The sequence below is a fragment of the Bartonella sp. CE47NXGY genome, assembly GCF_042195415.1.
Taxonomy (GTDB): Bacteria; Pseudomonadota; Alphaproteobacteria; order Rhizobiales; family Rhizobiaceae; genus Bartonella.
The window spans coordinates 230,685-278,022 of sequence record NZ_JBHIOI010000001.1; the positions used below are offsets into that span (position 1 = coordinate 230,685).

Below are 47,338 nucleotides of genomic sequence, written 5' to 3' on the forward strand. Positions count from 1 at the left end.
TTATTTGGCCATCACGTTTTGATGAACCAAAGGAATTTTTAGAACTTTTAGCTGAAAATGGAATTCTCATTCAGGCGATAGGACCTGACGAAGGGGTACAAACGGTGACGCGCTATACAAAAATTGGTAGTCGATTTGAGTGTTTAGAACTGTTCCAAGTGCGTTACCAACCTTTTATTAAAGGCATTGCGGAGATACTTTAATTTTTAAAAGCTAAGAAGTTTCTGCGAATTGTCTACGTTAAATTCATTTTGATCTTATATAAAGATATTTATGAATAAAACATCTCATTTTAACTCTTCGGTAATTTAAAAAAGCTTTAATGGAGTGAGTTGATTATTGATGAGTGAGCAAAACGATGTGTCTAAAAGCTTTGGATAATATTTTCCAGCATAATTTTCAGAGAATAACTTTGTTAGCGGTGGTAACTATTGTTGCTGGTTGTAGTTCTGGTACACAGCGTTTTTCCAATACGTTCTCTCATCGTACGGTATCATCTCAATCAAATATATCAAGCACTATGTATACAGACCCGCGAATGCTATCATACGGTAGTGGTATGATACAAAGCACTGAATTGCCACCTGTGGAATCAAGCGATGATTCGTGGGGAGATGATAATTCCCCCTATAATTTTCCACATCAAGATAGGATAACTTCTTCTGATGGTCGCGTTATGGGCTCCCCTCCACGTAATCTTGGAACACTTTCTCGTTCACAAATGGATAAATCTCCTATTTTTCGGCGGAATTCTTATATTGTCCAGAGCGGAGATACACTGCTCAGTATTGCACGACAAGTAGGGGTTAGTGTTGAGGCATTAAAATTAGCAAATGGTATAAACAGCAATTCCATTTATATCGGTCAGGTCCTTGTTGTTCCAAGCAGGCGTACATTAGCAGCTTCAAATGCACACAATAATAACGATTGGGCAGTGTCAACAACAGAATCTGCATCCCAATCTCAAGTGATGTCCTCTATAAAAAACAAGAAGTCCTCTCCTATATATAAAGCTCCTGTAACAACGCCACCCTCTGCAAAGATGAACAAATCAAGTTCTGAGAAAAATTTTTCTAAACAGATGACGCAATTGAAACATGAGACTGGTTTGTCAAGTACTGTTACGAATACAGATAATATGACGACTCCGCAAGCCACAGGAATTTCTAAGATGCGTTGGCCAGTACGAGGGCGTTTATTAAGCCAGTTCGGTCAAAAAAAGGGAACAGTAATGAATCGAGGAATAGATATTGCAGTGCCTGAAGGGTCTTCGGTAAAGGCGGCAGAAAATGGTGTGGTTATTTATGCGGGAGATGGACTAAAAGAGCTTGGTAATGTTGTGATGATTCGACATGAAAATGATATTATCACTATTTATGGATGTAATAGTAAGCTTGTTGTTAACAAAGGACAAAGGATAAGACGCGGTGATGAGATTGCTAAATCTGGTGTTTCAGGAAATGTTAAAACGCCACGTGTCTATTTTGAGATGCGTAAGAATTCATTACCTGTTGATCCCCTTAAATATTTAGAAAACTAATTTATTGATGACGTTTACATTTGAATAGTCTTACAGTTTATAGAAAATTCATGAAAAACAATTGATTTTCTTAAATTAATAACATTGCAGCAAAAAATCATTGGTTTTAGAAAAGTAGTTCGTTGGGGTCGTTAGATATTACCATCTTTGTATTTATGAAAGTGTAAGACAATAGTATCATACTATTTGTCAGCTTTGAGTGTTCCAATTGCTCTTGCATTTGAGAGAAGCATGAAAAAGATATTTTCACGCCTTTCTTAAAAAGTTTTTATCTACAGGCTCATTTAATATGTGTGACGTGCAAGAAAATCGTTTTGATTAATTCAGAAGGTTTGAAATGAGAGCGTTTTATTGTATTTAGATCTGTCATTTGATATCAAAAACGATAAATTATCTATATAAATTAAGTTTGTTCATTAGAAAAATTATCTTGTATAATTTATTGAGTTAGTGAAAAGATTTGTATTGTAGGATATACAATAGGGGAAAGTGAATCTATTTTTTAAGATTTTTCTCATTGTATTTTGGTATTCTGCCTCTTAAGGATTTATTGTATTTTTGTAAAGCTGTGATTAGATTATGTAGTTATTGCTTTTTATGATAAATTCTTTAGGAATTTTTTCTGTATCGGAATTTCATTTTAATAGAGTGGGAAATACCTGAGGTTTAACTATAGGAGATAAAAATGTTTATTACGAACGCTTATGCTCAAGTTGCAGGCGATGTTTCCGGTGGAATTTCATTTGCTAGCGCTGTCCCATTCATTTTAATTTTTGCAATTATGTATTTTTTTATGATTCGTCCACAGCGTGCCCAAATGAAAAAACGCCAAGAAATGCTTAATGCAGTACGTCGTGGTGATACAGTTATAACGGGTGGTGGTATTATCGGCAAGGTTACGAAGGTTCACGACGAGAGTGGTGAATTAGAGGTTGAAATTGGTGAGAGTATGAATATTCGTGTTATTCGCTCAACATTAGCTGATGTGCGCGTTAAAGGTGAGCCGGTTGCAGAAAAAAAATCAAAACTTAATGCTAAAGCAAAAAGACCACAAAAGTCTAAATCTAAAACGACAACGAAAGAAGATATGAGTATCTCTGAAGAGAAAAAAGCTATATCAAAGGAAAATGCATCTTAAGGTGTAATGGCAGTTTATTACATTTTTTAAGCATTTTTATAAAAAGCTTGGCAAGATCAAGACAATTTCATTGAAAAAGAGGCTTTTATAGTGGCTACAGAAAATGGAGTTTTTGTTTTCTTTAGATTATTAAAATAGTTGTTTTATTTATAGAATATTACGCAATTTTTTTCTGTTTTTTAAACAAGATCATTGTTTTTATAAAAAGCAATTTGTGAGTAAATAAGCTGAGGAAACTTTTTAAAAGATAGATTTATTTAAGCAGGTATAGCATTTTACCGCGGTTTATTCCCAAATTTTCATATATTTGTTGTATGAGAAGATTAGGGCATTATATAAAAATTTTTACTTCAATACTAGGCTATGTTTAACATATCAATGTTTATATCAGCCTTATTTTAATTTTTATGATGAGAAGAAGCAAAGACAATTGGATTATTCAAAAATAAAAGGTGCATATTCATGTTCGATGCAATTCAAATTCGTGAAGCACATTTTCCAAGTCGCGCACCTATTGATGCTTATGGAAATGGTGGGTTTCGTTTTGCTGATATGTCTCATAGAGGTTCTATTATTTGTGTACCATCAGGTATTTATGGCATTGAGATGGCAGGGCCTGTTCCCACTCAAAGGGATATATCTCGTATTTTAGAAGAAGCTTCTGAAATCGAAGTTTTATTAATAGGTACTGGAATTGAATTATTACGATTACCTGAAGAGTTACGGGTGCTTTTATGGGAAAAACGTATTTCATCAGATACAATGAGTACGGGAGCGGCGGTGCGTACATTTAATGTTTTATTGGCTGAAGATCGCGCTGTTGCGGCGTTATTATTTGCGGTAGAATAGAGTATTGTTTAATAAAACAAAGGCTCTGGTCTAGCATGAAAGACTTGTGTGATTATTTTCTGCGCTGTAAAATACTGTCGTTTAAGGCGGTGATATAAGGGTATAGAATATACATAACTTAACACATTAAGTGTTTTTTAAATACAGCAGCAAGTATTCAGGACAAAGTTTGCTCATAGTTCCTAATGAATCACATGAGTGATCAGCTCTTGGCACTTAAGACGGTTCATAAGAGGCATTTTAATTCTTTCTTATACAGTTTTTACCTACAAGCCAGTTCCGCTTGTGACGTGCAAGGGAATAGTTTTTATTGATGTAACATGGAATTGGTTTGAAATGAAAGTATATCTACGATATTTGGGATTCTAATTTAACATACAAAACACAAAATTATCATTATAAATCAATGCGTTTATAGTAACAGAAACGTACCGAGAGCAATTGGATTTTTTACAAATTGGTGTTGGTAAGAGCCTTTGTCTTTTAGGATGGGGAGGAGGTCAATGATTTGATGAAGTTTTTGTGATCAGTGCATTTTTTATAAAATAACATTGTCATCTATCCACTGAAAAAGTGTCTTGCATTGTTTGTTGTTCAAGTTTTACTATGCATGTTACGATTGGTTTTTAGCTTTTTTATTGCAAATGAAAACTTGAAGTCCGATAAGATAAGTTTTATCAGAAAAATTATTTATTTAATTTTTTTCTTTCTAAAACGAAAAGGGATTAGAAAAGAAATTTTAATTCATAATACAGTTAAGAGACACATTTAAAAATCTTATTTTCTGAACTGTATTTGCTTATCCTTCATTTTTTAATATGAATAAAAAGAGGGTATTAATTTAATTGCTAAAAAAGGGACGTTAATAGGTTCATAGAATGATAGGCTCTCTTCCTTATTGTCTTGATATTTTACGTACCATAGATCGTGATCGCTATATATCGGTTTTATTTGCACCTAAAAAAAAGCGCCAAGCATTGGCTGCTCTTTATGTATTTAATGCTGAAGTTTCTCGTATCCGCGAAAGTGTACATGACCCACTCATAGGAGAAATACGGTTACGTTGGTGGTATGATGCTATTGCTCATGGTGAAATGCAAACGAGTGGAAACAATCCGATTTTGAATGATTTATTAAAAGCAATCACTCTTTTTAATTTACCTAAGACAGCTTTTTTACGTTATTGTGATGCGCAAATTTTAGATCTTTATCACAATCCAATAGAAACACTTCATGATCTAGAGCATTATTGTGGTGAGACAGCAGGCATAATTTTACAGCTTTCTTGTCAGATATTAGATCCTGAAACTGCACAAGAGTTTACAGATATCTATGAACATGGAGGGATTTCTCAAGGATTAAGCGGTGTATTGCGTCTTTTATCATTCATGCAATCACGATATCAATATTATTTACCCACTGATATATTAAAGGCTGTAGGAGTGAATAGGGAAGATTTGGAATCTCATCGTCTCAGCGATCAACAAAAGGGTTGTATTGTTGAAGCTATGGTAGCATTATCGCGCGATCATTATACCCAATTTTACGAGTATTCTTGTACTTTACCTAGAGTTCTTAAGCCAGCTTTTCTTCCATTGGTCATTGTACCAGCTTCTCTTCAAAAAGCTATACAGCTGGGGGCAGCAATTTTTCAAGAGAGTGCAACTTTGCCATTGATGTATCGCTATTGGTTGATAACAAGGGCAGCAATAAGCGGCAATTTTCCAAAGATATTGTAAAAAAATATTACTACGTTGGAATGCGTAACATGTAGACTGATTTTTTCATATGAAGATAAAAGGAGCTATTGTGATTCCAAACCATTTTTTTGTTATAAAAAATGTTGATGTTTTGGTTGTTATGAACGCAAAAGAATAAGAAATTTTATGATCTTGAAAATACGCTGTATTTCTTCATCAGTAATATGTTTTATTCAGAGTATTGGATGGGTGAGATGCAGAGAAAGAAAAACATGAGATAAATCTTAATACATTGGTTTGTTTGAAGAAGAACTTTTAAGTACTCTGAATGTATTGATTGTATCTCATTTGCAAATGAAATGAAATTTCTATTTTATGAGAGAAGTTATCTTAGCAGTCTATAAGTCTATAAAAAACTCTTATTTTTGAGAAATTATAACATCATAATTGATGACTGTTATGATTGATGAATATATTGATTTATAATGATAATACGTTTTTTCTTATATTGAATGAGAGTCTTGAATAGAAAAAGATTTCTCCATTTTTATAATGAATTTTAAAAATAGTTTTTTTATCTATTATAAGTTGGATGTGTAAATGAAATCATTTAAGGAAGAAGCAATACGCTCCCTATGAATGAATATTAAGAGTAGCAATATAATGAGCTATGAATGAATGACGATAGGGATGATGTTTATAGCTTAATGGGCGGCAACCTTTACGACCTTTGGATGGATAATGTTTTTTAATGCATTGCAAAAACGATTCTACATTCCATTGACTATTTTCTCGCAAATCCATACATGCACTGTTTTGCGAGAAAATGAATCATTATACAAACGCTGATCCTAAGATATGCAGACAAGAAATCCGTCTTACCTCTTCAACTATAGACGAAGAGCTGATGAAAACTTTATCAATAAGTTCTTAAAATTATGCACAATCTTTTTATTGGAGAGCGTTAAAGATCTGATTATAATTTGTGCTATTAATTTCCAAAGGATGTTCTTTATTGGCAACTTGTAGCATTTCTAGCTTGAGATCTTCTCTTATCATCATATCTATATTGGCGCGGACCTCAGTTGAAAGATTATGAGACGTGATATCTTTAGGCATGGTTACAGTCTTTATTTGATAAATGATACGGTTTGTTGCAACCGGACCTTTTATGATGCCATAATGACCTTTGGGAGCGGAAAATAATGCTTTAATGCCTTCAACGCCAAGGGTTTCAGATGAGTCTTGACGCCGGAGGGTTGGTGTTGTTTGTTTTGTAACACCAAGGGTATGAGCAAGAGCAACAAGACTTTTTCCTTCCGTGAGCTGTTTGAGAGCATTTTGGGCTTTTTCATCAAGAAGACGTTGGATTTCCTCATTTTTCCATTGAGAAAGAACATCTAGCTTAGCCTCTTCAAGTGTCTTATCACGGGAAGGAATAATTTTATCGACCTTGTACCAGAGATATCCACCATTTTGAAAAGAGAGAGGATCAAGATCGACTCCTTCGTTTGATTGATAGATGGCATTCAGTAAAATATCTTTTTGAGGTAAATCCGTGAGTATTGCACCTTCAAGCGTTTTTCCCGTTTTATCAATAGTAATTGTGCGCAAAGATAACTTGTATTGGTCAGCTAACTCTTTGAGAGAAGCACCCTCAAAACGAGCATTTTCAATGGCAGCATAATTGTTACGGATATCATCAGTAGCACGATTTTTGGCAAGTATTTGGCGAATATTTTCTTCTACACTTTCAAAAGGAAGAGAGCTTGAAGGTTCAATATGCGTAACGCGAATGAGAACAGGTCCCTGTAAGTCATTTATCACAGGACTGACTTGGCCTTGTTGAAGTTCAAAAATTTCAGATGTCAGATGATTAGGAAGTTCGTTTTCTGCGAGAGGACCTTTTTTTATGTCATTAAGAGTCTTTTTTTCAGCTTTTACCAGTTCATCAAAACTCAATCCATCAGCTATTTTTTTTGCTGCATTATCGGCTTCTTCGCGTGAGGGGAATCGCAGTTCTTCGAATGTACGCTTTTCAGGCGTTACAAAACGTGAAGCATTTTGTGTATAATAGGCTTTCGCCTCATCTGTTGAGATATCTTTAGGTTTTACAAAATCATTAAGTTCCATAGATAGCAAAGAGACAGTACGGTATTCTGGAGCACGAAATTGACTTTGATGTGTTTCAAACCATTTTTGTAATGTTTCGTAATCAGGATCAGCAATTGTTTTCTTTTCTTTTAGATCAATAACGAGATAATCAGCAATACGCATTTCTCCTTGATAAAGAGCAAGTGCTTTATAAAAGAGGTTTGGTGCCTTCATATCAGAAAGTAAAGCAGCAATAAGCTGATTACGCTTTTCTTGTTTGGTGTAATAATTAAGAAAAGCACTTTCACTAATACGTAAATGCTGAAGATAGTTATAAAACAAGTTTTTATCAAAAGTGCCATTTACCTGGAACATCTTATCAGAACCAATCGTATGAGCTATTGTATCTTTTGAAAGACTTATTTTCATTTTACGTGCTTGTTCATCAAGCAGTACATTTTGTTGTAATTGATTAAATACAAAAGCAGGAATTTGGTATTGCTGCATTTCATTTGTTGTAAACATTCGTCCAAGATGAGCAGCATATGCTAAACGTGCGCTTTGATCGGCGAGTGCAAGACGATAATCATCGACAGTTACTGTGGACTTTCCAGAAGTAATAAGATCTCTTTCACTTTTTTTGTGTAACTGCGGTACCCCCCATAAAAGAATGAAGCATAAGAGTAAAATAGCAAGGAAAATTCTAAAAATCCAAGAATTTGTAGCATTTCTTATGATGTCAAGCATTGTTCAAGTCCATTTTTAATGTGAGTTATTATCAAAGCTGTAATGGAATTTGCAATAAAGAGATGAAAGATGCAAGCTTTAAAGACTTGCTTTCATTTTATAATTTGGTAACTACAGATAAACAATGTATTGTAAAAGCTCTTGAGGTGAAAATATGTCTCAAAATATTCGGCCTTTTCTTGCTGGAAATTGGAAAATGAATGGAACGAGTGAATCGCTTGGAGAGTTGCGTGCTATTGCTACAGGCGTTAGCTCTGATCTAGGTCATCTATTTGAAGCCCTAATTTGTGTTCCAGCAACGCTTTTATCGCGTGCTTCTAATACGCTGAATGGTGAAAATCTCCTTTTAGGAGGACAAAATTGTCACTTTGATGATCATGGTCCTTATACTGGAGATATTTCAGCTTTTATGCTTAAAGAAGCGGGAGCAAGTCATGTTATTATTGGGCATTCAGAACGTCGTACAGTGTACCAGGAAAATGATGCGATTGTCTGTGCCAAAGTGCAAGCTGCGTGGCGAGCAGGTCTTGTGGCTCTTGTATGTATTGGTGAAACATTGGAGGAGCGTAATAATAATAAAGTACTGGATATTCTCACGCAGCAGCTTGAAGAATCTCTCCCAGATGATGCAACAGCAGAGAATACCATTATCGCTTATGAACCAGTTTGGGCAATAGGCACCGGCAATACAGCGACTCCAGAAGATATTGCAAAAGTACATCATTTCATTCGTGATAGGGTGCGCTCTCGTTTTGGTGATGAAGGCAATAAGATACGTTTGCTTTATGGTGGATCCGTAAAACCATCCAATGCATTTGAGCTTTTAAGCATTGCTCATGTTAATGGTGCTTTGATAGGTGGAGCAAGCTTAAAAGCGATTGATTTTTTAACTATTTGCGATGTTTGTCGTAAACTATAGCAGAGAAATTTGAGTTTCCCCTTGGATTGTGCGTTATTTATGTGTAAATAGCTATTAAAGAGTTATTTGAAGAGCAGGGTTTATGCAAACAGTACTTATAGTTATTCATTTTTTGATTGTGATTACTTTGGTTGGTGTTATATTAATTCAACCTTCAGAAGGTGGTGGGCTAGGTGTGAGTAATAGCTCAGGGTTGATGAAAACTCGTGGATCTCGAAACCCTTTAACACGTTTGACTGCTATTTTAGCCTGTTGTTTTTTTGTTGTGTCTATTGGACTTACCGTGGTGAGTAATATATCAAATTCTAGTTCTGATATCTTAAAGCGTATACCGGTTAATTCAGAACAGAATTCTACCAATAAAGACTCAGGATCAGTCCCATCGTCAGATGGTGAGTCTTCCCCTTCTATTCTTGAACAGCTAGGAGGCACTTCGAATTCTTCGCAGGAACAGAAACAGTCCACAAATCCTGAAGCAGAAAGTCCAGTTCCTCAGGTTCTTGAAAATACAGTTCCCGATAACAGTACAAAATAGTTTTTTAAGAAAACATAGACTTTTTAAAAAAGGTGATTTTTTTCGCCTTTTTTATTTTAGAAGAAAAATTGTTTCTTTTTGCATTTTTTGCTGGAAAAATCATTATAAATTGCTTATCACCATAAGCCCATGGCACGTTATGTTTTTATTACTGGTGGTGTGGTTTCTTCCCTTGGAAAAGGCATCGCAGCGGCGGCGTTAGCAGCGTTATTACAGGCTCGTGGCTATCGCGTACGTCTTCGCAAACTTGATCCTTATTTAAATGTTGATCCAGGTACGATGTCACCTTATCAACATGGTGAAGTATTTGTGACCGATGATGGTGCAGAAACGGATCTTGATCTTGGTCATTATGAGCGTTTTACTGGGCGTTCTGCAAATAGCCAAGATAATATTACAACAGGGCGTATTTATCGCAATATCATTGAACGAGAGCGGCGTGGTGATTATTTGGGGGCAACAGTCCAAGTTATCCCTCATGTTACAGATGAAATTAAGAGATTCATTACGATGGGAAATGAAGAATTTGATTTTGTTTTGTGTGAGATAGGTGGAACGGTTGGTGATATTGAAGCAATGCCTTTTCTAGAAGCGATTCGTCAGCTTCGCAATGAGCTACCGAGACAAAATGTCGTTTATGTCCATCTCACATTAATGCCTTATATTCCTTCAGCAGGTGAATTAAAAACGAAACCAACACAACATTCTGTCAAAGAATTGCAAGCAGTTGGTATTTCTCCTGATATTTTGCTTGTACGTGCAGATCGATCTATTCCAGAAACAGAACGGTGCAAATTATCACTTTTTTGCAATGTTCGCTCCAATGCAGTCATTCAGGCATTAGATATGCCAACAATTTATGATGTTCCTATGGCATACCATAAGGAGGGTTTGGACTCTGAAGTTCTTTGCGCTTTTGGAATCGATTCGGCACCTTCCCCCAAGATGGATCGTTGGGAAGATATTACGCATCGTATTCACCATCCTGAAGGAGAAGTTACGATTGCTGTTGTGGGAAAATATACGGGCTTAAAGGATGCTTATAAATCTCTTATTGAAGCGATTGCGCATGGTGGTTTAGCGAATAGAGTGAAGGTTAATATTGAGTGGATTGATTCGGAGCTTTTTGAAAAAGAAGATTCTGTTTCAGCTTTACAAAAAGCCCATGGAATTTTGGTTCCAGGTGCTTTTGGGGCACGAGGGGCAGAAGGGAAGATTCGAGCAATTCAATTTGCGCGAGAGCGTAAAGTTCCATTTTTAGGGATTTGTTTTGGGATGCAATTAGCTTGTATAGAAGCTGCGCGCAATATTGCACAGATTGAGAATGCTTCATCAAGTGAGTTTTGTGAAACAGACAATCCAATTGTAGGTTTAATGACAGAATGGCTTAAAGGAGACGTTCTTGAAAAACGTACAAGAAATGGTGATCTCGGCGGTTCAATGCGCCTTGGTGCTTTTGCTGCTGAATTAAAAGAAGAGAGTCATATTGCTCAAATTTATGGGGTGACCAAGATTGTCGAGCGACATCGTCATCGTTATGAGGTCAATATTGATTATAAGGATAAGTTAGAACAGTGTGGTTTGATTTTTTCTGGGATGTCTCCTGATGGTATTTTACCAGAAACGATAGAATATGTAGATCATCCATGGTTTATTGGTGTTCAATATCATCCAGAATTAAAATCCCGTCCTTTTGATCCACATCCGCTTTTTTCTTCTTTTATTGAAGCTGCTGTAGAACAAAGTCGATTAGTTTAATGCATAAATTGGGTTACTTTGCTTTTGAGGGATAAAATGACTAAACCAAATGCCCGTGTGAAAGTTGGAAATATGATTTTTTCAAATGAAATGCCTCTTTCATTAATTGCAGGGCCGTGTCAGATGGAAAGTCGTGATCATGCTTTTGAAATGGCTGGTCGTATTAAAACAATTACCGATCAGCTTGGTATCGGGTTTGTTTATAAATCAAGTTACGATAAAGCCAACAGAACCTCTTTGGGGGCGGCACGTGGTATTGGTCTTGAAAAAGCAATGTCCATTTTTTCTGATTTAAAAAAAGAGTTTAATTGTCCCATATTAACTGATGTGCATACAGAAGAGCAATGTACAATTGTTTCTTCTACAGTTGATATTTTACAAATACCGGCTTTTTTATGTCGTCAAACAGATCTTTTGGTAGCAGCCGCCAAAACAGAATGTGTTATTAACATTAAAAAAGGTCAGTTTTTAGCGCCGTGGGACATGGAGAATGTTTTAAAAAAGGTTGTTTACAGTGGTAATCCGAATGTTATGCTTTGTGAGCGAGGCACGTCATTTGGTTACAACCGACTTATTTCTGATATGCGTTCGTTGCCTATTTTACGTTCATTTGGTGCTCCTGTTATTTTTGATGCAACGCATTCTGTTCAAGAACCTGGGGGGCAGGGGGCTTCATCTGGTGGGCAGCGTCAATTTGTTGAAATTTTAGCGCGTGCAGCTGTTTCTGTTGGGGTAGCTGGTATTTTTTTAGAAACACATCAAGATCCAGATAATGCACCTTCTGATGGACCCAATATGGTTAAAGTTGATGATTTACAAAGATTGCTTGAGACTTTAATGGAATTTGATTATCTGTCAAAAAAGTTGAGTTGAGAAGAGAAAAAATATTTCATTAATAGGGCTTTATAAATGAATCGAGACTTTTATTGGATAAGGAAACACATATGACTATAATTGTCGATATCATTGGGCGTGAAGTTCTTGATAGCCGTGGTAATCCAACGGTAGAAGTTGATGTTCATTTGGAGAATGGAGCTTTTGGTCGCGCTCTGGTTCCTTCGGGAGCTTCAACAGGAGCACACGAGGCTATAGAGCTTCGTGATGGTGGTTTGCGCTATCAAGGGAAAGGTGTTGAAAAAGCGGTTGCTGCAGTTAATGGCGAAATTCTTGAAGAACTTGGTGGGCGGGATGCAACAAATCAAATTGCTATTGATCAAGCAATGATTGCTTTGGATGGAACGCCAAACAAAGCCCGTCTTGGTGCCAATGCACTTCTTGGTGTTTCATTAGCTGTTGCAAAAGCAGCTGCGGATTCATTAAATTTACCTTTGTATCGTTATATTGGTGGTACACAAGCGCATATTCTTCCAACCCCCATGATGAATATTATTAATGGTGGTGTTCATGCTGATAATTTGATTGATTTTCAAGAGTTTATGATTATTCCTATAGGAGCTCCTACTGTAAAAGAAGCTATCCGTTATGGCGCTGAGATTTTCCATGCATTGAAAAAGCGTTTAAAAGATGCGGGTTATAATACCAATGTTGGTGATGAAGGTGGTTTTGCACCTCAATTTAAAAGTGCTGATCAAGCAATTGATTTTATTATGGAATCTATCATGATATGTGGCTATAAACCAGGTGAACAAATTGCCATTGGTTTAGACTGTGCTTCAACCGAATTTTATAAAAATGGTTCGTATTTTTATAAAGGTGAGGGGAAATGCCGAGACACCCAAGAGCAGGTAGATTATTTAGCGCATCTTGTGAAAAATTATCCTATTATTACAATTGAAGATGGAATGGCAGAGGATGATTGGGAAGGTTGGAAGCTACTTACTGACACAATTGGAGAAAAATGTCAGCTTGTTGGCGATGATTTGTTTGTAACGAATTCAGCACGTTTGCGTGATGGTATCAAAATGGGGGTAGGCAATTCTATTCTCATAAAAGTTAATCAAATTGGTACATTGAGTGAAACACTTGATGCTGTAGAAGTAGCGCATAAAGCAGGTTATCGTGCCATTATATCTCATCGTTCAGGCGAAACAGAGGATTCTTTCATTGCAGATCTTGCGGTTGCAACGAATTGTGGACAAATTAAAACAGGTTCTCTTGCTCGTTCGGATAGATTAGCAAAATACAATCAACTTATTCGTATTGAAGAAATGCTAGGAGCCCAAGCGCATTATGCTGGTGATTTATATCGTGTATAGTTGTGAGCACAAAATATGAAAGTATAAGATCATTTAGATTATGAAATTGATATTTCTTATCAAAGGCATATACGCAATAATTTTTAAGTGTTTAAATTTATAGGGATTAAGATGAGAGGTATAATTATTAGTCAAGATCAAGGAAATTATCTCGTTTCGGGTGATGATGGTAAACGTTATCAGTTTGCGACTTGGGATTGGTTGGGAAAGAATCCACCAAGGATTGGTAATGCTGTTGATTTTGTCTGTGAAGGAGGTGTTGTCAGTTCTGTTTTCCCATTGTTGAGACCAGGTACAGAGAACACAAAGATAATGTTCGCACTGCTTTGTTGGGTTGCAGGTATCTTTGGTGTTCATCGCTTTATGGTTGGGAGAGTTCGGACGGGTACTTTAATGCTCGTTTTATCTTTATCATTGTTTGGATTGATGATTACCGGTATTTGGGCGATTGTTGATTTTATACTCATTATTGCTGGAAAATTTACGGATAAAGATGGGAATCAGATTACAGATTTGTGAAAAATTTACAATAAAAAGAAAATAATAAAGTTTACTTTTTATTTCGATCAATATATTAAGTTGCAATAATGCAAGATTATTGTACTCTATTTCTTTAATGTGAGATATTAAGAGAAATATGCACAGTTGAATAAAAGTATTGAAAAAGACTGTGCTATTTTATGTGGGTAAATCAACTAAGGTTGTTTTGTATTGCTGCTTATAGCAGCAGAAAGCGTTAGATCATTGGGGGGCAAAACTATTTTAATTTCATGTTTATCACGGCTGCTACAAATTTTATTTACGCCGTGAGGTTAATCAGCATATTATAAAAAGAAATAGTTTCTTTATGAATAACACATAAGGAGCAGCTTTATAGGTGGGCAAGGATGAAGGGTAAAATTATTGGTCAAGATCAAGGAGTTTATCTCGTTTCGGGAGGTGATGATAAGCGTTATCAATTTGAGGATTGGAATTGGTTAGGAAAAAAACCGCCGAGTATAGGGGATATTGTTGATTTTGTATATGAAGATAATGTTGTTAAATCTGTTCTCCCTCTCTTAAGTCAAAAAGAATCAGAGCAATCAAGATTAGGTCTGGCAGTTATTTGTTTTTTTTTGGGATGGTTGGGTATTCACCGCTTTATGGCTGGTAAAATTGGAACGGGTATCGTAATGCTTCTCATAAATGTAACAGGTATAGGAATTCTTATCAATATACTGTGGTCATTTATTGATTTTATAGTTATTTTATCTGGATATTTTAGAGATGCAGATGGCAATAAAATTACCAAGTTATAGCAACTCGACAAAATTTTAATATAAACAAATAATTTTATTTATATTTATCAATATATTAATTTAATAATGTAAGTTATTTTATTCTATGTCTTTAATGTTAAATATTAAATAAAATTATGAATATTTAAATAAAAATATTGAAAAAGAATGTACTATTTCATATAAAAAGCAAAAGTACAAATCGAACAGCGTGCTTTGTATTGCCACTTATAAATGCGGGAATTTTAAGTTGTTGGGGGATTTTAAGCTTTTTAAAATGTCGTATATCACGGTGAGTACAGATCGTATTCATGCCGTGAGGTTTATCCAACATATTATCATATTAGAAGAAAAGCTTCTTTATGCATAACAATTTTATAGGTGGTGAAGATGAAAGGTAAAATTATTAGTCAGGATCAAGGAAATTATTTCGTTTCAGGTGGTGATGGTAAGCGTTATCAGTTCTTGAGTAGGAATTGGTCAGGAAAAAAGCCACCAAAGGTTGGTGATATGGTTGATTTTGTCTGTGAAGGGGATACCATTAAGTCTGTTTTTCCTATCTTGTCAGCAGGGCAGCCACAACAATCAAAAATGTTGTTAGCGATCGTTTGCATGTGTTTTGGTGCATTGGGGATTCATCGTTTTATGGTTGGTAAAATTATAACAGGCATTGTAATGCTTCTTATAACTATACTAAGTACAATAGGTCTACTATTTATGGGGATAGGGCTTATAGGGATTATTTTTATAATTATACCTTGGGTATTGATTGATTTTATCCTTATTTTAACAGGAAATTTGGGGAAAAAATCTACAAATTAGAGGATATCCAATATTTGTAATAGAAAAAGTGGGGCATTCAACTTACTTTGATTGTCTTAAGGGGGGGGAATTGAACATAATAAGATTATTTAGTGTAGATTTGGTAATGAGGTATTAATCAAAATCGTGCATAGTTGGGCTGATTATTAAGAAATTTGTGCTGTAAAGACTGTGCTATTTTATGTGGACAAAGCAGAAACGTCGATCAATCAAAGTACGCTTTGTACTACCTCTTATGACGGTGGGAGTCTTAAGCTATTTCAGTTATCACATTTATCATGGTGAGTATGGATTGTATTCACGCAGTGAAGTTAATCAGCATATTAGCGAATTAGAAAAGGAGCTTCATAAAATAGAAGCTGAGCGGATATTCATGGAAAAGCGTATTTCTCTTTTACGCAATGGGCATATAGAAAAAGATATGTTGGATGAGTATGTCCGAAAGAATTTGAACTTTTCTAAGCCAAATGAATTGACAATCTTAATACCTTGAAATGATACCAAAGGTAAATGAAAAATCGCTTAATTTAAACAACAATCAGCAATGATATTGTTTAAGCCGATTGATAAGGCTTGTAACTTTTGTTCGTAAAGGTTATTCCTAAATAATCATAAAAGGGAGTTTAATATGGCAGAACGACTTAAAAAAAATTCTGCGTCGGCGGCGCGCACTGCATTATCAAGCACCACAAAGAAAGCACCAATAGCAGATTTTACAAAAGAAGAAGAAATTGATGCTTATCGTGAAATGCTTTTAATTCGCCGTTTTGAAGAAAAAGCAGGACAACTTTATGGTATGGGGCTTATTGGGGGATTTTGTCACCTTTATATTGGTCAGGAAGCCGTTGTTATAGGAACATTGAAAGCGGCAAAAGAAGGTGATCAGGTTATTACGTCTTACCGTGATCATGGACATATGTTAGCGGTTGGGATGAGTCCGCGTGGTGTCATGGCAGAATTAACGGGGCGCCAAGGTGGCTTTTCCAAAGGGAAAGGTGGCTCGATGCATATGTTCTCTAAAGAAAAGAACTTTTATGGAGGACATGGTATTGTTGGTGCGCAGGTTCCCATTGGTTCAGGTTTGGCATTTTCGAATCAATATCTTGGTAAAGATAATGTGACATTGGTTTATTTTGGTGATGGTGCTGCAAATCAGGGGCAGGTTTACGAGAGTTTTAATATGGCTTCACTTTGGAAGCTTCCCGTTGTTTATATTATTGAAAACAATCAGTATGCTATGGGAACATCAGTTTCACGTGCATCTGCAGAAACTGATTTTTCCCGACGCGGTCTTTCTTTTGAAATTCCAGGTATTGTTGTTGACGGTATGGATGTTCGATCAGTAAAAGGAGCTGCTGATGAAGCAATTTCTTGGGCACGCTCAGGTAAAGGACCGATCATTCTTGATATGCAGACCTATCGCTATCGTGGTCATTCCATGTCTGATCCAGCAAAATATCGTTCCAAGGAAGAAGTCCAAAAAATAAAAGAGGAGCACGATCCGATTGATCAAGTAAAAAGTCGGATTCTTAAAAAAAATTGGGCGAGCGAAGACGATTTAAAATCTGTTGAGAAAGAGGTCCGTGCAATTGTTGCTGATGCGGTAGATTTTGCACAAAGTGATCAAGAGCCAGATGCTTCTGAGCTCTATACTGATATTTTAGTTTGATGCGAGGGAAGCAAGTATGTCTATTGATATTTTGATGCCGGCGCTTTCACCAACTATGGAAGAAGGTAAACTGTCTAAATGGCTCAAGAAAGAAGGTGATAAGGTTAGCTCTGGCGATGTTATTGCTGAAATTGAAACGGATAAGGCTACAATGGAAGTAGAGGCCGTTGATGAAGGTACTCTTGGTAAAATTTTTGTGCCTGAAGGTTCAGAAGGCGTAAGGGTTAACACTGTTATTGCAATTTTGTTAGAAGAAGGTGAGCGTGCTGAGGATATTTCGCAACCTACTGATACAGCACAAAAACCTAAGGAATCTGCTCTTTCTCTACCTTTGTCAGTTCCGCAGGCTGCTCCTACTTTTGATACATCTCTTAATTTTGATATTCCAGCGGGAACACAAATGGTTACAATGACAGTTCGTGAAGCGCTTAATCAGGCTTTGGCTGAAGAAATGCGGCGTGATGAAACAGTTTTTCTTATGGGGGAAGAAGTCGCGCAATATCAAGGTGCCTATAAGGTTAGTCAGGGTTTGTTGGAAGAGTTCGGGGAACGCCGAGTTATTGATACCCCAATTACAGAGCACGGCTTTGCTGGGCTGGCTGTTGGGGCTGCTTTTGGTGGGTTACGTCCTATTGTCGAGTTTATGACCTTTAATTTTGCGATGCAGGCGATGGACCAAATTATTAACTCAGCAGCCAAGACACGTTATATGTCTGGTGGACAAATGACCGCTCCTATGGTTTTCCGAGGTCCCAATGGTGCGGCTGCCCGTGTTGGTGCTCAACATTCTCAATGTTATGCAGCATGGTATAGTCATATACCAGGTCTGAAAGTTGTTATGCCTTATAGCGCTGCAGATGCAAAAGGTTTGCTGAAAGCTGCTATTCGTGATGATAATCCTGTTGTTTTCCTTGAAAATGAGATTTTGTACGGGCATCAATTTGATGTTCCTCAACTCGATGATTTTGTTTTACCTATTGGTAAGGCGCGTATTCATAAGTCTGGACAAGATGTGACAATTGTTGCATGTGGAATTGGGATGCATTATGCTGTTCAAGCGTTACCAGAAATTGAAAAACTTGGTATTGATGTTGAATTGATTGATTTACGAACCATTCGCCCGATGGATCTTCCAACAATTCTTTCGTCAGTTAAAAAAACAGGTCGTTTGGTAACAATTGAAGAGGGATTTCCTCAGTCATCTGTGGGAACTGAAATAGCAACCCGTGTTATGCAGCAGGCTTTTGACTATCTTGATGCGCCAATTGCTACGATTTCTGGTAAAGATGTTCCGATGCCTTATGCCGCTAATCTTGAGAAGTTGGCTTTGCCTAATACTGCTGAAATTATTGAGGCCGTTAAGGCTGTGACATACAGAGCATAACGGAGGAAAGCATAATGCCCATTAAAATTACAATGCCAGCGCTTTCCCCTACGATGGAAGAGGGAAATTTAACAAAATGGAATATTAAGGAGGGAGATAAGGTTTCCTCTGGTGATGTTATTGCTGAAATTGAGACGGATAAAGCGACAATGGAAGTCGAAGCCGTTGATGAAGGTAGGGTTGCTAAAATTGTTGTTCCTGCTGGAACACAAGGCGTTAAAGTAAATGCTTTAATTGTTGTTTTAGCAGAAGAAGGTGAAGATTTAGCTGAAGCTGCAAAAGTTACAGAAGAAATCTCTTCTTCTACAAGACAAGAATCAGAGGGCATCAAACAGACAGATTCTCTGAAACAGACGGACTCAAAGGGAATAAAAATGTCTCATGAATCATCAACTGGGCAATTAATACAGCAAGATAAAAAGGAAGCTCGTCTTTTTGCCTCTCCCTTAGCGCGGCGATTAGCATCTCAGGCAGGTCTTGATTTATCCCTTATTTCTGGAAGTGGTCCGCATGGGCGCATTATTAAGCGCGATGTAGAAAAAGCTGTGAGCAGCGATATGTCTAAAGTGTCTTATTCATCATCGATAGGGGAGCTAATAGCTACAGGTGCTTCGGACAAACAGATATTGAAACTCTTCAAAGAGGATGAATATAGCTTCGCTCCCCATAATAATATGCGTAAAACAATCGCGACACGTTTGGTGGAATCAAAACAGAGAGTCCCACATTTCTATGTAACGGTAGATTGTGAACTTGATGCGCTATTAGCACTGCGTACACAACTAAATGCTGCTGCTCCAATGGTTAAGGGGCAGGAAGAAACTCAGCCTACTTATAAGCTTTCTGTTAATGATATGGTGATCAAAGCTGTTGCACTTTCTTTGAAAGCGGTTCCTGATGCGAATGTTTCTTGGCTTGAAGGCGGGATGCTTCATCATAAACATTGTGATGTTGGGGTTGCTGTTTCTATTCCCAATGGATTAATTACACCGATTATTCGCCATGCAGAGAAAAAGCCGTTATCACTTATTTCCAAAGAGATGAAGGATTTTGCAAAGCGTGCGCGCGAGGGCAAGTTAAAAATGGAAGAATATCAGGGTGGAACAACAGCTGTATCAAATATGGGGATGTATGGTATAAAAAGTTTTTCGGCTATTCTTAATCCACCGCATGCGACGATTTTTGCGATTGGTGCAGGGGAGCAACGCGCCGTTGTTAAAAATGGTGCATTAGTTGTTGCGACAGTTATGTCAGTTACGCTTTCTGCGGATCATCGTGCTGTCGATGGTGCTTTAGCAGCAGAGCTCGCGCGGACTTTTAAGAAGATGATTGAAAATCCATTAGCAATGTTGGTTTGAACTGTTTAACAGTTCTTCACGTAAATTGTGAGAGAGTGTATTTAAGAGAATAGAAACAAATTTAAAGAGTTTAAAGAGCAGAGGTATTGCTATTTCTGGTTTGGGTAAAGCATTTACGTGAAGCTTAAAGCAAAGACATAAGATAATTCTCTCATATTGTTTTACAGTCTTAAGTTCAAAAAATGCATATCCATTTTATATATATCCATGGAGGAATTACTGTGGCAAATCTTTATGATGTAATTGTGATTGGATCAGGTCCAGGCGGATATGTAACCGCAATTCGTGCAGCACAATGTGGCTTTAAGACTGCGATTGTTGAACGTGAACATTTGGGAGGGATCTGTTTAAATTGGGGATGTATTCCAACAAAGGCCCTTCTACGTTCAGCGGAAATGAAACATTTTGCTGAACATGCGACAAATTATGGATTAAAAATTAATGGTTCAATTGAGGCAAACATCAAAGATGTTGTGGCACGTTCACGGGGTGTTTCAGCACGTTTAAATGCTGGTGTTGGTTTTTTAATGAAAAAAAACAAAATTGATATTATCTGGGGTGAAGCAAAGCTTACTAAAGAAGCAAAGGGAAGCCTTCCTGCGGAAATTATGGTTTTTTCATCCTCCAAACCGATTATGCAACCGCAAAATCCAGTCCCTAAAGGGACGTTAGGGGAGGGAACTTATCAAGCAAAGCATATCATTATTGCAACGGGCGCACGTCCTCGTGTCCTTCCTGGTATTGAGCCAGATGGAAAACTCATTTGGACTTATTTTGAAGCTATGATACCGCCAGCAATGCCAAAATCGCTTTTGGTTATAGGGTCTGGGGCTATTGGCATTGAATTTGCTTCTTTTTATCATGATATGGGGGCGACAGTAACTGTTGTTGAAATGATGCCCCATATCATGCCTGCTGAAGATATTGAAATTTCAACGTTTGCTCGTAAACAGTTAGAGAAAAAAGGTTTACGCATTCTTCGTCAAGCAAAAGTAACAAAGGTTGAAAAATCTTCCGATTCTGTAAGTGTACATATTGATGTTCAAGGTAAAATAGAGTCAATGACTGTTGACCGGTTGATTTCCGCTGTTGGGGTGCAAGGTAATATTGAGAATCTTGGTTTAGAAGCTTTGGGAATAAAAACCGATCGCGGCTGCATTGTAACTGATGAATGGAGTTGGACGGGGGTGGAAGGTATTTATGCTATTGGTGATGTAGCAGGCCCTCCTATGTTGGCCCATAAAGCAGAAGAAGAAGGTGTGATATGTATTGAGCATCTTGCAGGTTTGAAAAGCGCTCATCCACTTGATAAAAGAAAAATTCCAGGGTGTACATATTGTACACCACAGGTTGCCTCTGTAGGGCTTTCAGAAGCGGCAGCAAAAGAAGCAGGTTATGATATACGTATTGGTCGTTATTCTTTTGCTGCGAATGGTAAGGCGATTGCTTTGGGTGAAGATCAGGGGTTAGTAAAAACGATTTTTGATAAAAAAACAGGACAGCTTCTCGGGGCCCATATGGTAGGGGCTGAGGTAACAGAATTGATACAGGGTTTTGTTATTGCTATGAATCTTGAAACAACAGAAGAAGAATTAATGCATACTGTCTTTCCACATCCGACCTTATCGGAAATGATGAAAGAAAGTGTATTAGATGCTTATGGTCAAGTTTTAAACGCTTGATGACTGGATTGTATGAAAAATTTTATATTTTTGATTGTTACTTCGTATTTATAAGGCAAAGGCTTAAATGGTTACGGTTGTTGATAGAGTTGCAAATAGACGATTGCGTCATCCTGAAAAGGCACATCGTCCTGATACAAGCGTTCAAAAAAAGCCAGATTGGATTCGTGTAAAAGCGCCAACATCACCAATTTATAAGGAAACACATAGTATTGTACGTACGCATAAGTTAGTGACTGTATGTGAAGAAGCTGGTTGTCCTAATATTGGCGAATGTTGGAGCCAGAGGCATGCTAGCTTTATGATTTTAGGTGAAATATGTACGCGTGCTTGTGCTTTTTGTAACGTTGCAACAGGTATTCCACTTGCCGTTGATGATAATGAGCCAGAACGTGTCGCTGATGCTGTTGCACGGATGGAATTAAAACATGTTGTCATTACATCTGTTGATCGTGATGATCTTGCTGATGGTGGTGCTGAGCATTTTGCAAAAGTTATTTATGCGATTCGTCAAAAAACTCCTAAAACAACAATTGAAGTTCTTACACCTGATTTTCGTCATAAGGATGGCGCTTTAGAAGTTGTTGTTGCTGCTAAGCCTGATGTTTTTAATCATAACTTAGAAACAGTTCCTTCTAAATATTTGAAGGTCCGTCCAGGGGCACGTTATTTTCATTCAATTCGTTTATTACAACGTGTTAAAGAACTTGATCCAACAATCTTTACGAAATCAGGTATTATGGTTGGCCTTGGGGAGGAGCGAAATGAAGTTTTGCAATTGATGGATGATTTGCGCGCTGCTGATGTTGACTTTATGACAATTGGACAATATTTGCAGCCTACACGAAAACATCATCCAGTTGTTCGTTTTGTGCCTCCTGAAGAATTTGAGTCTTTTGCCAAGATTGGTAAAGTAAAAGGATTTTTACATATGGCCTCCAATCCTCTAACGCGTTCATCTCATCATGCTGGAGATGATTTTGCCATTTTGCAAAAAGCGCGTGATGAAAAATTTTCTTTACAGAGATAATTATGCCGATTTTTACAATACATCGGCAGATCACCCATAGTGCCAGTGAAATGTTTGATCTGGTTTCAGATATTGAGCGTTATCCTGAATTTTTACCAATGTGTGAGTCTTTAATAATACGTTCTCGAAAAGAATATGGAAAAAAAATATTGCTTCTTGCGGATATGACCGTTGGCTATAAGATTATTCGTGAAACTTTTACGACTCAAGTATTTCTTCAGCCGGAAAAAAGTCTTATAGAAGTTAAATATATTGATGGTCCATTCAAATATCTTGAAAATCGTTGGGCCTTTCATGATATTGAAAATACCAATGCATGTAATGTAGAGTTTTTTATTGATTATGAATTTAAAAGTAAAACGCTTGGATTAGTGATGGGCTCAATGTTTGATATTGCGTTTCGTAAATTTACCGAGGCTTTTGAGAAGCGTGCGCATCAGATTTATGGCTCTACGGTAACATAGTCTATTCTGTTATTTTTTAACAATACGTATTGCTTAAACAGCGTGAAGGTGAAAACGGGTTTCCATCTTTACTATTTGTTTTTAATTCAGCTTTCAAAAGCATATTGAAGGAATATCATTTTAAATGATGAAGATGATGCACAGCTTCATGCTTTTGTTTCTCTCTTTTTTAATGGATGCACACTCGTTAAACAAAACGCCCAAATAGAACATGCTTGCGTCATACCCATTTCATAATAGTGCTCATAATAAATAGTATAGATTCTCGTAAAAGTATATAAAATCTACATCTGTACACTTATGAAGAATTCCTCCTGTATCATTTATTTGCTATCTCTCAAGATGTTGTGCCAGCTCTTAGCACTTGAGAGAAGTACAAGTGTCTCTTTCTTTAATCATTTTATTTATACAGTTTTTTCTCTTGTGGCGTGCAAGTGAATAAATTTGATTAATTCAACCTACACAGGACTGAAGTGAGATAACTTTACGCTATTCAGATCTTTCATTTTCAGGTTGTGATACAATAAAATTTTTTCAAGATGTTGACGATTATAGACACGATGGGGAATAAAGAATTTTGAAATTAGTATGGGGAATTCAGTGAAGCAATTCCAGAATCATTTTAAAAGCATTTTCAACAGTTGCATGGCGGATAGCATTGCGATTAAGATGAGCAAAGTGCATTTCTTTGTGCAGGGGAGAGTGGTTTTTGTAAGCAACTGCGCAATGCACAAGTCCTACAGGTTTATCAAGACTTGCACCTCCTGGACCAGCAATTCCTGTTACAGAAACTGCAATGTCAGCTTGTGAATGTTTTAATCCACCCTCAGCCATTGCAAGAGCAACTTCTTTTGAAACGGCACCATAGGTTCTTATAAGTTCAGCACAAACGCCAACAAGGCGTGTTTTAGATTCATTTGAATAAACAACAAATCCACAATCGAGAACATCTGACGATCCTGCAATATTTGTGAGGCATGCAGCAATGAGTCCCCCTGTACAAGACTCTACAGTTGTTAACAGCAAACCTTTTTGGCGAAAGGTATTAAGGACTTCATGTGCGTGTTTTTCACAAAGATATGTCATTGGGGAATTTCTCCTGAATAAAGGACGCTCACTGTTGCAAGAGCAGCAATTCCCTCACCACGACCAATAAATCCAAGCCTTTCATTTGTTGTTGCTTTGATAGAGATTCGATCAGGTGTTATTGCAAGTATTGTTATAAGATTTTCTGTCATGGCATGACGATATGGACTAATTTTAGGATTTTCAGCGATAATTGTGATATCAACATTGGCGATACGACCACCTGCTTGTTTTATAATATCAAGAGCATGACGGAGAAAAATTTCTGATGATACATTTTTCCATTGAGGATCAGAGGGAGGAAAATGTGTACCGATATCTCCAGCACCTTGAGTTGCAAGAAGGGCATCTGTTAATGCATGAAGAGCAACATCCGCATCGGAGTGTCCATTTAATTTTTTATGAAAAGGGATTTTTATACCACATAATATAAGAAAATCACCATCCTCAAAAGAGTGAACATCATAACCATTGCCGGTACGAATATCAGGAAATATTTGCATTTTCTTTTGGAGATATAAATGTGCAGTATTAAAATCTTCATGCCATGTAATTTTTATGTTGTTAGGATCCCCAGGAATGGTACGCATAGGAATTCCAAACCATTCGGCAATTGCGCAATCGTCAGTGAATTCTTGTTTGCAAGCTTGTTTTGCTTGTTTATGGGCCGCTAAGATATGTTCAAAGGGAAAACACTGTGGAGTTTGTGCACTATAAAGATGGGTACGGGGAATTGTTTCTAAAACATGCTGATTATTTATACGTTTAAGGGTATCAGAGATGGGCAGAACAGGAAGAACACCTTCTTGAGGCGTGATAATGTTGTGAATGTTATTAAGAAGCTTGTTTTCGATAAAAGGGCGTGCACCATCATGAATATGCACATATTGGGGGGCAAATTTTTTGAGTGCCTGAAGTCCATATAAGGTAGAGATTTGACGTGTATTGCCTCCTTCAACGATAATAAGGCGCTCTTTAAAATCGTCAATAGCTTGTTCACAGATTTGACGATCTTCTGGATGAATAACAAGAATAATTGTTGTGATAGCTGGATGCTGCAAAAAACAATGCACGGTATGATAAATAATTGGCTTTTGTCCTAGAAGCCGATATTGTTTTGGAATTTTATGGGGAGATCCTGCTCTTTCACCCCGTCCAGCGGCTAATATTATTGCTGCAATAGAAATACTTAATCTCCTTGTATTATAATCTTAGTTTGCTTTTTTGTCATTAATTTTAAAATGATTTTGAAAGGATGGTTGTTGTAGATCAGCAAGGGATATCACGGATAACACCTCAAAAAAAGCATTTAATGCTTTTTGAAGTGCGGTATTTAAACCACAAAAATCAAACAAGGGGCAAGTTGGTTCTGCAGTATCGAAACATTCTGCGAGGGAAAAGTTGTCTTCTGTTACTTTCACAACATCCGCGACTGAAATTTCTGCTGCGGGTTTAGCCAATCTAACTCCACCATTGCGTCCACGCACTGTTTGTATAAAACCTGCTTGAACAAGCAGCTGAAGGATTTTAAATAAAAAAAGCTCTGAAACGGCATATGCTTTAGCAATTTCTGGAACACGACTGAGAGTTCCCTGATTATCTGCACAATACATAAGCATTCGAAGAGCATAATTTGTTTGTTTTGTTAATCGCATCTCATTTCCTTCGTAAAGTATCGTCGAACACAGTCTATTTTAAAGATATTTTGCAAAATGTAGAAGTTTTTTCTCGTTGACTATATTTGCCTATTTTAAATGTAGTATTAGTATTGTCAATTTTTGCTACAAAAGGTTATATGAGAATAATGGGATAAGGGTATGTAAGCTCATGACGAATATAACATCTGTGACGAATCTTCAAGACATAGATAAAAATACTTATAACGATGAGTTGTATCGTTTAAGTAAGGTATATATTTTTTTAGGGATTACAATTATTGTATTGGCTTTACTTACGGCCTCTGTTTCATTTATTATTCTTATTGGATTAACTCCTGTTGTTCCCAGTAGAACAGTAACCCTTATTCTTATAGGAATTAATAGTTTTTGGGTTTTAGGGCTTATTGTCATCGTTTTTTATGAGATGATACCGATCATTCGTGCTTGGCGTTCAAGGCGTGCAGGATCGCGTCTTCATGTGCGCCTTATTTCATTGTTTGCACTTGTTGCGACAATGCCAGCTGTTGCTGTAGCTCTTGTATCGGGTCCAGCACTAAATTTGGGACTTGATCGATGGTTTGATACAACAACGCGGCAAATTGTGGGCTCTTCTATTGATTTAGCAAATGCTTATGCAGATGAAATGCTCCAAAATTTAAAAAATTTATCCTACGCGATGGCATTTGCACTTGATAACAAAAAACTCTTAGAACGTAATCCAGCTGAATATAGGATGCAATTGACGCGTCATGCTCTAGGACGCAATTTGCGTGGTGCATTTTTGTTAAGTTCTAGTGGAGCTATTTTTGTATCGAGTGCTCTTGGTGATGAAGATAAACTGCCAATTCCTCCTTCTCATCTTATTGAACGTGCAACTAGTGCGAGACCTTTTTCTTTTCAACCAGGCGTCCATGATTATTTTGGTATTATTTTAAAATTTACCAATATTCCAAACACATTTTTATATTTGGTGCGTGACGTTGATAAAGGTGTTTTATCTGCTTTGCGTTTGACGGAAGTTAATACAGATCGTTATCGTGATTTAAATGAGAATCGCCTGCTGACACAGATTGCATTTGGTATGCTTTATTTGTGTCTTTTTTTTAGTTTATTCTTATCAGCCATTTGGGCTGCTATTGCTGTTGCTGATCGCTTAGTACGTCCTATTCGTCTTCTCATTAGTGCTGCCGATGATGTTGCTTCTGGAAATATGGAAATTTTCGTGCCAGTACGAGCAAAAGATGGAGATATTGGGCAATTATCCAAAACTTTTAATTACATGGTCAGTGAATTGAAAAGTCGGCGTAATGAATTGATTGCAGTGCGTGATCAAATTGATGAAAGACGGCGTTTTTCTGAAGCTGTGTTATCGGGTGTAACAGCGGGAGTAGCAGGTATAGATGATAATGGTGATATCACCATTATCAATCGGTCTATTGAAGCGATGTTTGATATTCGCTCAGAGCGCGTTGTTGGAAAAAGTCTTTTATCTTTAAGCGCTGAAATTTGGCAGGTTTTTCAGTTTGTGCGTTCATTGGATCGTAAAAACCATCGTGAGCAGGTCACTTTAAACGTTGCAGGAAAAGAGCGTGTCTGTAATGTCCAAGTTACGATGGAGGAGGATGATGGACAAGGGCAATCTTGGGTTCTAACAATTGATGATATTACAGACCTTGTTGCAGCGCAACGTACAGCGGCGTGGGCGGATATTGCGCGGCGTATTGCACACGAAATTAAAAATCCTCTTACACCTATTCAGTTATCCGCTGAACGCATTCGTAAACGTTATAACAAAGCTATTACACAAGATAGAGAGGTCTTTGAGCGGTGTATTGACACAATTATTCGGCAGGTTGGAGATATTGGGCGTATGGTTGATGAGTTTTCCTCTTTTGCACGTATGCCCAAACCCAAAATGCATATTTTAGATATACGAGAATTGTTGCGCGAAGCATGTTTCTTGATAGAGGTGACGCGACATGATATTCATTTTGAGCAAGATTTAGGAACTCTACCACTTATGGGTGCATTTGATAACCGTCTCATTGTACAGGCTTTTTGCAATGTTATCAAAAACGCGAGCGAATCCATAGATTCAGTTATGCGAGAGGAAAATATTCACGGTCATATTCTTATCCGTTCTTATCGTCAGGAAGAATGGGTGGTTGTGGATGTTGTTGATAACGGGAAAGGACTTCCTAAAGAGCAAAGACAAAAGTTATTAGAACCCTATATAACAACGCGGGAAAAAGGAACAGGGCTGGGGTTAGCTATTGTGCGCAAAGTTATTGAAGATCACGGTGGTTTCATGGAGCTTCATGATGCACCGGAGAGTTTTTATGAAGGTCGTGGTGCGATGATCCGTTTGATATTTCCAGCGGATGGGGGTAAGCAGGGTAATATTATACAAGCCATAAATCATAAGATAGGGGAATAGTATGGTATCAGATATCTTGATTGTTGATGATGAAGCAGATATTCGTGAGCTTGTTGCTGGTATTTTAGATGATGAAGGTTATGAAACGCGTGTTGCTTGTAACTCTGATGAAGCATTGGCTCAAATTAGTGAGCGTATTCCAAAGCTCATTTTTTTGGATATTTGGCTACAGGGTAGTCGTCTCGATGGTTTAGCACTGCTTGATGAAATTAAAACACAATATCCGGCTCTTCCGGTCGTTATGATCTCTGGTCATGGTAATATTGAGACGGCTGTTTCCGCTATAAAGCGAGGGGCATATGATTTCATTGAAAAACCTTTTAAAGCTGATAGACTTGTATTGGTTGCAGAGAGAACACTTGAAAATTCAAATTTAAAACGTGAGCTTTTAGAATTGCGAAAGCGTTCGAACGAGACATTAGAGTTGCTCGGAAAATCGACAGTTATAAAAAATTTGCGTCAAATCATAGAAAAAGTAGCACCAACCAATAGTCGCATCATGATAACAGGTCCTTCAGGGGCAGGAAAAGAGACTGTTGCACGAGCTATTCATGCGCTCTCAACGCGTTCGAATGGGCCATTTGTTACAATAAATGCTGCAACGATTACTCCGGAAAGAATGGAAATAGAGCTGTTTGGCAGCGAAATGGAGGGAAGAGAGCGTAAAATTGGTGCCTTAGAGGAAGCTCATGGCGGTATCTTATATCTTGATGAAATTGCTGATATGCCGCGTGAGACTCAAGGGAAGATTCTTCGGGTTTTAACGGGGCAAACATTTGAGAGAATTGGCGGCACAAAACGTGTTAAGGTGGATGTCCGTATCATTTCTTCGACAGCGCAAAATCTTGAAAACCTTATTTCTGATGGGCGCTTTAGGGAGGATCTTTTTCACCGTCTTTCCGTTGTTCCTATTGTTGTTCCGCCCCTTTCAGCGCGTCGTGAAGATATTCCAGAACTTGTACATCATTTTGTAAAAACAATATCACAGCAGGTTGGGATTAAACCGCGTGCAATCAGTGATGATGTGATTGCTATTTTGCAAACGCACGCTTGGCCGGGTAATGTGCGGCAATTACGTAATAATATTGAGCGTCTTCTTATTCTTGTGCGGGATGGTGATGGTCCTATAACAGCGGACTTTCTTCCCAGTGAAGTAAGTGATTCTTTGCCACGTCTTCAAATGGATTCAGATGAAAGTATAATGGATTTGCCGTTACGTGAAGCTCGAGAATTATTTGAAAAGAGATATTTAGTGGCGCAGATTGGGCGTTTGGGTGGAAATATATCACGTACTGCTGAATTTATAGGCATGGAGCGTTCAGCTTTGCACCGTAAACTTAAAGCGCTTGGAGTTTCTTAAAGCGATGCGTATTATTATTTGTGGAGCAGGACAGGTTGGTTATGGGATAGCAGAGCGTCTTGCTGCTGAAAATCACGATGTTACTGTTATTGATATTGAAACGAGATTAATTGAAAAGATTCGCGATACATTGGATGTGAGAGGTTTTGTTGGTCACGGTTCACGGCCTGAAGTTCTTTTGGCTGCAGATGCAGACAAAGCTGATATGTTGATTGCTGTCACTTTGTTTGATGAAGTTAATATGGTAGCTTGCCAAGTAGCACATTCATTATTTAATGTGCCCACAAAAATTGCTCGTATTCGCTCACAATCTTATTTAGAACCACGTTATAAGACGCTTTTTTCCAGAGAGAATATTCCCATTGATGTGGTTATTTCGCCAGAAGTTGAAGTTGGGGAAATGGTTTTGCGCCGTATTGCTTTACCTGGTGCAATAGATGTTCTTTATTTTTGTAATGATGATATTGTGGCACTAGCTTTGGAATGCATGGAAGATTGTCCCGTTATTAATACACCTTTGCGTCAATTAACAGAGCTTTTTCCAGATCTTCATACGACGGTTACTGCTATTAAACGTGGCGCGGAATTATTGGTTGCACATTCAGAAACGCAACTACGCGTTGGTGATATAACCTATCTTGTTGTTTCTCGTGAACAGATGCGTCGTGCTGTTGGGCTTTTTGGTCATAAAGAACAAGATGCCCACCGCATGATTATTGCAGGGGGTGGTCACATTGGCCTTTATGTTGCACAGGCTATTGAAAAGCGTTTTCATAAATTAAAATTGAAGATTATAGAAGCGCATAGAGAAAGAGCCCTCACAATTGCTGATCAGCTTGAAAAAACAACAGTTTTATACGGTAACGTGTTAGATCCAGTGATTCTTCAAGATGCGGGAATTGATCAGTCCGATTTAATGATTACATTGACCAATCAAGATCAGGTTAATCTCTTAAGCGCTATTATTGCTAAAAGATTGGGCTGCAAAGCCAATATGGTATTGATTAATAATGTTGCCTATCAAGAATTTAGTCGTGCTGTTGGTGTGGATGCATATCTTAATCCCCATAGTGTTACAATATCGAGAATTTTGCAACAAATGCGCCGTGGGCGTATTCGTTCTGTTCATTCAGTTTTTAATGGCCGAGCAGAAATTATTGAAGCTGAAGTGATGCAAACATCTTCATTGGTTGGTAAGTCATTATCAGAGCTCAATTTATCAGATGGTTTGAGAATTGGTGCAATTTATCGCAATAAGACAATAATACAGCTTTCGGCAGATACGCGTATTTTGTCTGGTGATAGAATAGTGATTTTTGCTCTTGCTGATAGGGTTCGTGATGTTGAACAACTCTTTCGCGTAAGTTTAGAATATTTTTGATGTATTATCTATGGATATTTGTACTTTTTGGTATAGTGGACAATTAAGATTGGTAGATAGGCTTTGTTTGTCTTCAATGGTTAAAACTGGACAGCGCGTTAAGCTTTTTAGTTATGATAAAAAAATAGATAATCTCCCTGCTGGTGTTGAGCTGTATGAAGCCGAATCAATTTTACCACGCTCAGCAATTTATCGCCTTGATCCCGATTTTTCTGATGATAAACTAGGGTGTACAATTGTTCAGTTCTCGGATTTTTTTCGTGTTATGCTGATGAAATATCAACAAGGTGTTTGGTTAGATACAGATGTTTACCTTGTTAAACAATTTCATCCAGATGCGGATAAGGTTTGGTTGGCAAGAGAAAATAATACAAGAGTAGGCGTTTCTGCACTTTATTTTCCGCCCAATAACCCTATTATAAAAATATTTGAGGATTATTGGGCAGGTGCAGAAATTATTCCTCATTGGCTTGGGTTTAAGCGTCGTGTTTGGAGACCGTTCTGGTTAAAGAGGAAAAACATGCCGATTTTACCGGGAAATCTTGGCGTTACAATATTTGGCAATGATGGTATTTCACGATTAGCAAAACGATATGGTTTTTTTCATGAAGCAAAGGAAAAGGAAACTTTTTATTATTGGACTGGGCGAAAAACTGAACGTATTTTTGAACCAGCTTTTGGCGTAAAGCCGCTTACAGATTCACGCTTGATAGGTTTTCATATTCACAGAAAGACAAAGACTACGAAAAGACCTCAGGAAGGAAGTTTTTACCATTGGGCGGTATCTCGCATTCCGGATGTTCATCATTTGTTTAGGTAGAGTTATTATTGCTATTTTAACTATTGAGATTTTAATCTATCTTATACAATCTCTTGATTGTAGCTTGCACAAGAGAGTAATGTTAACATATGGACAAAAACATTGAATGTGTAAAGAGCGGTTGTTATATGAACGGAAAGTAAAAATATGAGTGATCCAATGAAAACAGCATTAAGCCTTGTTCCTATGGTTATTGAACAAACAAATCGTGGTGAACGGGCCTATGATATTTTTTCCCGTCTTTTAAAGGAACGGATTATTTTTATTAATGGACCTGTTGAAGATGGTATGGCAATGCTTGTTTGTGCACAATTGCTTTTTTTGGAAGCGGAAAATCCTAAAAAAGAAATTAGTCTTTATATTAATTCTCCAGGTGGTGTCGTAACATCTGGTATGGCTATTTATGATACTATGCAGTTTATTCGCCCTCCTGTTTCTACGCTTTGCATGGGGCAAGCGGCATCTATGGGGTCTTTATTATTAACGGCTGGAGCAAAAGGTCATCGTTTTACATTGCCAAACGCACGTATTATGGTGCATCAACCATCTGGTGGTTTTCAAGGTCAAGCTTCAGATATTGAGCGACATGCGCAAGATATTATAAAGATGAAACGGCGTTTAAATGAAATTTATGTTCAACATACGAGTCAAGATTATGAGGTTATAGAGAGAACTCTCGATCGCGATCATTTTATGACAGCAGAAGAAGCCAAAGCGTTTGGCTTAGTTGATGATGTTATACAATACCGTGCAGAAACTGAAAAAGAAGAAAAAGATTAAGAATTTTTATAGAAAAAACAGCTACTTTAAATCAAGAGTTTTATAAAAAATATCGCAAAATAAGAGAAACACCTAAAAGTATTGAGACATGCATGGTTTTCTATATGTCTTTTAGTTTTCATGATGAAAGGCTTCCTTTGAAAAGGCAAAGTGTTCATATATTGTGGTGAAAGGAAAGAAAAATGAGCAAAATTAGCAATAGCGGGAACGAATCAAAAAATACTCTCTATTGCTCGTTCTGCGGCAAGAGTCAGCATGAGGTGCGTAAGCTCATTGCGGGGCCTACTGTATTTATCTGTGATGAATGTGTAGAGCTTTGCATGGATATTATTCGGGAAGAAAATAAGTCTTCTGGGGTTAAGGTGCGTGATGGTGTTCCTACGCCACAGGAAATTATAACAGTTCTTGATGACTATGTTATTGGTCAGCAGCATGCAAAGCGTGTTCTTTCTGTTGCTGTTCATAATCATTATAAACGGTTGGCGCATCAGTCTAAAAGCAATGATATTGAGTTGGCTAAATCAAATATTCTTCTTGTTGGTCCAACGGGTTGTGGTAAAACTTATCTTGCACAAACATTAGCACGTATTATTGATGTGCCTTTTACGATGGCGGATGCGACCACTTTGACTGAAGCAGGTTATGTGGGGGAAGATGTTGAAAATATTATTCTTAAGCTCCTTCAAGCAGCAGATTATAATGTTGAACGTGCACAGCGTGGTATTGTTTATATCGATGAGGTTGATAAGATTTCTCGTAAAGCAGACAATCCTTCTATTACAAGAGATGTTTCGGGGGAAGGAGTTCAGCAAGCATTATTAAAAATTATGGAAGGAACGATTGCTTCTGTTCCTCCTCAAGGTGGACGTAAGCATCCGCAACAAGAGTTTCTTCAGGTTGACACCACAAACATCTTATTCATTTGTGGGGGAGCTTTTGCAGGTTTAGAACGGATTATTTCAGGGCGTGGTGAAAAAACTTCTATTGGTTTTTCTGCGACTGTTAAGGCTCCGGATGAGCGTTGTGTCGGTGAAATTTTTCGTGATTTAGAGCCTGAAGATCTTATTAAATTTGGTTTAATACCAGAATTTATTGGGCGGCTTCCTATAGTCGCTACCTTAGAGGATTTAGATGTTAACGCCCTCATGCAAATTTTATCCCAACCTAAAAATGCGTTAGTAAAGCAATATCAGCGTCTTTTTGAAATGGAGAATGTTGAGTTAGCATTTCATGAAGATGCTTTACGTGTTATTGCAAAGAAAGCAATTGAACGTAAAACTGGTGCTCGTGGTTTACGTTCTATTATGGAGAAGATCCTTCTTGAGACGATGTTTGAGCTACCGGCTCTTGAAGGCGTTCAAAAAGTGGTTATTTCGAGTGATGTCGTTGATGGTAAAGCGCGTCCTCTTTATATTTACTCAGAACGTGCAGAAGATAAAGAAAATGTATCAGCATGACATTGTGCGATGCACAATATAAAAGGTGGTAGTGAACGGTATTTGATAGGTGTTTCTAATAATATCATTATAATGCTTGATTTATGTATGCGTAATTACCACTTCATGTACAGTGAAGAGCTGAGATTTTCTAAAGGTGGGCTAATTGTTGTAGATAGCTCATAGGCTCCAGAAAGGAGAGTTATGCAATATATTGATGAAAAGACAGATGAAGTAAGAGATGGGGTTTATGCTGTTTTACCTCTTCGTGATATTGTTGTCTTCCCCCATATGATTGTTCCACTTTTTGTGGGCCGCGAAAAATCAATTCGTGCTCTTGAAGAAACGATGGCGGTTGATAAGCAAATACTATTGGTGACACAAAAAAATGCTTCTGATGACGATCCAAAATCAGAGGATATTTATCATATTGGTACATTTGCTAATATTCTTCAACTTTTAAAGCTTCCTGATGGTACTGTAAAGGTTTTGGTTGAAGGAACTGCACGTGCAAAAATTAGTCAATTTTCTTTAAGTGAAGGTTATCATCAGGCTTTTGCAACTGTTACAGAAGAACCTAGAGAGAGTGATGTTGAGATTGAAGCTCTTTCAAGGTCAGTGATTACTTATTTTGAAAACTATGTAAAGCTTAATAAAAAAATCTCTCCTGAAGTTGTGAATGCGATTGGCCAGCTTGATAATCCTTCTAAGCTTGCCGATACGATTGCTTCTCATTTGATGATTAAACTGGCAGAAAAACAGGAAATATTAGAGCTCTTACCTGTGCGGGCCCGTCTTGAACGTGTTTTGTCCTTCATGGAAGGAGAAATTTCTGTTTTGCAGGTTGAAAAACGTATTCGTTCGCATGTTAAACGGCAAATGGAAAAAAACCAACGAGAATATTATCTCAATGAGCAGATGAAGGCTATTCAAAAAGAGTTAGGAGCAGGTGATGATAGCCGAGATGAACTCTCTGAATTAGAAGAACGTATCAAGAATACAAAACTATCCAAGGAAGCACAGGAAAAAGCTGGAGCAGAATTGAGAAAATTACGGAATATGTCTCCTATGTCTGCAGAAGCGACAGTTGTACGTAACTATCTTGATTGGTTATTAGCAATGCCTTGGGGTAAAAAATCTAAGATTAAAAACAATTTAGATTTTGCTGAAAAGGTCATGAATAATGAACATTTTGGTCTTGAAAAAGTTAAGGAGCGAATTATTGAATATTTGGCCGTACAAAGTCGCGCGTCAAAGATAAAAGGTCCCATTATTTGTTTGTTAGGTCCTCCAGGTGTAGGGAAAACATCATTAGCGCGCTCTATTGCAAAGGCAACGGGACGTGAGTATGTTCGTATCTCATTGGGAGGTGTCCGAGATGAAGCAGAAATTCGTGGACATCGCCGAACATATATTGGCTCGATGCCTGGGAAAATTATCCAGTCTATGAAAAAAGCAAAAAAATCTAATCCGCTTTTCTTGCTTGATGAAATTGATAAAATGGGCCAAGATTTTCGTGGTGATCCTTCATCCGCTTTATTAGAAGTTCTTGATCCTGAACAAAATGGTACATTCATTGATCACTATTTGGAAGTTGAATATGATCTTTCTGATGTCATGTTTATCACAACTGCCAATACGCTTAATATTCCAGGTCCGTTAATGGATCGTATGGAAATTATTCGTATCGCTGGTTATACTGAATGTGAGAAAATGGAAATTGTTAAACAGCATCTTTTACCAAAGGCACTAAAAGATCACTGTTTATCTAAAAAAGAACTCAGTATTTCTGATGGCGCACTAAGGTCAATTATTCAGTTTTATACACGTGAGGCAGGCGTTCGTAACCTTGAACGTGAACTCATGAAAATTTCCCGCAAATCCGTTACAAAAATTCTCAAAACACATCAAAAATCTGTAAAAGTTACAGAAAGTAATATTCATGATTTCTTGGGTGTTAAACGTTATCATTACAATCAGATTGAAGGAGAAAATCAAGTTGGTGTTGTAACAGGTCTTGCGTGGACAGAAGTCGGTGGAGAGTTATTGACTATTGAAGGAGTTATGATGCCCGGCAAAGGGAAGATGACTGTAACTGGAAATTTACGTGATATTATGAAAGAGTCCATTTCAGCGGCAGCATCTTATGTACGTTCTCGTGCTGTTGATTTTGGTATTGAACCTCCACTTTTTGAAAAACGCGATATCCATGTTCATGTTCCAGAGGGTGCGACACCAAAAGATGGCCCATCGGCTGGGATTGCAATGGTGACAGCAATTGTTTCGGTCCTTACAGGAGTAGCTGTGCATAAAGATATTGCAATGACTGGTGAAATTACTTTACGTGGACGCGTTTTACCCATTGGTGGATTAAAAGAAAAACTCTTAGCAGCTCTTCGAGGAGGGATAAAAAAAGTACTTATTCCTGAAGAAAATGCAAAAGATTTGGTTGATATTCCTGATGATGTCAAAAATAATATGGAAATTATTCCGGTAAATCATGTGAGTGAAGTTTTGAAACACGCTTTGGTTCGTTTTCCAGACACTATTGAATGGAAAGAACCCTCTACAGGGGCTGTGCCAATCCGGTCAGAGAGCAGTGATAGTGAAGGAATACAGATTGCGCACTGATTCACTTATCTCATTTATAACGGCATTTTTTAGGTGGTAGAAGATGTTGTTGAGGTTATTATTCTGTTTTTTGTTGGAAAAAGTGAAAAATTCCGTGAATAACTGTGATTATTGCTAAAAAAACAATGTTTTGGATAAAAATAAGACTTCTGTTTGCTGTACTTTTCAATAAACTGACCAATAACATGATTAAGTCATGTTCAGGTAATATAGGGAAAGGAAATATTTTATGAATAAAAGTGAATTCGTTAGCTCCGTTGCTGAAAAGGCAGGTGTTTCGAAAGCGCAAGCTGGTGCTGTTGTTGATGCTTTTATGGCTTCTGTAACAGAAGCTTTGGCTTCAGGGGGAGATGTTCGTCTTCCAGGTTTTGGCACTTTTGAAGTTTCTCATCGTGCTGCAACAAAGGGGCGTAATCCTTCAACTGGTGCTGAAATCGATATTCCAGCACGTTCTGTACCCAAATTTTCTGCAGGAAAAAGCCTTAAAGAAGCAGTTAATAAAAAATAATTTAAGCTACATTAAAAAAACCCGATTTATTTATAAGCGGGTTTTTTTAACACATGTGTTATGCTTGTTTTTCACATAAAACTTTGAGATCCTTGCGATATTTTTTATTTTCATGTATTGCTGAAATATATTGTTTTTAGTCTTTTCAATGAAATATTGTACTGTATTAATTGAGCGCGGGTATGGCTTATAAAATGTAATATTAACTTTTATTACGCTGAAGTGTTACGGTATTTATTTCAAAACAAGATCCGTAAATAATATGAAGCGGAAAACTCTGTAAAGTCCATAAAAGTTATTATATATCACCATTTACGCTTAATAAAAGTGCATGTTGGTGCCACCTTGCTATCTATTTTCTCAGTTCCTATAATGTTGCGACTAGCCCCAGATATCTGAGACGAGTGCATAAGGGATAGTTTTATTCTTTTACTCTTATACGCCAACCTTTCTTGTGACGCACCAAGAGGATAATTTTATTGATTTATTATAAGATCCTGAAATAAAAAAATCTTTTGATATTCAGATTTGGTTTTTAATATTGGGATTTTTCTTGGCATTTGAGAGGGGAGAGATAGCTCCAGCTCTATCCTACAAATATTTTTTCCATATCTTTATTTCACTTGTGATATGCAAGCGAGTATTTTTCCTTCATCATACAAGAGTTAAAATGAGAGAACATCACAAATTTTGAGGGAGGAAGTTAAAAAACAGAAAAATTACTCTTATAAAATAATATACATTACGTAATATAAAAACTATTAATAAAGATAGTACAGTATTACTTGTGTATCTCCATTTATTTATTTTGATTATTCATAATATGTTTATATAATTATTTTGTTTTTAGTCATTAAATCATATTAAATTATTGATAGCGGTAAAGTTTTTTTATAGCCAAAAGTTATTTTACAGCATCTACATAATTGAATAAATGATGAAACGTAGGGTAGTATTTATTGATTGGGGGAGACAGTCTTTAAAAGGCTTTAGAATGATTTTTTCACGAGAGTTATAAAGATCTATTCAGTAGGAGAGAGGCGAATCGTGTGTTTTTTATAAACAGGAGCTCTTTGATTCTTTATTTGCTAACCACTGAGTACAATCATTGAGAGCTCTCGCTGTTATGGCTTGTTTTTTTACTAATTTTTTTTCTTTACTTGGTAAGCGTTTTCCTGAATGTTTAATAGAAGCAATAGGCGGAAAGAGTCCGAAATTGATATTCATTGGCTGAAAAGATTGTGTTTCTGCTTTTTCATCTATGATGTGTCCCCCTGTAATATGATTCAAAAGGGCTCCGAATGCTGTAGTTTGTGGGGGTAGGCAAGGGGAAATATGATGATATTCGGCAGCAGCAAAACGTCCAGCAAGAAGCCCTATTGCCGCTGATTCTACATAACCTTCACATCCGGTAATTTGCCCTGCAAAGCGTAGTTGTTTTTTTTGTTTTAAACGAAGGGTTTGATCAAGAATAATTGGCGAGTTGAGGTAGGTATTGCGGTGAAGACCACCAAGACGCGCAAACTCTGCTTTTTCAAGACCGGGAATCATTCTAAAAATGCGAATTTGTTCACCATATTTCAATTTTGTCTGAAAGCCGACCATATTATAAAGCGTTCCAAGTTTATTATCTTGGCGTAATTGAACGACGGCATAGGGTTTAACTGTAGGGTTATGGGCATTAGTTAAGCCCATAGGTTTCATAGGACCATGTCTTAACGTTTCAAGTCCGCGCTCAGCCATAATTTCAATGGGGAGGCATCCATCAAAATAGGGCGTTTTTTCAAAGTCACGAAACTCTGTTTTTTCAGCATTTTTTAACGCTTCAACGAATGTTTCATATTGTTCTTTGTTGAGGGGACAATTAAGATAATCTTTTCCTGTTCCCTCAGGACCAATTTTATCATAGCGAGACTGATACCAACAAATGTTGATATCAATACTGTCGGTATGGATAATAGGTGCAATTGCATCAAAAAAAGAAAGAGCTTTTATACCGGTTATTGCTTGTAATTTTTGAGCAAGTGCAGGCGATGTAAGGGGGCCTGTTGCAATGACAACATGTTTCCAAGCTTTAGGAATTTCTTGAACTTCTTCACGTTTGATTGTTATAAGAGGGTGGTTTTCTAGTGCTGTTGTAACGGTTTTTGAAAATCCATCACGGTCAACGGCAAGAGCACTCCCTGCAGGGACTTTATTGGTATCAGCAGCTTTCATAATTAATGATTTCGCTAATCGCATTTCAGCATGGAGAAGTCCTACGGCATTTGTTAATGAATCATCGCAACGAAACGAATTTGAACAAACCAGTTCTGCCAATTTATCGGTTTTATGGGCATCTGATTTTTTTTCGGGTCGCATTTCATGCAAAACAACAGAAATTCCTGACTGAGCGATTTGCCAGCTTGCTTCACACCCCGCAAGACCGCCACCGATGATATGAATTGGGATATCAAATGTCTTTAACATAATTGACTTTTAGCGTAAGCAGTTATGTATGAAAAGCATAGATTTTGTTTTTTTTAATATATTTGTTTGCTTTTTTTCTGTAATTAATGGTATAGAAACGCCGCTTGTATAAGGTTATTAGCTTGTAAGTTTGAGCGGATGTGGCGAAATTGGTAGACGCACCAGATTTAGGTTCTGGCGGGAGACCGTGGGGGTTCGAGTCCCTCCATCCGCACCAAAGCAATCCCTTAAGTGCTACGGATTTCTACGTGTCTGAAATTCCGCTTCATGGTAAATGTAACACTCGAAGTGTTAGAATGTAATGATTATTAGAGTGGGTTGATCCCTCTCCTTAGAAAAATGAAGGTGTTTAATGCAGGTTACCGAGACGCTTAATGAAGGACTGAAGCGCGAAATTAAGATCGTGGTTCCAGCGAAAGATTTAGAAGAAAAGTTGAATGAACGATTGGATGATACCAAGGGAAAAATCAAGCTTAATGGTTTTCGTCCCGGTAAAGTGCCTAGTGGGCATTTGCGAAAAATGTATGGTAAATCCTTTATGGCGGAGATTCTCAATGAGATACTCAGTGATGCACCCCGTTCTATTTTAGCGGACCGCAATGAACGTGCAGCGATGCAGCCAAAAATTGATATAGATGAAGATGAAAAAATTCTAGATGGCAAAGCTGATTTTACTTTTAGTTTAAAGTATGAAGTTTTACCAAAAATTGACATTAAAGATTTTGAACATATTAAGGTTATCCGTGAAATTGCAATTATTCCTGAACAGGATATTGATGATCAAGTCAATCGCGTCCTTTCTTCTACGCGTAATTATTCTCTAAAAGAGGGGAATTCTGAAGAAGGTGATCGCATTACCATAGATTATCAAGGTAAGCTTGAAGGCGTTCCATTTGAAGGTGGGGCAGATAGTGATGCACAACTGATTCTTGGGGCAAAACAATTTATTCCTGGTTTTGAAGAGCAATTGGTTGGTGTGAAAGCTGGGGATGTAAAAACGATTTTTGTTAAATTTCCTGATAATTACAGTGCGGCACATTTGGCGGGACGGGAAGCAGAGTTTGACATTACTGTCAAAGCTGTCTTTAAACCAGATGAATTAAAAATTGATGATGAAGCAGCGCAAAAAGTTGGTTTAGAGTCTCTAGATCGCTTACGTGAGGTCGTTCGTGGGCAGATTGAAAGCCAATATGGTTCAGTGACACGTCAAAAAGTTAAGCGTCAAATTCTTGATGCTTTAGATGCTGATTATAATTTTGAGATTCCTGAAGAACTTTTAGAGGTTGAGTTTAACAATATATGGGCTCAGGTTAATGATGATTTGAAAAAGGCTGGGCGCAGTTTTGAAGATGAAGGTATTACAGAAGAAAAGGCACGGGAGGAATATCGTGTCCTTGCGCAGCGTCGTGTTCGTCTTGGTTTGGTGCTTTCTGAAATTGGAATGAAGGTTGGTGTTAAAGTTAGTGAGGATGAGCTAAAAGCAGCAGTTTTTGATCAGGTTCGCCAGTATCCTGGACAAGAGAAAGAGATTATGGATTTTTTCCGTAAGACTCCGGAAGCTGTTGAAAATCTACGTGCTCCGATTTTTGAAGAAAAGGTCATTGATCATTTATTAGCACAGATAAAAGTCACAGATAAAGAAGTGACGGTTGAAGAGTTGATGAAAGAATATGACGAATCAGATATCCCTGAAGAAAAGCCGGCAAAGAAAAAGTCTGCAGTGAAAGAAACGTCTACAGAGAAAAAACCAGCTAAGAAAAAGGCTCCTAAAAAAGCTTAATATTTATGCAAACAGAACAAGCCCGATAGAAACGGGCTTGTGTTGTAAGATTTATGTCCTGGGGTTACACTGAGAGAATGGTTTTAGATAAGCCATGAGTAAATTTTAAAATATTGGTAGTGGATTGGCAATGAGCATCATTGATACGCGTACTCCTGATTCTAAGCGTTTTATTTCTGGAGTTACAGGTGATTGGGAAGTCATCATTGGCATGGAAGTTCATGCGCAAATCATATCAAATTCAAAACTTTTTTCAGGAGCATCAACAAAATTTGGTGCAGAGCCGAACAGTCATGTATCACTTATTGATGCAGCCATGCCAGGTATGTTACCTGTTCTTAATCAAGAATGTGTTCGTCAAGCGGTTCGAACGGGGTTAGGATTAAAGGCGCATATTAATTTAAGATCTGTTTTTGATCGCAAAAACTATTTTTATCCAGATTTACCGCAGGGGTATCAGATTTCTCAATTTCGCTATCCGATTGTGGGAGAGGGAAAGATTATTATATCTGTTGGTCCAGATTCGAATGGCCAATTTGAAGATATTGAAGTGGGAATTGAGAGGTTGCATCTTGAACAAGATGCTGGAAAATCGATGCACGATCAACATCCAACAATGTCTTTTGTAGATCTTAATCGTTCTGGTGTTGCTCTTATGGAAATTGTTTCCAAGCCTGATATGCGCTCATCAGATGAAGCCAAAGCCTATATGACAAAATTGCGTACGATTGTTCGTTATTTGGGCACTTGCGATGGCAATATGGATGAAGGTTCTATGCGTGCAGATGTCAATGTATCTGTTCGTCGTCCTGGTGAAAATTTTGGAACGCGCTGTGAAATTAAAAATGTGAATTCTATTCGCTTTATTGGTCAAGCAATTGAATATGAAGCGCGTCGTCAGATCGCAATTTTAGAAGATGGAGGCGTCATAGATCAAGAGACTCGGCTTTTTGATGCCGCTAAAGGTGAAACGCGCTCTATGCGCTCAAAGGAAGAAGCGCATGACTATCGTTATTTTCCTGATCCTGATCTTTTACCGTTAGAATTTGATCAAGCATTTGTGGATGCTTTGGCAGCAGACTTACCAGAGTTGCCTGACGCTATAAAAGCACGTTTTGTTAAGGAAATGGGATTGACAGTGTATGATGCTTCCATTCTTGTGACAGAAAAGGCTATTGCTGATTATTTTGAAGAGGTAGCGCGTGGGCGTGATGGAAAAATAGTTGCCAATTGGGTGATTAACGACCTTTTAGGGGCTTTAAATAAAGATAATCGTGAGATTGAAGAGTCACCAGTATCGCCAAATCAATTGGGAAGCATTATTGATCTTATAAAAGAAGGAGTTATTTCTGGAAAAATTGCCAAAGATCTTTTTGAGATTATTTGGAATGAGGGGGGAGATGCACGCCAAATTGTAGAAGAACGAAATATGAAGCAGGTAACGGATACAAAGGCTATTGAAAGAGCTGTTGATGAGATCGTTGCCAATAATTCTGATAAAGTTGCGCAAGCAAAGCACAAACCTGCTTTAGCTGGTTGGTTTGTTGGACAGGTAATGAAAGTAACAGGTGGTAAGGCAAATCCCCAAGCTGTTAATGAATTGGTTAAGATGAAACTTGGCATAGATTAAATTTTATGGGGTGGAGAAGAAGCCATACATATGATATCTTCTTGAAATTAAAGGATAGCACGTTAACCTATCAATTGGAATTGTAGTTGAATTTACTAGTAACTTTTTCGATAATTTCAATCGTTAATAATTTTATTCCAACGATTAATTTCATGAACGCACTAAATGAATGGAATAGCAGATGGCTCGTTTTTTTAAGCAAATCTTCACATGGTGGAATGGCAATACCATTGGTACGCGTTTTTTCACATGGCGCAAAGGTAAGCGGATAGGGGAAGATCAATTTGGAAATATATATTATGAAGGAGGACTTCATAAGGATGGTTATCAGCACCGTTGGGTTATCTATAAAGGCTATTCTGAGGCCTCTACTATTCCACCAGGTTGGCATGGCTGGATTCATCATCGCTGTGAGTGTCCACCAACACAAGAGGATTATCATCCTTATGAATGGGAAAAGCCACATGTTGCCAATATGACAGGAACAAATGAGAACTATCGACCAAAGGGGGCTATCACCTCCAATGGAGAGCGTTCTTGTGTGCATGAAGATTATGATGCGTGGTCACCTAAAAAATAACATGTTTTAATGTGCGTGTGTATTTTTGTCTTATTTGACTCTATGTTATGAAAAGAATTATTTTTTAAGGTGCGATTGATTTTGATATGATGAGATTTTTTTTATTGTTAGGGGCGAGGCATTTTTTTTATATTTTTTTTATGGAAATTTTAGTGTTTTTATCCTTAAATAATGGGGTGCGGGCTGAGCGTATTAGCAATGGAATTGCTGTTTTTGCAGGTCTTGACAAAATCACGGGACGGACCACACGTTTTGAAGTTACTCTTGGTAAAATTTATCAGTACGGCGCATTACAGGTAACACCACGTGCGTGTTATACGAGCTCTAAAGATGAACCCACGCGTACAACTGGTTTTGTTGAAGTCAATGAAGTAACATTAGATAAAAAAATACGGCGTATTTTTACAGGATGGATGTTTGCAGATAGTCCTGGTTTGAACGCTGTTGAGCATCCTATTTATGATGTGTGGTTAAAGGATTGCAAGCAGAATGCTCAAGATCTTCCTCTTCAATAATTAGTGTGTTATCTATTTATAATACATTGATTTATAATGGTCCTTTATCATTTTACAACTTAATAGCAAATTCCTATGATTACCTCATTTAATTTTTTTTATATTGAATAATCCAAACTATTCTCTTGCGCGTTACAAGTGGCGGATGTGTCAATAACACTGTCTAAAAAAGGAATAAAAAATTCCGTCATGAACTGTTTAAATTCAAAGATGCATCATTAGAATCAACATATTTTTTAAGTGTTTCATAAGAGACAGTTCTTGAATTATATCTGTTAAAGGTTGAAATGAAAGGCTTGTTTATATTTGTTAAAGAGATGAACTGACGCTTTTGCATGTATGTGGGAAACAGATTATCAAGTAAGTAATTTATCATGAAACACTAATTATTATATCTAGAGAACGCTGTATTGGTATTTTTCTCATAGAGATGTCGTTTTTCGTTCAAAGCGTAGAAGCAATGCAGGCCATATTAATGGAAAAATTGAGATTTAAGATTCTTTAAAGTTTATCAATCGAAGTATAGCTTGGTTAAAAAATGCAATAATCAATATATTTCTAGTAAGAAAATAATGTTTATATATTTTTATTATACACCACCTCATAAGTGAGTTTGTCTATTCGTAAGTTCTTGTATATTGCATGGTAACTTCACATTTAAGTAAGTAGGATACCACTAAGTTTGTAAATCATATTCTTGATATCCATGCTTTTTAAAATCTTTTGTATAAAATACACGTGTTTTCATATAGAGCTATTGAAAATTTAAAAAGGGGTTTCGAAGAGGCGTTGAGAAGATTCTGCATCACTGGGAATGGTATATTTATTTTGTATAAAGTATAACCCATTTTCTAAAAAATACGAGATTTTATACAATGAAAGTTTCTAGTCACCAACATAATGATGTTTCCCGATTGCCAAAACAACCTAAAGAACCCTTATTGAATGTTCCATTTATTATAGTTGTTTTGATAGCATTTTGTTTTTGTCTTTATTGCATTTCTCAGTATTTTTTTTCTCATCATGTTTATGTTGAAAGCCTTGAGCTTTTTTCATTTATACCAGCATTGTTTAAGAGGGATCCTGTAGCATTTTGTTATACCATGGTGAGTTATTCATTTATGCATAGTAGTTTTAAACATGTTGCTCTTAATATGGTTTGGCTTTTGGTTTTCGGCTCTCCTTTAGCAAGGCATTTTGGTGTTTTACGTTTTTTAATTTTTTGGGTGTTAACGGCAGTTATTTCTGTTTTGACTTATTTTACATTTCATCAAGAAAGTACCATATCACTTATTGGGGCGTCAGGTGCCGTATCTGGAATGATGGGTGCTATTGCACGTTATGGTTTTCCTAGTGGTAATCTAGCTGTCAATGCGCAGAACGAAAAACTTTTAGGACCTTTATTATCTGTCAAAAAAGCTCTGTGTTCTAAGGGGGTTCTTGTTTATATGAGTGTATGGCTGACGACTGATTTGATCATAGGTATTTCTTCTATTTTGTTTGAAGAAAATGGCATCTCAATAGCATGGGAAGCTCATATTGGCGGGTTTTTTGCGGGTTTTTTGTTGGTTGGTTTTTTTGATGTTTCACAAAAAATTAAAAACTAGAATCTAAGATATTGATGTGCCACATAAAGAGCTATTGTTGCTGCATTTGAAACATTTAATGATTTAATATTTCCAGGCATGTCAAGGCGTGTTAAAGCGCAAACGGTTTCGCGTGTTTTTTTACGTAAACCTTTACCTTCTGCTCCTAAAACAAGAGCAATTTTATTCCCTGTTAATGCTGTTTCTAGAGGTTGGTCACCTTCTGAATCGAGACCAAAGCTTGTAAAACCTGTTTGATGAAGTTCTTGAAGAGCTTCAGCAAGGTTTCGTACGGTAATATAATGAATCATTTCCAGAGCTCCAGATGCCGCTTTCGCAAGAACACCGCTTTCGTGGGGAGAGTGACGGCAAGTTGTAATAAGTGCTTTAGCTTTCAATGCAACTGCAGAGCGCATAATAGCGCCAACATTATGTGGATCGGTAATTTGATCCATGACAATGACCAGATCAGTATTGGTTAGTTCCGACAGTTTGCATGGTTTGAGGGGGAGAGTTTCCAAAACAATACCTTGATGAACAGCCTCACTTCCAACAAGCGAATCAAGATATTTGGGGGTGCATAATGTAACAGAGCAAGGATAATCTGATTCGGATATATTTAATCGTTTTAAGGCATTTTGTGTAACGTAAAGACATTTTAAAATTCTTTTTGGGTTTTCTAAAGCAGCCTGAACAGAATGAATGCCATAAAGATGGATGATCTCTTGCTGTAAAGAAGCAGCTTTCTTCTTTGGGTGTGTAAAAGATCGAGAAGGAGAGCCTTTTGTATCGCGATATCGGCGACGCAAACGAGCATAATGAGAATTTTGTGATGTTTTTTCTTTCATAGCTTCTTTATAACGTGTTAATAAGAAAAATAGAGAGAAAAAATCTATGATTTAAAATTATGAGCAGGAAATTTGTACAGAATTGTATTTATTCTGTTGACAGATACAATAGTAATCGTCATAACCACTTCGCAATCAGATTGAATTGAATGGGTATTCAAGATGGTTGTCGTGATGTCTCATTGCGCGACTTTATCGGTGTAATGGAGGGGTGCCCGAGTGGTTAAAGGGGGCGGACTGTAAATCCGTTGCGTATGCTACGTTGGTTCGAATCCAACCCCCTCCACCATTCATCGAAGGAGAGTTAGTACGTGGGTCATGCGGGTATAGCTCAATGGTAGAGCAGCAGCCTTCCAAGCTGAATATGCGGGTTCGATTCCCGCTACCCGCTCCAAATGGTTGTTGATGATTGGGCAAATAGGTATGATGGAGGATATTCCATTTATAGATTTGGTGGGGTTTTCCGTCTAAGAGTTGTGGTGATTGGGCTGTTTACAGTCTGGTCAGACTTAAGTTTTGCAGAACTGTCCCTAGGTGCTAATAAAAATAGGGAATAAAACAAGAGATTAATAGCAATGGCGAAGAGCAAGTTTGAACGAACAAAACCGCATGTTAATATTGGTACGATTGGTCACGTTGATCATGGGAAGA

The 47,338-nt window shown here is 37.3% G+C and carries 39 protein-coding genes, 3 tRNA genes and 1 pseudogene (1 of these 43 running past the window's edge); 37 read left to right on the plus strand and 6 right to left on the minus strand.

Going from position 1 to position 47,338, the window contains the following annotated elements:
- The 5 genes from ACFIL3_RS00960 to ACFIL3_RS00980 all read left to right on the plus strand — a co-directional run.
- Positions 1 to 203, plus strand: the end of a protein-coding gene (locus tag ACFIL3_RS00960; RefSeq protein ID WP_273791164.1) for a protein-L-isoaspartate(D-aspartate) O-methyltransferase. It extends 457 nt beyond the left edge of the window; 203 of the gene's 660 nt are visible here — the last part of the coding sequence; its start codon lies off the left edge, out of view; its stop codon occupies positions 201 to 203.
- A gap of 155 nt (positions 204 to 358) precedes the next feature.
- Complete coding sequence (locus tag ACFIL3_RS00965) at positions 359 to 1,540, plus strand: peptidoglycan DD-metalloendopeptidase family protein (RefSeq protein ID WP_375611257.1); 1,182 nt, start codon at positions 359 to 361, stop codon at positions 1,538 to 1,540.
- A gap of 685 nt (positions 1,541 to 2,225) precedes the next feature.
- Positions 2,226 to 2,678 (plus strand): preprotein translocase subunit YajC, encoded by a 453-nt coding sequence (yajC, locus tag ACFIL3_RS00970; protein WP_375681768.1) that lies wholly within the window; start codon positions 2,226 to 2,228, stop codon positions 2,676 to 2,678.
- Between the two features lie 462 nt (positions 2,679 to 3,140).
- Complete coding sequence (locus tag ACFIL3_RS00975) at positions 3,141 to 3,527, plus strand: Mth938-like domain-containing protein (RefSeq protein WP_375611259.1); 387 nt, start codon at positions 3,141 to 3,143, stop codon at positions 3,525 to 3,527.
- Between the two features lie 878 nt (positions 3,528 to 4,405).
- The gene (locus ACFIL3_RS00980) at positions 4,406 to 5,266 is read left to right on the plus strand and encodes a phytoene/squalene synthase family protein (protein ID WP_375611260.1); all 861 of its coding nucleotides are present in this window, start codon (positions 4,406 to 4,408) and stop codon (positions 5,264 to 5,266) included.
- Between the two features lie 912 nt (positions 5,267 to 6,178).
- Here ACFIL3_RS00980 and ACFIL3_RS00985 read toward each other — a convergent pair.
- Positions 6,179 to 8,068: a peptidyl-prolyl cis-trans isomerase gene (locus ACFIL3_RS00985; RefSeq protein ID WP_375631766.1), complete on the minus strand. Its 1,890-nt coding sequence runs from the start codon at positions 8,066 to 8,068 to the stop codon at positions 6,179 to 6,181.
- Positions 8,069 to 8,222: 154 nt separating this feature from the next.
- Between ACFIL3_RS00985 and tpiA the strand changes: the two genes are divergently transcribed.
- From tpiA to ACFIL3_RS01060, 15 genes are all read left to right on the plus strand, one after another.
- A complete protein-coding gene (gene tpiA, locus ACFIL3_RS00990) occupies positions 8,223 to 8,987 on the plus strand; it encodes a triose-phosphate isomerase (protein ID WP_375612907.1) in 765 nt (254 codons plus the stop codon).
- Between the two features lie 82 nt (positions 8,988 to 9,069).
- Positions 9,070 to 9,522, plus strand: a complete 453-nt coding sequence (gene secG / locus ACFIL3_RS00995) for a preprotein translocase subunit SecG (RefSeq protein ID WP_375612906.1) — start codon at positions 9,070 to 9,072, stop codon at positions 9,520 to 9,522.
- A 129-nt stretch (positions 9,523 to 9,651) separates the two neighbouring features.
- Entirely contained in the window at positions 9,652 to 11,280 is a 1,629-nt protein-coding gene (locus ACFIL3_RS01000; protein ID WP_375611264.1) for a CTP synthase, read from the plus strand.
- A gap of 36 nt (positions 11,281 to 11,316) precedes the next feature.
- On the plus strand, positions 11,317 to 12,153 hold the full coding sequence (kdsA, locus tag ACFIL3_RS01005; RefSeq protein ID WP_273791141.1) for a 3-deoxy-8-phosphooctulonate synthase: 837 nt from the start codon (positions 11,317 to 11,319) through the stop codon (positions 12,151 to 12,153).
- Between the two features lie 71 nt (positions 12,154 to 12,224).
- Positions 12,225 to 13,496: a phosphopyruvate hydratase gene (eno, locus tag ACFIL3_RS01010; protein WP_375681769.1), complete on the plus strand. Its 1,272-nt coding sequence runs from the start codon at positions 12,225 to 12,227 to the stop codon at positions 13,494 to 13,496.
- Between the two features lie 111 nt (positions 13,497 to 13,607).
- Positions 13,608 to 14,015: a TM2 domain-containing protein gene (locus ACFIL3_RS01015; RefSeq protein ID WP_375638115.1), complete on the plus strand. Its 408-nt coding sequence runs from the start codon at positions 13,608 to 13,610 to the stop codon at positions 14,013 to 14,015.
- Positions 14,016 to 14,383: 368 nt separating this feature from the next.
- On the plus strand, positions 14,384 to 14,794 hold the full coding sequence (locus tag ACFIL3_RS01020; RefSeq protein ID WP_375620764.1) for a TM2 domain-containing protein: 411 nt from the start codon (positions 14,384 to 14,386) through the stop codon (positions 14,792 to 14,794).
- Positions 14,795 to 15,163: 369 nt separating this feature from the next.
- Positions 15,164 to 15,595: a hypothetical protein gene (locus tag ACFIL3_RS01025; protein WP_375622161.1), complete on the plus strand. Its 432-nt coding sequence runs from the start codon at positions 15,164 to 15,166 to the stop codon at positions 15,593 to 15,595.
- A 181-nt stretch (positions 15,596 to 15,776) separates the two neighbouring features.
- Positions 15,777 to 16,088, plus strand: a complete 312-nt coding sequence (locus ACFIL3_RS01030; protein ID WP_012754998.1) for a septum formation initiator family protein — start codon at positions 15,777 to 15,779, stop codon at positions 16,086 to 16,088.
- Between the two features lie 135 nt (positions 16,089 to 16,223).
- Entirely contained in the window at positions 16,224 to 17,264 is a 1,041-nt protein-coding gene (gene pdhA, locus ACFIL3_RS01035; protein WP_375611269.1) for a pyruvate dehydrogenase (acetyl-transferring) E1 component subunit alpha, read from the plus strand.
- A gap of 16 nt (positions 17,265 to 17,280) precedes the next feature.
- A complete protein-coding gene (locus ACFIL3_RS01040) occupies positions 17,281 to 18,648 on the plus strand; it encodes a pyruvate dehydrogenase complex E1 component subunit beta (protein ID WP_375681770.1) in 1,368 nt (455 codons plus the stop codon).
- A gap of 14 nt (positions 18,649 to 18,662) precedes the next feature.
- On the plus strand, positions 18,663 to 20,006 hold the full coding sequence (locus ACFIL3_RS01045; RefSeq protein WP_375681771.1) for a pyruvate dehydrogenase complex dihydrolipoamide acetyltransferase: 1,344 nt from the start codon (positions 18,663 to 18,665) through the stop codon (positions 20,004 to 20,006).
- A 221-nt stretch (positions 20,007 to 20,227) separates the two neighbouring features.
- Positions 20,228 to 21,688: a dihydrolipoyl dehydrogenase gene (gene lpdA, locus ACFIL3_RS01050; RefSeq protein ID WP_375612898.1), complete on the plus strand. Its 1,461-nt coding sequence runs from the start codon at positions 20,228 to 20,230 to the stop codon at positions 21,686 to 21,688.
- A 67-nt stretch (positions 21,689 to 21,755) separates the two neighbouring features.
- On the plus strand, positions 21,756 to 22,718 hold the full coding sequence (gene lipA, locus ACFIL3_RS01055; protein ID WP_375612897.1) for a lipoyl synthase: 963 nt from the start codon (positions 21,756 to 21,758) through the stop codon (positions 22,716 to 22,718).
- Between the two features lie 2 nt (positions 22,719 to 22,720).
- Positions 22,721 to 23,182: a type II toxin-antitoxin system RatA family toxin gene (locus tag ACFIL3_RS01060; protein ID WP_273791149.1), complete on the plus strand. Its 462-nt coding sequence runs from the start codon at positions 22,721 to 22,723 to the stop codon at positions 23,180 to 23,182.
- Between the two features lie 597 nt (positions 23,183 to 23,779).
- On the opposite strand, the gene ACFIL3_RS01065 is transcribed toward ACFIL3_RS01060, so the two are convergent.
- The 3 genes from ACFIL3_RS01065 to rirA are packed head-to-tail and all read right to left on the minus strand — an operon-like array spanning position 23,780 to position 25,923.
- Entirely contained in the window at positions 23,780 to 24,268 is a 489-nt protein-coding gene (locus tag ACFIL3_RS01065; protein ID WP_375611275.1) for a CinA family protein, read from the minus strand.
- Positions 24,265 to 25,455 carry a bifunctional 2-C-methyl-D-erythritol 4-phosphate cytidylyltransferase/2-C-methyl-D-erythritol 2,4-cyclodiphosphate synthase gene (locus ACFIL3_RS01070; protein WP_375681774.1) on the minus strand — a complete coding sequence of 397 codons (1,191 nt, stop codon included), beginning with the start codon at positions 25,453 to 25,455 and terminating at the stop codon, positions 24,265 to 24,267. The genes ACFIL3_RS01065 and ACFIL3_RS01070 overlap by 4 nt, the downstream gene beginning before the upstream one ends.
- Positions 25,456 to 25,479: 24 nt before the next feature.
- Complete coding sequence (gene rirA, locus ACFIL3_RS01075) at positions 25,480 to 25,923, minus strand: iron-responsive transcriptional regulator RirA (protein WP_375611276.1); 444 nt, start codon at positions 25,921 to 25,923, stop codon at positions 25,480 to 25,482.
- 172 nt (positions 25,924 to 26,095) lie between these two features.
- Between rirA and ACFIL3_RS01080 the strand changes: the two genes are divergently transcribed.
- From ACFIL3_RS01080 to ACFIL3_RS01115, 8 genes are all read left to right on the plus strand, one after another.
- Positions 26,096 to 28,363: an ATP-binding protein gene (locus tag ACFIL3_RS01080; RefSeq protein WP_375611277.1), complete on the plus strand. Its 2,268-nt coding sequence runs from the start codon at positions 26,096 to 26,098 to the stop codon at positions 28,361 to 28,363.
- A gap of 1 nt (position 28,364) precedes the next feature.
- Positions 28,365 to 29,723: a sigma-54-dependent transcriptional regulator gene (locus ACFIL3_RS01085; protein WP_375611278.1), complete on the plus strand. Its 1,359-nt coding sequence runs from the start codon at positions 28,365 to 28,367 to the stop codon at positions 29,721 to 29,723.
- Between the two features lie 4 nt (positions 29,724 to 29,727).
- A complete protein-coding gene (trkA, locus tag ACFIL3_RS01090) occupies positions 29,728 to 31,104 on the plus strand; it encodes a Trk system potassium transporter TrkA (protein ID WP_375611279.1) in 1,377 nt (458 codons plus the stop codon).
- 10 nt (positions 31,105 to 31,114) lie between these two features.
- Entirely contained in the window at positions 31,115 to 31,924 is an 810-nt protein-coding gene (locus ACFIL3_RS01095; RefSeq protein WP_375611280.1) for a hypothetical protein, read from the plus strand.
- A 147-nt stretch (positions 31,925 to 32,071) separates the two neighbouring features.
- Positions 32,072 to 32,704, plus strand: a complete 633-nt coding sequence (gene clpP, locus ACFIL3_RS01100) for an ATP-dependent Clp endopeptidase proteolytic subunit ClpP (protein WP_375611281.1) — start codon at positions 32,072 to 32,074, stop codon at positions 32,702 to 32,704.
- A gap of 182 nt (positions 32,705 to 32,886) precedes the next feature.
- The gene (gene clpX, locus ACFIL3_RS01105) at positions 32,887 to 34,161 is read left to right on the plus strand and encodes an ATP-dependent Clp protease ATP-binding subunit ClpX (protein ID WP_273723371.1); all 1,275 of its coding nucleotides are present in this window, start codon (positions 32,887 to 32,889) and stop codon (positions 34,159 to 34,161) included.
- A 183-nt stretch (positions 34,162 to 34,344) separates the two neighbouring features.
- Positions 34,345 to 36,771, plus strand: coding sequence for an endopeptidase La (gene lon / locus ACFIL3_RS01110; RefSeq protein WP_375674519.1), 2,427 nt, complete (start codon positions 34,345 to 34,347; stop codon positions 36,769 to 36,771).
- 229 nt (positions 36,772 to 37,000) lie between these two features.
- Positions 37,001 to 37,279: an HU family DNA-binding protein gene (locus ACFIL3_RS01115; RefSeq protein WP_375611283.1), complete on the plus strand. Its 279-nt coding sequence runs from the start codon at positions 37,001 to 37,003 to the stop codon at positions 37,277 to 37,279.
- Between the two features lie 1,056 nt (positions 37,280 to 38,335).
- Here the strand turns inward: ACFIL3_RS01115 and trmFO are convergent.
- A complete protein-coding gene (gene trmFO / locus ACFIL3_RS01120; RefSeq protein ID WP_375645457.1) occupies positions 38,336 to 39,748 on the minus strand; it encodes a methylenetetrahydrofolate--tRNA-(uracil(54)-C(5))-methyltransferase (FADH(2)-oxidizing) TrmFO in 1,413 nt (470 codons plus the stop codon).
- Between the two features lie 134 nt (positions 39,749 to 39,882).
- Here trmFO and ACFIL3_RS01125 point away from each other — a divergent pair.
- From ACFIL3_RS01125 to ACFIL3_RS01150, 6 genes are all read left to right on the plus strand, one after another.
- Positions 39,883 to 39,965: transfer RNA gene (locus ACFIL3_RS01125), tRNA-Leu, on the plus strand.
- Between the two features lie 135 nt (positions 39,966 to 40,100).
- The gene (gene tig, locus ACFIL3_RS01130) at positions 40,101 to 41,528 is read left to right on the plus strand and encodes a trigger factor (protein ID WP_375612892.1); all 1,428 of its coding nucleotides are present in this window, start codon (positions 40,101 to 40,103) and stop codon (positions 41,526 to 41,528) included.
- A gap of 130 nt (positions 41,529 to 41,658) precedes the next feature.
- A complete protein-coding gene (gene gatB / locus ACFIL3_RS01135) occupies positions 41,659 to 43,158 on the plus strand; it encodes an Asp-tRNA(Asn)/Glu-tRNA(Gln) amidotransferase subunit GatB (RefSeq protein WP_375611286.1) in 1,500 nt (499 codons plus the stop codon).
- A 181-nt stretch (positions 43,159 to 43,339) separates the two neighbouring features.
- Positions 43,340 to 43,738, plus strand: a complete 399-nt coding sequence (locus ACFIL3_RS01140) for an NADH:ubiquinone oxidoreductase subunit NDUFA12 (protein WP_375681772.1) — start codon at positions 43,340 to 43,342, stop codon at positions 43,736 to 43,738.
- An 89-nt stretch (positions 43,739 to 43,827) separates the two neighbouring features.
- Positions 43,828 to 44,253 (plus strand): DUF2155 domain-containing protein, encoded by a 426-nt coding sequence (locus ACFIL3_RS01145; RefSeq protein WP_375611302.1) that lies wholly within the window; start codon positions 43,828 to 43,830, stop codon positions 44,251 to 44,253.
- An 875-nt stretch (positions 44,254 to 45,128) separates the two neighbouring features.
- On the plus strand, positions 45,129 to 45,860 hold the full coding sequence (locus ACFIL3_RS01150; RefSeq protein WP_375620775.1) for a rhomboid family intramembrane serine protease: 732 nt from the start codon (positions 45,129 to 45,131) through the stop codon (positions 45,858 to 45,860).
- Here ACFIL3_RS01150 and ACFIL3_RS01155 read toward each other — a convergent pair.
- Positions 45,857 to 46,687 (minus strand): TrmH family RNA methyltransferase, encoded by an 831-nt coding sequence (locus tag ACFIL3_RS01155; RefSeq protein ID WP_375612889.1) that lies wholly within the window; start codon positions 46,685 to 46,687, stop codon positions 45,857 to 45,859. The two genes, ACFIL3_RS01150 and ACFIL3_RS01155, sit on opposite strands and share 4 nt — an antisense overlap.
- A gap of 205 nt (positions 46,688 to 46,892) precedes the next feature.
- Here ACFIL3_RS01155 and ACFIL3_RS01160 point away from each other — a divergent pair.
- The 3 genes and pseudogenes from ACFIL3_RS01160 to ACFIL3_RS01170 all read left to right on the plus strand — a co-directional run.
- Positions 46,893 to 46,976 (plus strand) — tRNA-Tyr (locus tag ACFIL3_RS01160).
- Between the two features lie 31 nt (positions 46,977 to 47,007).
- Positions 47,008 to 47,081 (plus strand) — tRNA-Gly (locus ACFIL3_RS01165).
- Between the two features lie 181 nt (positions 47,082 to 47,262).
- Positions 47,263 to 47,338: pseudogene (locus ACFIL3_RS01170) on the plus strand (elongation factor Tu); the annotation flags it as partial.

Coding starts and splice junctions, on each gene's coding strand:
- trmFO (WP_375645457.1), bottom strand. CDS start 39,748: ATGTTAAAGACATTTGATATCCCAATTCATATCATCGGTGGCGGTCTT.
- trkA (WP_375611279.1), top strand. CDS start 29,728: ATGCGTATTATTATTTGTGGAGCAGGACAGGTTGGTTATGGGATAGCA.
- rirA (WP_375611276.1), bottom strand. CDS start 25,923: ATGCGATTAACAAAACAAACAAATTATGCTCTTCGAATGCTTATGTAT.
- clpP (WP_375611281.1), top strand. CDS start 32,072: ATGAGTGATCCAATGAAAACAGCATTAAGCCTTGTTCCTATGGTTATT.
- ACFIL3_RS01045 (WP_375681771.1), top strand. CDS start 18,663: ATGCCCATTAAAATTACAATGCCAGCGCTTTCCCCTACGATGGAAGAG.
- ACFIL3_RS01040 (WP_375681770.1), top strand. CDS start 17,281: ATGTCTATTGATATTTTGATGCCGGCGCTTTCACCAACTATGGAAGAA.
- yajC (WP_375681768.1), top strand. CDS start 2,226: ATGTTTATTACGAACGCTTATGCTCAAGTTGCAGGCGATGTTTCCGGT.
- ACFIL3_RS01065 (WP_375611275.1), bottom strand. CDS start 24,268: ATGACATATCTTTGTGAAAAACACGCACATGAAGTCCTTAATACCTTT.
- ACFIL3_RS01095 (WP_375611280.1), top strand. CDS start 31,115: ATGGATATTTGTACTTTTTGGTATAGTGGACAATTAAGATTGGTAGAT.
- lon (WP_375674519.1), top strand. CDS start 34,345: ATGCAATATATTGATGAAAAGACAGATGAAGTAAGAGATGGGGTTTAT.
- ACFIL3_RS01085 (WP_375611278.1), top strand. CDS start 28,365: ATGGTATCAGATATCTTGATTGTTGATGATGAAGCAGATATTCGTGAG.
- ACFIL3_RS01145 (WP_375611302.1), top strand. CDS start 43,828: ATGAGATTTTTTTTATTGTTAGGGGCGAGGCATTTTTTTTATATTTTT.
- tig (WP_375612892.1), top strand. CDS start 40,101: ATGCAGGTTACCGAGACGCTTAATGAAGGACTGAAGCGCGAAATTAAG.
- secG (WP_375612906.1), top strand. CDS start 9,070: ATGCAAACAGTACTTATAGTTATTCATTTTTTGATTGTGATTACTTTG.
- ACFIL3_RS01020 (WP_375620764.1), top strand. CDS start 14,384: ATGAAGGGTAAAATTATTGGTCAAGATCAAGGAGTTTATCTCGTTTCG.
- ACFIL3_RS00965 (WP_375611257.1), top strand. CDS start 359: ATGTGTCTAAAAGCTTTGGATAATATTTTCCAGCATAATTTTCAGAGA.
- ACFIL3_RS00985 (WP_375631766.1), bottom strand. CDS start 8,068: ATGCTTGACATCATAAGAAATGCTACAAATTCTTGGATTTTTAGAATT.
- ACFIL3_RS01060 (WP_273791149.1), top strand. CDS start 22,721: ATGCCGATTTTTACAATACATCGGCAGATCACCCATAGTGCCAGTGAA.
- ACFIL3_RS00980 (WP_375611260.1), top strand. CDS start 4,406: ATGATAGGCTCTCTTCCTTATTGTCTTGATATTTTACGTACCATAGAT.
- ACFIL3_RS01000 (WP_375611264.1), top strand. CDS start 9,652: ATGGCACGTTATGTTTTTATTACTGGTGGTGTGGTTTCTTCCCTTGGA.
- tpiA (WP_375612907.1), top strand. CDS start 8,223: ATGTCTCAAAATATTCGGCCTTTTCTTGCTGGAAATTGGAAAATGAAT.
- pdhA (WP_375611269.1), top strand. CDS start 16,224: ATGGCAGAACGACTTAAAAAAAATTCTGCGTCGGCGGCGCGCACTGCA.
- ACFIL3_RS00975 (WP_375611259.1), top strand. CDS start 3,141: ATGTTCGATGCAATTCAAATTCGTGAAGCACATTTTCCAAGTCGCGCA.
- ACFIL3_RS01155 (WP_375612889.1), bottom strand. CDS start 46,687: ATGAAAGAAAAAACATCACAAAATTCTCATTATGCTCGTTTGCGTCGC.
- ACFIL3_RS01025 (WP_375622161.1), top strand. CDS start 15,164: ATGAAAGGTAAAATTATTAGTCAGGATCAAGGAAATTATTTCGTTTCA.
- ACFIL3_RS01080 (WP_375611277.1), top strand. CDS start 26,096: ATGACGAATATAACATCTGTGACGAATCTTCAAGACATAGATAAAAAT.
- kdsA (WP_273791141.1), top strand. CDS start 11,317: ATGACTAAACCAAATGCCCGTGTGAAAGTTGGAAATATGATTTTTTCA.
- ACFIL3_RS01115 (WP_375611283.1), top strand. CDS start 37,001: ATGAATAAAAGTGAATTCGTTAGCTCCGTTGCTGAAAAGGCAGGTGTT.
- clpX (WP_273723371.1), top strand. CDS start 32,887: ATGAGCAAAATTAGCAATAGCGGGAACGAATCAAAAAATACTCTCTAT.
- eno (WP_375681769.1), top strand. CDS start 12,225: ATGACTATAATTGTCGATATCATTGGGCGTGAAGTTCTTGATAGCCGT.
- ACFIL3_RS01015 (WP_375638115.1), top strand. CDS start 13,608: ATGAGAGGTATAATTATTAGTCAAGATCAAGGAAATTATCTCGTTTCG.
- gatB (WP_375611286.1), top strand. CDS start 41,659: ATGAGCATCATTGATACGCGTACTCCTGATTCTAAGCGTTTTATTTCT.
- ACFIL3_RS01030 (WP_012754998.1), top strand. CDS start 15,777: ATGTGGACAAAGCAGAAACGTCGATCAATCAAAGTACGCTTTGTACTA.
- ACFIL3_RS01140 (WP_375681772.1), top strand. CDS start 43,340: ATGGCTCGTTTTTTTAAGCAAATCTTCACATGGTGGAATGGCAATACC.
- ACFIL3_RS01150 (WP_375620775.1), top strand. CDS start 45,129: ATGAAAGTTTCTAGTCACCAACATAATGATGTTTCCCGATTGCCAAAA.
- lipA (WP_375612897.1), top strand. CDS start 21,756: ATGGTTACGGTTGTTGATAGAGTTGCAAATAGACGATTGCGTCATCCT.